Origin of the sequence: Caballeronia sordidicola (assembly GCF_000729995.1) — a bacterium.
Classification (GTDB): domain Bacteria; phylum Pseudomonadota; class Gammaproteobacteria; order Burkholderiales; family Burkholderiaceae; genus Caballeronia; species Caballeronia sordidicola_A.
Map to the genome: position 1 here is coordinate 344,443 of NZ_JNFG01000020.1, position 56,584 is coordinate 401,026.

56 protein-coding genes (1 of these 56 cut by a window edge) are annotated in these 56,584 nt (G+C 59.3%); 30 read left to right on the top strand and 26 right to left on the bottom strand.

Features of this window, described 5'->3' with window-relative positions:
* The first annotated feature begins 342 nt into the window (after positions 1-342).
* A complete protein-coding gene (locus tag FH08_RS0120815) occupies positions 343-1,800 on the top strand; it encodes an NCS1 family nucleobase:cation symporter-1 (protein ID WP_031360202.1) in 1,458 nt (485 codons plus the stop codon).
* A gap of 138 nt (positions 1,801-1,938) precedes the next feature.
* On the opposite strand, the gene FH08_RS0120820 is transcribed toward FH08_RS0120815, so the two are convergent.
* The 3 genes from FH08_RS0120820 to FH08_RS0120835 form a co-directional block, all read right to left on the bottom strand.
* Complete coding sequence (locus FH08_RS0120820) at positions 1,939-2,931, bottom strand: sugar-binding protein (protein WP_031360203.1); 993 nt, start codon at positions 2,929-2,931, stop codon at positions 1,939-1,941.
* Between the two features lie 275 nt (positions 2,932-3,206).
* Positions 3,207-4,232, bottom strand: a complete 1,026-nt coding sequence (locus tag FH08_RS0120830; RefSeq protein WP_235210428.1) for an ABC transporter permease — start codon at positions 4,230-4,232, stop codon at positions 3,207-3,209.
* A 74-nt stretch (positions 4,233-4,306) separates the two neighbouring features.
* Positions 4,307-5,047, bottom strand: coding sequence for an ATP-binding cassette domain-containing protein (locus FH08_RS0120835; protein ID WP_031360206.1), 741 nt, complete (start codon positions 5,045-5,047; stop codon positions 4,307-4,309).
* 361 nt (positions 5,048-5,408) lie between these two features.
* Here FH08_RS0120835 and FH08_RS0120840 point away from each other — a divergent pair, with 361 nt between their 5' ends.
* The 3 genes from FH08_RS0120840 (at position 5,409) to FH08_RS0120850 (ending at position 8,424) form a co-directional block, all read left to right on the top strand.
* Positions 5,409-6,467, top strand: coding sequence for a LacI family DNA-binding transcriptional regulator (locus tag FH08_RS0120840; protein ID WP_031360207.1), 1,059 nt, complete (start codon positions 5,409-5,411; stop codon positions 6,465-6,467).
* 131 nt (positions 6,468-6,598) lie between these two features.
* On the top strand, positions 6,599-7,351 hold the full coding sequence (locus tag FH08_RS0120845; protein ID WP_031360208.1) for an SDR family oxidoreductase: 753 nt from the start codon (positions 6,599-6,601) through the stop codon (positions 7,349-7,351).
* Positions 7,352-7,488: 137 nt separating this feature from the next.
* Positions 7,489-8,424, top strand: coding sequence for an SMP-30/gluconolactonase/LRE family protein (locus FH08_RS0120850; protein WP_031360209.1), 936 nt, complete (start codon positions 7,489-7,491; stop codon positions 8,422-8,424).
* Positions 8,425-8,441: 17 nt separating this feature from the next.
* Here the strand turns inward: FH08_RS0120850 and FH08_RS0120855 are convergent, their stop codons facing one another.
* Genes FH08_RS0120855 through FH08_RS0120870 form a run of 4 tightly spaced genes read right to left on the bottom strand, consistent with a single transcriptional unit; the run spans position 8,442 to position 11,455 of the window.
* Complete coding sequence (locus FH08_RS0120855; protein WP_031360210.1) at positions 8,442-9,170, bottom strand: amino acid ABC transporter ATP-binding protein; 729 nt, start codon at positions 9,168-9,170, stop codon at positions 8,442-8,444.
* A complete protein-coding gene (locus FH08_RS0120860; protein WP_031360211.1) occupies positions 9,145-9,882 on the bottom strand; it encodes an amino acid ABC transporter permease in 738 nt (245 codons plus the stop codon). Before FH08_RS0120860 ends, FH08_RS0120855 begins: the two co-directional genes overlap by 26 nt.
* Before the next feature lie 3 nt (positions 9,883-9,885).
* Entirely contained in the window at positions 9,886-10,584 is a 699-nt protein-coding gene (locus FH08_RS0120865) for an amino acid ABC transporter permease (protein WP_031360212.1), read from the bottom strand.
* 43 nt (positions 10,585-10,627) lie between these two features.
* Positions 10,628-11,455: an ABC transporter substrate-binding protein gene (locus FH08_RS0120870; protein WP_031360213.1), complete on the bottom strand. Its 828-nt coding sequence runs from the start codon at positions 11,453-11,455 to the stop codon at positions 10,628-10,630.
* A 280-nt stretch (positions 11,456-11,735) separates the two neighbouring features.
* Here FH08_RS0120870 and FH08_RS0120875 point away from each other — a divergent pair, with 280 nt between their 5' ends.
* From FH08_RS0120875 to FH08_RS0120885, 3 genes are all read left to right on the top strand, one after another.
* Entirely contained in the window at positions 11,736-13,034 is a 1,299-nt protein-coding gene (locus FH08_RS0120875; RefSeq protein WP_031360214.1) for an aminotransferase class V-fold PLP-dependent enzyme, read from the top strand.
* Positions 13,035-13,151: 117 nt separating this feature from the next.
* Positions 13,152-14,075, top strand: coding sequence for a LysR family transcriptional regulator (locus FH08_RS0120880; protein WP_031360215.1), 924 nt, complete (start codon positions 13,152-13,154; stop codon positions 14,073-14,075).
* A gap of 166 nt (positions 14,076-14,241) precedes the next feature.
* The gene (locus FH08_RS0120885) at positions 14,242-14,718 is read left to right on the top strand and encodes a hypothetical protein (protein WP_031360216.1); all 477 of its coding nucleotides are present in this window, start codon (positions 14,242-14,244) and stop codon (positions 14,716-14,718) included.
* Positions 14,719-14,769: 51 nt separating this feature from the next.
* On the opposite strand, the gene speB is transcribed toward FH08_RS0120885, so the two are convergent.
* The 9 genes from speB to FH08_RS0120930 form a co-directional block, all read right to left on the bottom strand.
* Positions 14,770-15,744 carry an agmatinase gene (gene speB / locus FH08_RS0120890; protein WP_031360217.1) on the bottom strand — a complete coding sequence of 325 codons (975 nt, stop codon included), beginning with the start codon at positions 15,742-15,744 and terminating at the stop codon, positions 14,770-14,772.
* Positions 15,745-15,788: 44 nt separating this feature from the next.
* Positions 15,789-17,381, bottom strand: coding sequence for a gamma-glutamyltransferase family protein (locus FH08_RS0120895; protein ID WP_031360218.1), 1,593 nt, complete (start codon positions 17,379-17,381; stop codon positions 15,789-15,791).
* Between the two features lie 19 nt (positions 17,382-17,400).
* Positions 17,401-18,777, bottom strand: coding sequence for an aspartate aminotransferase family protein (locus FH08_RS0120900; RefSeq protein WP_031360219.1), 1,377 nt, complete (start codon positions 18,775-18,777; stop codon positions 17,401-17,403).
* A 70-nt stretch (positions 18,778-18,847) separates the two neighbouring features.
* Entirely contained in the window at positions 18,848-19,612 is a 765-nt protein-coding gene (locus FH08_RS0120905) for an ABC transporter ATP-binding protein (RefSeq protein ID WP_031360220.1), read from the bottom strand.
* Positions 19,613-19,623: 11 nt separating this feature from the next.
* Complete coding sequence (locus FH08_RS0120910) at positions 19,624-20,349, bottom strand: ABC transporter permease (RefSeq protein WP_031360221.1); 726 nt, start codon at positions 20,347-20,349, stop codon at positions 19,624-19,626.
* On the bottom strand, positions 20,349-21,044 hold the full coding sequence (locus FH08_RS0120915) for an ABC transporter permease (protein WP_031360222.1): 696 nt from the start codon (positions 21,042-21,044) through the stop codon (positions 20,349-20,351). Before FH08_RS0120915 ends, FH08_RS0120910 begins: the two co-directional genes overlap by 1 nt.
* 104 nt (positions 21,045-21,148) lie before the next feature.
* Positions 21,149-21,946 (bottom strand): ABC transporter substrate-binding protein, encoded by a 798-nt coding sequence (locus FH08_RS0120920; protein WP_035566778.1) that lies wholly within the window; start codon positions 21,944-21,946, stop codon positions 21,149-21,151.
* 130 nt (positions 21,947-22,076) lie between these two features.
* Positions 22,077-22,748 (bottom strand): GntR family transcriptional regulator, encoded by a 672-nt coding sequence (locus FH08_RS0120925; protein WP_031360224.1) that lies wholly within the window; start codon positions 22,746-22,748, stop codon positions 22,077-22,079.
* Between the two features lie 222 nt (positions 22,749-22,970).
* A complete protein-coding gene (locus FH08_RS0120930; RefSeq protein WP_051888395.1) occupies positions 22,971-24,218 on the bottom strand; it encodes an ROK family transcriptional regulator in 1,248 nt (415 codons plus the stop codon).
* A gap of 166 nt (positions 24,219-24,384) precedes the next feature.
* Here FH08_RS0120930 and FH08_RS0120935 point away from each other — a divergent pair, with 166 nt between their 5' ends.
* From FH08_RS0120935 to FH08_RS0120965, 6 genes are all read left to right on the top strand, one after another.
* On the top strand, positions 24,385-25,521 hold the full coding sequence (locus FH08_RS0120935; protein ID WP_031360226.1) for a Gfo/Idh/MocA family protein: 1,137 nt from the start codon (positions 24,385-24,387) through the stop codon (positions 25,519-25,521).
* 166 nt (positions 25,522-25,687) lie between these two features.
* Positions 25,688-26,725: a hydroxyacid dehydrogenase gene (locus FH08_RS0120940; RefSeq protein ID WP_031360227.1), complete on the top strand. Its 1,038-nt coding sequence runs from the start codon at positions 25,688-25,690 to the stop codon at positions 26,723-26,725.
* A 328-nt stretch (positions 26,726-27,053) separates the two neighbouring features.
* Positions 27,054-27,245, top strand: coding sequence for a hypothetical protein (locus tag FH08_RS0120945; RefSeq protein ID WP_031360228.1), 192 nt, complete (start codon positions 27,054-27,056; stop codon positions 27,243-27,245).
* Between the two features lie 38 nt (positions 27,246-27,283).
* Positions 27,284-27,952, top strand: coding sequence for an HAD-IA family hydrolase (locus FH08_RS0120950; protein ID WP_035566785.1), 669 nt, complete (start codon positions 27,284-27,286; stop codon positions 27,950-27,952).
* Between the two features lie 742 nt (positions 27,953-28,694).
* The gene (locus tag FH08_RS0120960; RefSeq protein ID WP_235210430.1) at positions 28,695-29,717 is read left to right on the top strand and encodes a BamA/TamA family outer membrane protein; all 1,023 of its coding nucleotides are present in this window, start codon (positions 28,695-28,697) and stop codon (positions 29,715-29,717) included.
* A 45-nt stretch (positions 29,718-29,762) separates the two neighbouring features.
* Entirely contained in the window at positions 29,763-30,584 is an 822-nt protein-coding gene (locus tag FH08_RS0120965) for a MipA/OmpV family protein (protein WP_035566721.1), read from the top strand.
* A 40-nt stretch (positions 30,585-30,624) separates the two neighbouring features.
* Here FH08_RS0120965 and FH08_RS49555 read toward each other — a convergent pair whose 3' ends face one another.
* Together FH08_RS49555 and FH08_RS0120975 are read right to left on the bottom strand one after the other, a co-directional pair.
* The gene (locus tag FH08_RS49555) at positions 30,625-31,209 is read right to left on the bottom strand and encodes a histidine phosphatase family protein (RefSeq protein WP_075583354.1); all 585 of its coding nucleotides are present in this window, start codon (positions 31,207-31,209) and stop codon (positions 30,625-30,627) included.
* Positions 31,210-31,361: 152 nt separating this feature from the next.
* Positions 31,362-32,954: a Na+/H+ antiporter gene (locus FH08_RS0120975; RefSeq protein ID WP_031360233.1), complete on the bottom strand. Its 1,593-nt coding sequence runs from the start codon at positions 32,952-32,954 to the stop codon at positions 31,362-31,364.
* Positions 32,955-33,171: 217 nt separating this feature from the next.
* On the opposite strand from FH08_RS0120975, the gene FH08_RS0120980 reads away from it, so the two are divergent.
* The 3 genes from FH08_RS0120980 (at position 33,172) to FH08_RS0120990 (ending at position 35,248) form a co-directional block, all read left to right on the top strand.
* Positions 33,172-33,978 carry a PhzF family phenazine biosynthesis protein gene (locus FH08_RS0120980; protein WP_031360234.1) on the top strand — a complete coding sequence of 269 codons (807 nt, stop codon included), beginning with the start codon at positions 33,172-33,174 and terminating at the stop codon, positions 33,976-33,978.
* A gap of 107 nt (positions 33,979-34,085) precedes the next feature.
* Complete coding sequence (locus FH08_RS0120985; protein ID WP_031360235.1) at positions 34,086-34,745, top strand: methyltransferase family protein; 660 nt, start codon at positions 34,086-34,088, stop codon at positions 34,743-34,745.
* A gap of 281 nt (positions 34,746-35,026) precedes the next feature.
* On the top strand, positions 35,027-35,248 hold the full coding sequence (locus FH08_RS0120990) for a hypothetical protein (protein ID WP_031360236.1): 222 nt from the start codon (positions 35,027-35,029) through the stop codon (positions 35,246-35,248).
* 7 nt (positions 35,249-35,255) lie between these two features.
* On the opposite strand, the gene FH08_RS0120995 is transcribed toward FH08_RS0120990, so the two are convergent.
* Positions 35,256-35,858, bottom strand: coding sequence for a TetR/AcrR family transcriptional regulator (locus tag FH08_RS0120995; protein ID WP_031360237.1), 603 nt, complete (start codon positions 35,856-35,858; stop codon positions 35,256-35,258).
* A 144-nt stretch (positions 35,859-36,002) separates the two neighbouring features.
* Here FH08_RS0120995 and FH08_RS0121000 point away from each other — a divergent pair, with 144 nt between their 5' ends.
* On the top strand, positions 36,003-36,779 hold the full coding sequence (locus FH08_RS0121000; RefSeq protein WP_031360238.1) for an SDR family NAD(P)-dependent oxidoreductase: 777 nt from the start codon (positions 36,003-36,005) through the stop codon (positions 36,777-36,779).
* A 69-nt stretch (positions 36,780-36,848) separates the two neighbouring features.
* Here FH08_RS0121000 and andR read toward each other — a convergent pair whose 3' ends face one another.
* Complete coding sequence (gene andR, locus FH08_RS0121005) at positions 36,849-37,832, bottom strand: anthranilate 1,2-dioxygenase regulatory protein AndR (RefSeq protein WP_031360239.1); 984 nt, start codon at positions 37,830-37,832, stop codon at positions 36,849-36,851.
* A gap of 296 nt (positions 37,833-38,128) precedes the next feature.
* On the opposite strand from andR, the gene andAc reads away from it, so the two are divergent.
* The 6 genes from andAc (at position 38,129) to FH08_RS0121035 (ending at position 43,580) form a co-directional block, all read left to right on the top strand.
* Positions 38,129-39,370 (top strand): anthranilate 1,2-dioxygenase large subunit AndAc, encoded by a 1,242-nt coding sequence (gene andAc / locus FH08_RS0121010; RefSeq protein ID WP_031360240.1) that lies wholly within the window; start codon positions 38,129-38,131, stop codon positions 39,368-39,370.
* An 18-nt stretch (positions 39,371-39,388) separates the two neighbouring features.
* Positions 39,389-39,862 carry an anthranilate 1,2-dioxygenase small subunit AndAd gene (gene andAd, locus FH08_RS0121015; RefSeq protein ID WP_031360241.1) on the top strand — a complete coding sequence of 158 codons (474 nt, stop codon included), beginning with the start codon at positions 39,389-39,391 and terminating at the stop codon, positions 39,860-39,862.
* Between the two features lie 11 nt (positions 39,863-39,873).
* Entirely contained in the window at positions 39,874-40,197 is a 324-nt protein-coding gene (gene andAb, locus FH08_RS0121020) for an anthranilate 1,2-dioxygenase ferredoxin subunit AndAb (RefSeq protein WP_031360242.1), read from the top strand.
* Positions 40,187-41,407 carry an anthranilate 1,2-dioxygenase system ferredoxin--NAD(+) reductase gene (gene andAa, locus FH08_RS0121025; RefSeq protein WP_031360243.1) on the top strand — a complete coding sequence of 407 codons (1,221 nt, stop codon included), beginning with the start codon at positions 40,187-40,189 and terminating at the stop codon, positions 41,405-41,407. The genes andAb and andAa overlap by 11 nt, the downstream gene beginning before the upstream one ends.
* Positions 41,408-41,586: 179 nt before the next feature.
* Positions 41,587-42,837 (top strand): NAD(P)/FAD-dependent oxidoreductase, encoded by a 1,251-nt coding sequence (locus tag FH08_RS0121030; protein ID WP_031360244.1) that lies wholly within the window; start codon positions 41,587-41,589, stop codon positions 42,835-42,837.
* 164 nt (positions 42,838-43,001) lie between these two features.
* Positions 43,002-43,580: a histidine phosphatase family protein gene (locus tag FH08_RS0121035; RefSeq protein WP_031360245.1), complete on the top strand. Its 579-nt coding sequence runs from the start codon at positions 43,002-43,004 to the stop codon at positions 43,578-43,580.
* 15 nt (positions 43,581-43,595) lie between these two features.
* Here the strand turns inward: FH08_RS0121035 and FH08_RS0121040 are convergent, their stop codons facing one another.
* From FH08_RS0121040 to FH08_RS0121060, 5 genes are all read right to left on the bottom strand, one after another.
* Positions 43,596-44,279 (bottom strand): SDR family NAD(P)-dependent oxidoreductase, encoded by a 684-nt coding sequence (locus FH08_RS0121040; RefSeq protein ID WP_031360246.1) that lies wholly within the window; start codon positions 44,277-44,279, stop codon positions 43,596-43,598.
* Between the two features lie 17 nt (positions 44,280-44,296).
* The gene (locus tag FH08_RS0121045) at positions 44,297-45,637 is read right to left on the bottom strand and encodes an NAD(P)/FAD-dependent oxidoreductase (protein ID WP_031360247.1); all 1,341 of its coding nucleotides are present in this window, start codon (positions 45,635-45,637) and stop codon (positions 44,297-44,299) included.
* A 20-nt stretch (positions 45,638-45,657) separates the two neighbouring features.
* Complete coding sequence (locus FH08_RS0121050; RefSeq protein ID WP_031360248.1) at positions 45,658-46,452, bottom strand: amino acid ABC transporter permease; 795 nt, start codon at positions 46,450-46,452, stop codon at positions 45,658-45,660.
* A gap of 29 nt (positions 46,453-46,481) precedes the next feature.
* Positions 46,482-47,300, bottom strand: coding sequence for a substrate-binding periplasmic protein (locus FH08_RS0121055; protein WP_031360249.1), 819 nt, complete (start codon positions 47,298-47,300; stop codon positions 46,482-46,484).
* 82 nt (positions 47,301-47,382) lie between these two features.
* Complete coding sequence (locus tag FH08_RS0121060; protein WP_031360250.1) at positions 47,383-48,705, bottom strand: NAD(P)/FAD-dependent oxidoreductase; 1,323 nt, start codon at positions 48,703-48,705, stop codon at positions 47,383-47,385.
* 141 nt (positions 48,706-48,846) lie between these two features.
* Between FH08_RS0121060 and FH08_RS0121065 the strand changes: the two genes are divergently transcribed.
* The 7 genes from FH08_RS0121065 (at position 48,847) to FH08_RS0121095 (ending at position 56,477) form a co-directional block, all read left to right on the top strand.
* Positions 48,847-49,779, top strand: coding sequence for a LysR substrate-binding domain-containing protein (locus FH08_RS0121065; RefSeq protein WP_035566726.1), 933 nt, complete (start codon positions 48,847-48,849; stop codon positions 49,777-49,779).
* A 105-nt stretch (positions 49,780-49,884) separates the two neighbouring features.
* Positions 49,885-51,036 carry a CaiB/BaiF CoA transferase family protein gene (locus FH08_RS0121070; protein ID WP_235210431.1) on the top strand — a complete coding sequence of 384 codons (1,152 nt, stop codon included), beginning with the start codon at positions 49,885-49,887 and terminating at the stop codon, positions 51,034-51,036.
* A complete protein-coding gene (locus tag FH08_RS0121075; protein WP_031360253.1) occupies positions 51,036-52,334 on the top strand; it encodes a CitMHS family transporter in 1,299 nt (432 codons plus the stop codon). Before FH08_RS0121070 ends, FH08_RS0121075 begins: the two co-directional genes overlap by 1 nt.
* Before the next feature lie 17 nt (positions 52,335-52,351).
* Positions 52,352-53,518 carry an acyl-CoA dehydrogenase family protein gene (locus tag FH08_RS0121080; RefSeq protein WP_031360254.1) on the top strand — a complete coding sequence of 389 codons (1,167 nt, stop codon included), beginning with the start codon at positions 52,352-52,354 and terminating at the stop codon, positions 53,516-53,518.
* A 53-nt stretch (positions 53,519-53,571) separates the two neighbouring features.
* Positions 53,572-54,309, top strand: coding sequence for an IclR family transcriptional regulator (locus tag FH08_RS0121085; RefSeq protein ID WP_031360255.1), 738 nt, complete (start codon positions 53,572-53,574; stop codon positions 54,307-54,309).
* Between the two features lie 125 nt (positions 54,310-54,434).
* Positions 54,435-55,289: a helix-turn-helix transcriptional regulator gene (locus FH08_RS0121090; RefSeq protein WP_051888398.1), complete on the top strand. Its 855-nt coding sequence runs from the start codon at positions 54,435-54,437 to the stop codon at positions 55,287-55,289.
* A gap of 93 nt (positions 55,290-55,382) precedes the next feature.
* Positions 55,383-56,477, top strand: coding sequence for a threonine aldolase family protein (locus FH08_RS0121095; protein WP_051888399.1), 1,095 nt, complete (start codon positions 55,383-55,385; stop codon positions 56,475-56,477).
* A 48-nt stretch (positions 56,478-56,525) separates the two neighbouring features.
* Here the strand turns inward: FH08_RS0121095 and maiA are convergent, their stop codons facing one another.
* A protein-coding gene (gene maiA, locus FH08_RS0121100) for a maleylacetoacetate isomerase (protein ID WP_031360258.1) crosses the window boundary here: on the bottom strand, positions 56,526-56,584 show its 3' end. It continues 604 nt past the right edge of the window; only the last 59 of its 663 coding nucleotides appear in the window; its start codon lies beyond the right edge, outside the window; it ends in the stop codon at positions 56,526-56,528.

Consider the following 56,584-nt stretch of genomic DNA (forward strand, 5'->3'; position numbering starts at 1 on the left):
ATCCGAACTTTGAATGCCGTTCGCGACGGCACGGTAGAACGCTTTCTTCACCTCGATGCTTCGGCCAGCGTTCCACGTTACGTGCATCATCACGATGCGCGGCGGATATGAAAATGTCGAGATACCCTTGTTCCAGATAGACGCCGCTTTCTCATCAGACGGCGTTGAATCGTGCGTTTGATTTGTGCCCCCGAACTTCGCGATTAGGGTTAACCCATTCGGAACTGTGCGGCAAAGTATCTACAGTTCTTGCATACCACCTTGCTTCAGACGCGGGGGCATTTCTGCCTAGGGGCGTCTGCCGGTCTTTCCGTAGTTCCACGAACTGAAAGGAGATGACAGATGGAAATCCGCGATCCTTCCCCCGGCCTCTACAACGAAGATCTTGCTCCCGCCCGCGAGCGCAACTGGGGTGCCTTCAGCATCTTCAACGTCTGGACCTCGGACGTTCACAGCCTCTGGGGCTACTACCTCGCCGCCAGCCTGTTCCTCCTGTGCGGCAGCTTTATCAACTTCGTGCTCGCGATCGGGATCGGCTCGCTGGTGATCTTTGCGCTGATGAACCTGATCGGCTTCGCTGGCGAAAAAACCGGCGTGCCTTACCCGGTGCTGGCGCGCGCCTCCTTTGGCGTGTGGGGAGCAAACCTGGCGGCGCTGGTGCGAGCTGTTGTGGCCTGCTTCTGGTACGGCGCGCAGACAGCCGCGGCTTCGGGTGCAATGGTCGCGCTGCTGATCCGCAGCGACAGCCTGATGGCGTTCCACAAGGGCACGCAGTTCCTCGGCCACTCAGGCCTGGAGGTGATCTGCTATGTGGTCATCTGGGCGCTGCAGTTGCTCATCATCCAGAAGGGCATGGAGACGGTGCGCAAGTTCCAGGACTGGGCCGGCCCGGCAGTGTGGATCGCCATGCTGCTCCTGGCGATTGGACTGTGCGTCAAGGCCGGCGGTTTCTCTTTCACCAGTAGCATTCCGATGGACGTGATGCTCGAGAAGACCAAGGACGCCGGCATCAGCGGCACGCCCGGCTCGTTCTGGGCGCTGATGGCAGTGGGCGCGACCTGGATCACCTACTTCGCGGCGTTGTACCTCAATTTTTGCGATTTCTCGCGTTACGCGAAGAATCGCGACGCAGTGAAAAAAGGAAATTTGTGGGGCCTGCCGGTCAACCTGATCGCGTTTTCGCTGGTCGCCGGCGTCACCACCCTCGCCGCCTTCAAGGTGTACGGAGAAGTGCTCCTGCACCCCGAGCAGATCTCGGCCAAGTTCGACAGCTGGCTGCTGGCGCTCATCGCGGCGCTCACCTTCGCGGTCGCGACGCTGGGCATTAACGTGGTGGCCAATTTCGTCTCGGCAGCGTTTGACATCTCCAACACGTTTCCCAAGGTGATCAGCTTCAAGAAGGGCGGCTACATTGCCGCAGCCATCGCGCTGGTGCTCTACCCGTTCGCGCCCTGGGAAGGCAACGCCGCGCACTTCGTCAACGCCATAGGCGCCACCATGGGCCCGCTGCTGGGGATCATCCTGGTGGACTACTATCTGGTCGCCAAGGGCAACATCAACGTGGCAGCGCTCTACCAGGAGCACGGCGAGTACCGCTACGAAGGCGGTTGGAACGTCAACGCGGTGGTCTCGGCGGCGGTCGGCAGCGTGTTTTCGACCTTCCTGCCCAACTTCACCAACCTGCTGCCGGTCTGGTGGAATACCTATGGATGGTTCTTCGGCGTGGTGATCGGCGGCGGCATGTACCTGATCATGGCAACGCTGCGGCCGCGTAACGCGATCGCACCGACTCGCGCCTGAATGGTTTGTCGGGGAGGAGGCAGGGGTGGGAAACGACACGCGGACCGCCGGTATCGCGGAAGCGGACACTCAGTCACGAAATCCGCGTGCGGCTCCCAAGCGGCCCGCATCCATCTTTGCAATGTTTCCTGCCCGCCTTCAATGCTTGAGGCAGGTGTCGGCGTTCTTCCAGGTACAGGTGTCGAGGCCGGTGTGGATGACCGGCTCCACCGACTTTCCTTCCGCGAGGTCGCGCATGACCATCGCTGCCCGATAGCCCATTTCCTCCGGCCGCTGTCCGACGAGGACATTGACCTTGTGGTCCTTGAGCGCCTGCAGTTCAGGTCCGAGCGTATCGGCCGAGACGATGACGAACTTGCCGCTCTGGATCTTATCCATGATCGGCGCGACGACCTGCGAATAGGCCTGCGGAGCAAAGAGCGGCCAGCCGCCTTCGAGCACGAAGGCATCGAGGCCCGTGGCGTTGGCGGTCAGCGTGTCCTGCATCATCTGGTTCGCCTTGGCGGCGTCGTCGTTCACGTAGAGCGGGCAGGCGCTGATCTCCTTCCAGCCGTTTTCGCCGGCGAGCTTCTGGATGCCCTTCTTGCCGGAGAGTGCATCGCGCGTACCCTGGGCGCGCTGATTGATGTTCTCTGCGGCGGGATTGCCCATGACGAGGCAGATATTGCCACCCTTCGGCATCAGCAACTTCAACTGCTCGCCGAGTTTGACGCCCAGTTCGTAATTGTCAGTGCCGACGTAGCTCTTGCGGAGCGAGACGTCCTTCGGCAGCAAATCGGCATCCGCAGTGATGACCGGGATCGTCACATTGCGGCGTCGCAACTCTTCGGCAGCGGCGGGGGCGTTCGCGGGCGAGATAGCCATGCCCGCCACGCCCTTGGTCAGCAGGTCGTCGATGATCTGCACTTCGGCGGTCTCGTCGGCGGCCGTTGCGGGGCCGGTGTAGATGCAGGTGTAGCCTTGGCTTTTGAGCTCCTTGTTCGCCCGCTCGCATCCCTGATGCATCAAGTCGAAGTAAGGGTTGTCGAGTCCCTTCACCACCAGCGCCAGGGTCTTATCGGCTGCGAAGGCGGGGGACGCCAGCATGGAAAGTCCTCCGATCGCAGCAAGACACATCAACATTTTCTTCATTGTCGCCTCCGTGTAGACCGGCGTTAGCGCTTACTCCGGTCCCATTGCGCCTATTCCGGTCCCATACAAAGTTATCGGCGCCGGCTTTGCGGTGCCAATGTCTGCTCGCACGATTTTCGTAACGATCGCAAGGAAAGGCCATATGCGAGCTTTAACCTTCCCGCGGAACCTCGCGTTTCTTGTGAACCCCTGCGTCCGGCAGTTCCGCGTCTCGTCCGGTCGCACCTCAGGCACCGGCCGTATCGCATGCTGCGGCCGGTGCATCCGAAGACATTTCAATCTCCCTGCCGCTCGCCGCCGAGCCGGTTGAAGAGCACGGCGATGATGATGAAGGTGCCCACGACCGTACCCTGCCAGAACGAGTCGACGCCGAGCAGGATCAGGCTGTTGCGGATGACTTCGATCAGCGCGGCGCCGACGACGGTCCCAAACGCGCTGCCGATGCCGCCCGTGAGATTCGTGCCGCCGATCACGGTCGCGGCGATCACACGCAATTCGTCGCCGGTGCCAAGGCCCGTTGTCACCGCGCCGAGCCAGCCGACTTCGAGGATCGCTGCGACGCCCGCCATGAGGCCGGCGAGCACATAGACGGAGCAAATGATGCGACGCACCGGAACGCCGGTGAGATTCGCCGCATGGCGATTGCCGCCGACCGCGAAAACGTAGCGGCCCCAGCGAGTGCAGGCAAACGCAAACCAGAAAATCACGGCGAGCACGATCAGGAACCACACCGGATTGGCGATGCCGAAGGTCTTGCCGCCGCCGAGCGCAAGGAGCTTGGCTCCGTCGGGACCGAAATCGAAAATGGTCCGGCTGCCGGAGAACACCAGCGCGAGGCTACGGCCGACGCTCAACATGCCGAGCGTTACGACGAAAGGCTGCATGTCCAGATAGGCGATGAGCAGGCCGTTCACGAGTCCGACGAGCCCCGCGGTCAAAAGTCCCATGCCGATGCCGGCCCAGATCGGATAGCCGGCATTCATGACCACCGAGAGGACGATACCGCTCAAGCCGATAGTCGAGCCGACCGAAATATCAATGCCGCCCGTGACGATCACCGCCATCATGCCGAGCGCGACGATGGCGACGAAGGCGAAGTTGCGCGTGACGTTGAAAAGGTTCTGCTGTGTCGCAAAGGTCGAGGTCACGAACGAGAGCAGGATGCAGGCGACGATAGTGGCAAGCACCACCCAGAAGACCTGACTCGCGAGAAGCCCGGTCCAGCGAGTGTGGGTCCTCGCGGTTTGCGGATCATCAAGCAATATCGGCGTTGGGGTAGGCCTTTCCGGCGCATTGTTCAATTTCGGTCTCCTGTCGGTCGGACCTGGCGCTTGAGCGTTTAGTGCGACCCCATGCATAGCCGTGCGAGGCAGATTCAGGCGGCGGCGATGGCTCCGGTGATGAGGCCGGTTACTTCTTCCGCAGAGGACGCTTCGGTCCTCTTGTCTGCGACCTTGCGCCCTCGCCGCATGACGACCACGCGGTGGGCGACGTCGAAAACGTCAGGCATGCGGTGGCTGACGAGAATGACTGCGATTCCATGTTCGGACAGGCGTCTGATGAGGCTGAGCACCTCCGCCACCTGCCGGACGCTGATCGATGCCGTCGGCTCGTCCATGATGACGAGCCGCGCCTCGGAGAGGCGCGTGCGAGCGATCGCCACAGCCTGTCGCTGACCTCCCGACATCTGTCTGACGAGATCCCGGGGGCGCGTCTCGGATTTCAGTTCCTTGAAGAGCTCGCCGGCGCGCCTATACATGGTCGCGTGATCGAGAATGCGGATGGGCCCGAAGCCGATCCGTGGCTCACGGCCGAGGAAGACATTTGCGGCCGCCGTGAGGTTGTTGCAGAGCGCGAGTTCCTGATAGACGACTTCGATCCCCTGAGCGCGGGCGTCGACTGGCTTGCTGAAATGCACCTGTTTACCGGAGATGAGGATTTCACCCTGCGAGGGGGGAAAGTTACCGGCGATGACCTTCACCAGCGTCGATTTCCCAGCCCCGTTGTCTCCCATGAGCCCGACCACCTGGCCCGGCTCAAGACTGAACGTCACGTCGGTCAGGGCGTGAATGGCGCCGAAGTGTTTGGAAACCCCTCTGAGCTCTAAGAGACTCATGGACTGTCGCGCTCGCTCCAGTGGAGCCACTCATTTATTCGGCCGGGCGACCGATAGACATGGTAGTTAATTTTTTATAGCACAACGGCGCCTTTTAGCAAGGCTCCTCAGGTCAACCATTGCCGTGGCCAGACGCTGCGGCAGGGGGCGGCGACATTGACAAACAGCTTTCCGATACATGCACGATCAGGATAACGCTATGTCCAGACCCCATTGTCGCCCGCACTATCTATAGCGATTGGCTTTCGCGAGCGCGGTCAACATTGCGGTCTCGACATCAGCCATCCAGTATCATTGGCGCACCAGGTTAATGAAGAGCACGATGCCCGACGACAAGCTTTTGACTTCCGCGCCTCCCCGCATGGCCGACGTGGCGCGTATCGCCGGAGTCTCCAAAATGACCGTGTCGCGTGTGCTCGCGGGCAGGCCCGTCAGCGCGGCCACGCGTGAGCGCGTAATGGATGTGGTCAATCAAATTGGCTATGTCGCGGACGCGGCTGCCGGCGCGTTGTCGTCGGGACGTTCCTCGTTCGTCGCGGTGCTCGTGCCATCGCTCTCGAGTTCGAATTTCTCCGATACCGTTCGCGGCATTAACGACGTGATCGAACCCGCCGGCATGCAAATGCTGCTGGCAAACACGGACTACGACCTGCCGCGCGAGGAAGAACTTGTCCGCGCGCTGCTTCGATATCAACCGCGTTGCATCGTATTGACCGGCAGTCACCACACGGCCGAGACCCATTCGTTGCTGGCGCGCGCGCGCATTCCCGTCATCGAGACATGGGATATGCCGGCAAATCCTATCGACCGTGTCGTCGGCTTCTCGAATGCAGAAGCTTCACGTGCCATGGTCCGCCATCTTTATGAGCGCGGTTATGAGCGCATTGCTTTCGTGAGCAGTGCGTCGAAACTCGACCGGCGCGGTATCGACCGCCGGCGCGGGTATCTGAAGGAAGTCCGGGCGGCAGGCTGCGAACCCCGCGACATCACGAAGAGCGCCTGGACGACGACCATGGCGCACGGCGTCGCCATGGCTCATGGGGCAGCCGCGCTGCAGCAGTTGCTCGAGCGCTGGCCCGACACCGACGCCGTGATGTGCGCCAGCGACATCCACGCGTTCGGCGCGGTCATGGCGTGCCATCGGCTCGGCTTGTCGGTGCCGGGCGATATCGCGGTGGCGGGGTTCGGCGACTTCGAAGTGTCCCGGCACTGTTATCCGACGATCACGACCGTTTCCGTCGATGCGTATGGCATTGGACACGCTACCGGCGAATCGCTTCTCGCGGCGCTCCATGAGGCGGAAGGCGAGGGCAAACCGGACAAGACCCGAGGGACGGAAACGGTTGTGGCAGCGAAGCGAAAACCGCTGCAGTCGGTCATCAAGATTCACTACGAAGTGGTGCCGCGCGAGAGCACATAGCGACTCGCGAGGCACCCGCTTACGTCTTACGTCAATGAATGTGGCGTGATTCACCTGCCTTGTACAGGCTATCTCCTCATGCTAGAGTCAGTTGATTCGTTACCGGTAACCCTAAACAAGGAGAGGTGACAATGAAAGGAAAAATTGCCTTGATCACGGGCGCAGGTTCAGGAATCGGGCGTGGCGTCGCACTGGGTTTGCTAAGTGAAGGCTATACCGTCGTGCTGGCGGGACGAAACGAAAGCGCGTTAACTGAAACAGTAAATATGGCCGGCTCGCACGCGGCCGACGCCCATGCAATACGCTGCGATGTTGCCGACCTCGACTCAGTCAATCGGCTGTTCACTCAGATTGAAGAAAAGTTCGGCCGACTGGATCTGTTGTTCAATAACGCCGGCACCTTCACGCCACAAAACTCACTGGAAGACATCAGTTATGAACAGTGGGTTCAGGCCGTCAACGTTAACCTGACGGGTGCCTTCCTATGCACGCAAGGCGCCTTCCGGCTGATGAAAAAACAGCAGCCACGGGGCGGCCGAATCATCAATAACGGCTCAATCTCAGCGCATGCACCGCGCCCGAGAGCTGCCGCCTACACCGCGACGAAACACGCAATAACCGGCTTGACGAAGGCGTCCGCGCTGGACGGCCGGCCTTACAACATTGCCTGTGGCCAGATCGATATCGGCAATGTGGTGACCGACATGAGCGAGTTGATGGCGAAAGGGACGCTCCAGGCCGACGGCTCGATCAAGGTAGAGCCGCGCATGTCGATGGATAACGTGGTCAAGGCAATCCTGTACATGGATAGCTTGTCACTGGACGCAAACGTCCTGTTCATGACGGTCATGGCTAGTCATATGCCTTACGTTGGCCGAGGCTGACGCAAGCAGTTGGTAAGAGCGGAATTTCATATCCGGCCATCCTGCCGCGCGTCTTTGGGCGGCATCTGGGGTGGGTCGCTATTATCGTGATCGTGCCGGCGCTGACAGAAAGACGGAAAACTCGTTAGGAAATCGAAATGAATAATCCTGCTATCGAAATATTTGACGAACGTGCCCGCGATCTCTTGAGCGCAGATGCGACGCTGGAGAAGCTTGCAACCGGATGCATTTGGAGCGAGGGTGCGGTCTGGATGCACGAAGATGGATCCGTGCTATGGAGCGATATTCCGAACAACCGCATGATGCGCTGGCAGCCTGAGGAGGGTGGGAGTGTCTGGCGCGATCAGGTGGAATATACCAATGGCCACACTCGTGAAGCGGACGGTAGCCTGCTGCATTGCTCTCACGGTCAGCGCGCAGTTATTCGTACCCGGTTCGGCCCGAATCTCAGTGAGCCTGTCGATGAAGTCGTCGTCGACAACTACCATGGACGGCGGCTCAATTCACCTAACGATGTGGTCGTCAAGAGCGACGGGACGATCTGGTTCAGCGATCCGCCGTACGGCATTTTGTCCGATCGCGAAGGGCATCAAGCCGCTCAGGAAATGCGCGGTTGCCATGTGTTTCGATTTGACCCGCGAAATAAGACGCTGGATGTGATGACCGACCTTCTTATCTGCCCGAATGGGTTGGCGTTCTCGCCGGACGAGTCACTGCTTTACGTGTCGGATACGTCGAAGGTTCCGTACGGTGACAAGGGTTTTCACAACATCCGCGTATTCGATGTAATAGACGGTCGAACGCTCAGCAACCCCCGGATCTTCGCCACGATTGCTGAAGGCGAGGGACTGTCCGACGGGTTTCGGCTCGACAGCCGAGGCTGGGTCTTCAGTAGCAGCGCGATCGGAATCCAGGTCTTTCATCCCGATGGCACCAGGCTTGCACTCATTCATGTGCCGGAAATTGTGGCGAACCTGACGTTCGGGGGCGAGAACCGCGACCAGATGTTTATCGTCGCTTCCACGTCCCTCTACCGTATCAACGTGAACGCGCAAGGCATACAGCGCCCGTGAGCGTCCAGCAGACAAAACTAATGCGCCCTCAGGTCGGACAAGAAAGCCTTGGATCGTGCATGCTGTGGCGCTGTAAAGAATGCTTCCGGAGCGTTCTCTTCGAGAATAACGCCTCGGTCCATGAACCAGACGCGGTCGCTCACCTCGCGCGCGAATCCCATTTCATGGGTCACGCAAACCATGGTCATGCCGTCCTTGGCAAGCGACTTCATGACGCTTAAGACTTCGCCGACCATCTCAGGATCCAACGCGCTTGTCGGCTCGTCAAACAGCATGACTGGCGGGTTCATGGCGAGCGCTCGCGCAATCGCGACTCGTTGTTGCTGTCCGCCAGACAACTGCTGCGGATACGAGTTTGCCTTGTGGGCGAGCCCGACCCGATCGAGCAAAGCCACGGCCTGCTCTCGGGCTTCACGTTTGCTCCGTCCTGATACGCGGACTGGCGCCAGGCACACGTTCTCGGTCACTGATAAGTGCGGAAAGAGGTTGAACGACTGAAACACAAAGCCGATGCCGCTGCGAAAGTCATTGATTCGCAGACCGGGTGCATGAATATCCTGTCCGTTCACATGGATAGCACCGGACTTGATCTCCTCGAGGCGATTCACGGTCCGAATGAGCGTGGATTTCCCCGACCCGGATGGGCCGCAAATGACGACGACCTCGCCTTTCTTTACTTCGGCCGTGACGTCCGTGAGCGCCTGATACTCCCCGTACCACTTATTGACCATCGAGAACTGAATCATTTGCAATGCTCCTGAGCTGCGTGATCTTGGGGGTTCGCTTGCGCGTGATGGTGCGCTCCAGGTGTTGAGCGCATTGTGTGAGCACGAAGCACACGAGAAAGTAAGTGATGGCCAAAATGAGAAAAACGGGAAATGGACGCGTCAGCAAATTGTTATTCACCTGGTTTGCCGAAAAGGTCAGTTCCTGCACGCTGATAACGTACCCAATGGATGTCTCCTTGATGATTGAGACGAACTGGCTGATGATGCTGGGCACCATGTTGTAGAGCGCTTGCGGCATGATCACCCACAGCATCGTCTTCCAATATCCCATTCCCAGCGCGCGCGAGGCCTCGACCTGTCCCTTCGGAAGCGCCTGGATGCCTGCGCGTACCACCTCAGAGAGATAGGCCGACTCATAGACGATGAGCGTACAGATAAGCGTCGTGAAGGCAGTCACGCTGTGACCGACCAGGACGGGCACAAGGAAGTATCCCCAGAAAACAAACATCACCAGGGGAACGCCGCGCACGATGTAGATCAGTACGGTAGAGCTTGCGTAGAGAAACCTGATGGGCGAGGTCCTGCATAGCGCGATTCCAATGCTGATGGGGAAAGACAGAACCAGACCCATCACGGAAAGGATGAGTGTCAGGGCAAGGCCACCAAGCGGGCCTTTCGGATACTGTCCGACCAGCAGAAGCAACCAGTTGTCTTGAATGATGTCGAGCATGGGTTACCTCGCCTGGTTCTGAATACGCTTTTCAACCAGGGCGCCCAGTCCCATCAGACCCAGGGAAACGGCGAGATAGAACAATGTCGCAACGGCGTAAGCTTCGAACGTCCTGAACGTTTCGTTCTCGATCTCACGAACGACGTACGTCATTTCCGCGGCGCCAATGGTCATCGCCAGGCTCGTGTTCTTGAACAGCAGGACGGTGTGGTTGATAAATGTCGGCAACGCATTTCTAATGGCTTGTGGAAGCGTCACATAACGCATGGTGCCGAAAAAGCTCAGGCCCAGGGATCGTGCCGCTTCCTGTTGACCGTGGTGCACCGACCTTAGCCCGCTGCGCAGGTCTTCAGAGAAGTACGCCGACATGCACAGGCCGACTGCAATCGACGCAAAAATCAACTCTCCATCGTGTGCATTGATCCATGACTGCGCGGCGTCTGGAAGAAGTGTCGGGACCCCAAAATACCAAAGCAGAATCTGCACGAGCATAGGAACGTTCTGGTGGTAAGCAACGAATGCAGCAACGGCTTTAGTTGCTACGGGAATGCCGGATGCGCGCAGCACTGCGAGCACCACGCCGAGTCCTACCGCCAGGGTCCAGCTCGTTGCCGTCAGCTCGAAGGTCTTGATTGCCCCCGACACAAGCAGATGTGCAAAGGGTCCGGCAAAGATCGGGTCGAAATCAAGGCGTCCAGACATGCATCACTCCTTCTGTCAGATCTCGCTGGCTATCCATATTTGATTAGCCGGGAATGGGTGCAGTGGTGAAATCGCGCTTCATCTTGAAGGGCGAACCAGTACCGAGCCACTTGTCGAAAATCTGCTGCGACTCACCGGACGCCTGCATTTTTACCAATGCGCTGTTGACTGCTTCGGCTAGCTTGGGTTCATCCTTCCTCATTCCGAGCCCCCAATATTCGCGGCCGACCGGCGGGTTCAGGATGGTGATCGTGTTGGCGTTAGCGCCGAGCTTGTCGATGAACCGGTGCATGAGGCTCTCCGACAGCACGTATCCATCGACCTTCTTTTGGGCCAGGGCCATGAACGCGGATGGCGCGTCGTCATAGCTGACAATTTGTGCGGTAGGCAATGCGCGTTGGACCATGGGTATGTTGCTCGATCCCTTGATCGTGCTGATACGTTTGCCTGCCAGGTCGTTGAGCGTCTTGTTAGCGCTTCCCGTGGATGCGGCAATCACCTGGTTGCTGACGAAGTAGGTGTCCGAGAAAGTAATCTGTTGCGCACGCTGCGCGTTGTATCCCAGAACAGCGGCGAGAATATCGACGCGTCCTTGCGTCAGTTCGGGAATGCGTGCGTCCAGTGACAGGACCTTCAGTTCGGGCTTAACGCCCAACTCCTTCGCCACGCCCTTGCAGAAGTCGACGTCATAGCCGACTATTTCACGGGTCTCGGGGTCTTGAAATCCAAAGGGTGCGCCGTTGCTGAGAACCCCGCATACAAGCGTGCCATGTGCCTTTACGTCGGCAAGCTGGTCGGCGTTCGCAACCTTCGCGCCGGTCACCAGGGCGACGACCGCGGCTACCGCGATGCATGTTTTGTATCGGTTCACTAGAGTTCTCCAAAAGGACGAGAGTTAAGTCAGCGCATGGCTTCAGGGTTATTGCCTAGTGCCGCGCGACCCTGTTGGAAATCATTCTTCCACGCAGAAAATCCGTTAAAAAGTGATATTTTTAGATAGTGTTGCATCGCTTTTATTCATCAAGTCGCCGGAAATAAAGCGATGGTAAAACATCAAAAAAAATCGCTTTTCGTCTAGTTTTGCCGGACTTATCGTGGACCCGAAATGTCGCGAGAGTGTCTTGCGAATGACGACGATAAAGGGATAGACGATGGAAAGCGCCGACGGGCAACTTTTCAGCGACGCGCTGATGCGCGTTGTCAGGGAGAGGTTTCACTATGTTGATTCGGACTTCACGGGACGCAAACGGCTCTACTTTGACAACGCCGGCGGCTCCTATCGCCTGAAGAGGGCAGTTGAGCGATACGCCGAAGTCGACTTGATTCCGGATAACCCGGAGCGCATCCATGAAGTCGCCCGCGCGTTGCAGGCAATACAAAAGAAGGGGGCCGAAGATGCCCGCCTGATCCTGAACGCGACAGATGGAACCATCTATGCCTCGTTGACCGCCTCGGGTGCCATGTTCCAGATGGTCCAGGCGATTGCGGGAGCCGTTCCGGGGACCAACATGGTGACGACGGTTTTGGAGCATCCGTCCTCGTACGACGCCATGGCGCTGTACGCGCAAGGGCTGGGTAAAGAGTTGCGTGTAGCGAAGAGCAATCGTGTCACAGGCGGAATAGATGTCGAGGAGGTGCTTGGGCTGATCGATTCCGAGACTTGCCTGCTTAGTCTTATTTATGCCTCGAACATCACGGGCGCAAAAATCGACCTCGAGCGGATTGTGCGGGAAGCAAGAGCGATCAAACCGGATTTGTACATTGTGGTTGATGCCGTGCAGCACGCGCCGCACGGTTTGATCGATGTAAAAAAGACACCCGTTGACGGTATCAATTTTGCGCCCTACAAATTTTTTGGATGCAGAGGGTCCGGTATCTCGTGGCTCTCTGCCCGCGCGGCGAGGTTGCCCCATCAGAAGCTTGCCGCAAAACCAGAAGATTACTGGGACCTGGGCAGTTCGGCGCCGGCGCAGTTCGCCGTCATAACCGAGATAGTGGACTATGTATGTTGGCTCGGCGCTCAGTGCGTGGATTCGACTGATCGCAGGACGCAATATGCGGCGGGCATGAAGGCTATCGGATTGCACGAGCGGGCCCTGCTTTCAAGAATGCTCAACGGAAGCAGAGAAGTACGCGGGCTTCGCGGCCTGCCGGGCGTCAAGGTATTACTGGACCACGGTGACCTGACACGCCGCGACCTGATACTCGCTATTGCATTCGAAGACCTTGCCGAGGTCGAGGCGGTCAGGGAATACGAGCACCGCGGAGTCATTGTCTACGAGCGGGTTTCAACCAGCATCTACTCGAAGCGGATGCTCGAATCGTTCGGGTTGACGGGGGCGGTCCGCATCTCACCCCTGCACTGCAATTCACCCGAAGACATAGATACATTTCTCCAGGTGACTGCCGATATCGCTGAGAAGGCGGCCGTCAACCGCGTCAGCGCGTAACTTCGTGGTTGGTTTACAGATCCGTTCCAGCTGGCAAATTACGAAGGGTGAAATGAGTCTGAAAAGAGATGTTATTGTCGCTAATAACATCTCTTGCGCACCTGTACCCGGACCGACATGCTTACTTTCAAACAGATGGAAGCGTTGTACTGGATTGTCCAGTTGGGGTCGTTCGAGGCCGCTGCCGGGAAATTGAACGCGAGCCAGTCGGCGATATCGAAACGGATCCATGAACTGGAGTCGACATTCGACTTCCTTGTATTTGACCGGACGTCGCGCAGCGCCCGGCTTACCGAAAAGGGCAATGAGCTGTTCGAGTATGCGAAGGAGCTGCTGGAACGGCGGGACGAAATTGTTGAGCGGGTAAGCGCCAAAGAGGTGCTCGTTCGGCGGGTCCGAATAGGAGTCACCGAATTGACGGCGCTTACGTGGTTACCGCGCCTGATATCTGTTATTAAAGAAACCTATCCAAAGGTCATTGTTGAAGCTGAGGTCGAGCTGAGCGCCACGCTGAGGGACCGGCTCGCTACCGACACCGTAGATCTGATCATTGTTCCCCAGGCTGCAGCAAGCGAGCGTTTTACCAGCCTCCCGGTTGGCATCGTGGAAAATGCCTGGATGTGTTCTCCCTCGCTTCACTCCGGCAAAGCGACGATACCCATTGCGGACATTGCCCAGCTTCCCTTGCTTCTGCAGGGCAATCTCTCAGGGACCGGGCTGACCTACTCGCAGTTCTTGTCCGAGAACGGGGTGAGCACGGCGAAAATCCTGGTGGCAAACAATCTGGTCGCTCAGATCGGGCTGACAGTCTCAGGAATGGGCGTGAGCTACCTGCCGAAGACCTGTCTTAACTATATGGTCACGGCCGGTATCCTGAAGATTATCAAAACGAAGCCCGCGCTTCCGCCGGTCCATTACGTGGCGCTCCACCGAGCAGAGCACGCTTATTCGCTTAGCAATCAGGTCGCGCAACTGGCGCAGAAGTGCTGCGATTTCAATGCGAATCTGCTGGATCCGCGGGCGTTATCGCCGGAGAAATGAGGCATCGTATGCCACGGTCAAATTTTGATTGTCCAGACGTTTCCGTTTAAGCCCGTTTTAATTTTTGGTTGCCACTATAGCTACGCAAACGAGTGTCTAAGGGTGCTTGTTTCACCGCCCGCATCGATGGCGATACCGGGAGTTACTGAGGGGAGTCGAATCAGACATGCTTAACAAATCGAGAACGCGCAAACATACCCATGCGGCGATGTCGCCGCTGCTGCGAGCATTGACATACAGTCATGCTGCACATGAACCCGTCACCCAGGGCATGCTTCTGCAGTGTTATGTGGGGTTGGATGCGTTTCGACGGGGTCACGGTTCACGCGAACTATTTACGACTCTGGGCCGACAACTGCTTGTTGCTGAGGAGCTGTGCCTCATCGGCTATCAGCCAGACGAAATTTCGGACGTACGAGAAGCCCTCGCGGCGATGGTGCATATCGACGCCACCAGGAGAGAAGAGGGTGTATGGCTCATGGGCGATGTCGAGTACGCATGGTTGTGCGTAGCATTCGAGATCTTCGGCCGCCAGTTGGCAGTTGCATCCCTGGATAGCATCGCCAAGGCCGAAACGCGGATGGTGGAAGGCTTGCTAAGAGTCAAACCAACTCCTGCTATTATTGTTGACGCGTCCGTGTAAGGCGATGTGGAACTCATGCAAGTGATAGCGGAAGGGCAGATGAAAAATCTCCTACCGCAGAGTATTACGTCTAGCGCCATGTCTGAACAGGCAAACGAGATCGCTTGCGATATGGGCGGCGGCTAATGCAGTGATGTCGGCGTGGTCATAGGCGGGAGCGACCTCCACTACATCCGCACCGACCATGTCGACTTCGGTAAGTCCCCGAATCATTGCAAGGGCTTGGGCGGTCGTGAGCCCTCCCGGCACTGGCGTCCCCGTACCGGGCGCATACGCCGGGTCCAGACCATCGACGTCGAACGTCAGATAGGTCGGGCGGTTGCCCACAATGGCCAGGATGCGCTCGACAGTGGCCTTGCTACCGTTCTCGTGAACGAATGGCGCATCAAGGACATTGATGCCCATGAAGTCATCGTTCCAGGTACGAATGCCAATTTGCACCGAATGCGCAGGATCGATCAATCCCTCCTTGACCGCTTTGTAAAACATCGAACCGTGATTCAGGCTATCGGGCTGATCGTCGGGCCAGGTGTCGCAATGCGCATCGAAGTGAATCAACGAAAGTGGTTGTCCGTATTTCTCGGCGTGCGCCACAAGCAGCGGGTAGCTTATATAGTGGTCACCGCCCAGCGTCAGCATGCGCGCGCCTGAATCAAGAATCGCGCGGGCGTGCTCGATGATCGTCTGCTTGATGGTCGACGGATTGTGGACGTCGAGCCAGCAGTCGCCATAGTCGATAACCGCATAGTCGTCGAAGGGATTGAGACCCCAAGGATATGGCAGTAATACGCCGAGTTGACTGCTGGCCGCACGTATGGCGCGCGGGCCGAGGCGCGCTCCCGGCCGGTTCGTCGTAGCGATATCAAGCGGGATGCCCGTGATGGCCAGATCCACGCCGGTCAGGTCCTTGGTGTAAATTCGGCGCATGAACGAAGTCACGCCGGCATAGGTATTTTCTCTTGATGATCCATACAGAGATTCGCGTCGTATGGCTCCGTCGCCGCGAAGCACTTCGGGTTTATTCATGACGTTCGTTACCCCACTGATGATGGACGCGATAGCCAAATCTTCTAGTTGCCCAACGCACATCCGTCTTTCCGATGGTCCGACGCACCGGCCAGCACACCGCGCTCCCAATCGATCGAAATTGATTGGGCACCGCCGATTGCCCAGTTGGGTGGTACCAGACGAAACCCCCGACGTGTCAGTTCAGCGTGGGTCGAAGCCGGGAGGGTGCTCTCTGCTTCGACCACATTGGTTCCGGGACGAGGGAAGATGCGCGGCATGTCGATGGCTGTTTGCATGTCGAGGCCAAAGTGCAGGACCTTCGATAAAAAGTGCGCATGCCCCATCGCTTGATAATGGCCGCCCATGACGCCGAAGGTCAGCTGGACCTTGCAGTTCTTCGTCACCATGCCAGGGATAATGGTGTGCATGGGCCGCGCGCGCGGAGCGACGGCATTGGGGTGCCCGCGTTCCACGGTGAAGCTTTGTCCCCGGTTATGCAACAGAACGCCCGAGTTCGGCGCCATCAAGCCGCTACCGAACGGGTGAAACAGAGAGTTGATGAAGCTTGCGCAGTTACGATCCTTATCGACCACGCAGATGTATACCGTGTCCTTATGGTCGGCCGGCTTGAACGAGGGCAGATCGGCCATCGGTCGCGCAAGGTCAATCCGGGAACGCAGCTCGTCCGCCAATTGATCCGACAAGAACCAGTCGACATCGACCGGACCGTTGCGGGGATCTCCAAGCAACGCGTCGCGGATGGAATAGGCCAGCCGGGTCGCCTCGATTTCCCGATGCAAGCGGTCAGGACCCAGTGGATCGTCGTTTGCGTCGAAGCCTTCAAGTATCTTCAGGATGAGTAGCGCGATCAGACCCTGACCATTAGGCGGACACTCGTGGACTTCGTAGCCGCGGAAACCTGACTTGATGGGTTTGACGTATTCGCCGTGAAATTCCGCGAAATCCTCGATCGTGTGCAGGCCGCCTTTACTTCGCAAATAGCTAACGATATCTTCGGTAATGGCCCCTTCGTAAAAGGCGCGCGAGCCACCTTCAGATATCGTTCGAAGCGTCTTGGCCAACAGCGGCTGACGATGGACGGTGCCGGCTTCCGGTGCCGCGCTATCAACGAGCATGTGAGCTCGGCAATTGATATCCATACCGAGCAGTTCAAGCTGATTCGCCCAATCCGATGCTGCTCGCGGAGCGACGACATAGCCGTTATCCGCGAGCGATATCGCTGGACTGAACAACCTCCCTAGCGGCATTGTCCCGTGGTCACGCGCCAGAGTCGTCCATGCATCAATCGCTCCAGGAACCGTAACGGCATGGGCGGAGTGCCGCTCGATTGCCGAGATTCCCATGGCGTCGAACGCTTCCACAGAAGCCGCTGCGGGCAACCATCCCGAACCATTGAAGGCGACGATGTCGTCAGTTCCCCTGCGTGAGTACAGGGCGAAGCAGTCTCCGCCGACCCCCGTCGAACCCGGCTCGACCACGCATTGGACAGCACATGCCGCAATCGCGGCGTCCATTGCGTTTCCGCCATCATCCAACACGTTGATGGCCGCCAGCGTGGAGGCAGGATGAGAGGTTGCGGCCATCCCATTCCTGGCCATCACAAGGGAGCGCCCGGGCAATTCAAAGTTACGCATGCATGTTCTCCTTTCAGATTCAGGCGCGCTTTGATTTGCGCCATTCCAGCGTGTCGTCAAGCGCTCGCTGCGTGCCATCGAAAAGTTCGTCTATCTCCGCGCGGGTAATGATGAGCGGTGGACAGAAGTTGACGGTGTCGCCCAACGCACGCGTGATTACGCCATGCTTGAGAGCGCAGTTGCCCGCGTAGGAGGCGACGCCTTCGCTCGGCGCGAACGATTCTTTTGTCTCTTTGTTCGCAACGACTTCGAGCGCGGCGATCAATCCCGACCCGCGCGCTTCGCCAACAAGCGGATGCTGACCCAACTCGGCTACGCGCCGCTCGAAGTGCGGAATCACTTCGCGGACGTGGTCGAGAATCCGGTCGTCCTCATAGATTTTTAGCGTCTCCAGCGCCACGGCTGCACACACCGGGTGTCCGCTGTAAGTGAACCCATGTCCAAACGTGCCAATTTTTTCGCTTTCACGGACCATGGCTTCGTATATCTCGTTGCTGACCATCAGCGCGGAGATGGGGAGATAACCTGCCGACAATTGCTTGGCCAGCGTAATCATGTCCGGACGCATGCCGAACGTCTGCGAACCAAACATATTTCCGGTGCGTCCGAATCCGCAGATGACCTCATCGGCGACCAGCAGGATGTCGTGACGTTTGAGAACCGCCTGGATTTTCTCCATATAGGTTGCGGGCGGCACGATGACACCACCCGACGCCATGACGGGCTCCGCGAAGAACGCCGCAATGGTGTCCGCGCCTTCCGCCAGGATGAGTTGCTCCAGCGATTCGGCGCATCTAGTGGCGAACGCCTCTTCCGTCTCGCCGGGCAGACCGAAACGATAAAAATGAGGGCACACCGTGTGCAGGATGCGGTCAATCGGCAGGTCGAAATCACGGTGATTATTCGGTAGCCCGGTCAAGCTGGCCGATGCAATGGTGACGCCGTGGTACGCACGCGTGCGCGATATGATTTTCTTCTTCTGCGGGCGTCCCAGCGCGTTGTTGTAATACCAGATCAGTTTGATCGCGGTGTCATTGGCTTCGGAGCCCGAGTTGGCAAAAAAGACCTTGGACATGGGCACCGGCGCCATGTCGATGAGTTTCTCCGCTAGTCTGATAGACGGTTCGGAGGACTTATGACCAAAGGCGTGATAAAACGGCAGCTTGCGCATTTGTCTGTCGGCGGCGTCGGCCAGGCGTGACTCACTGAACCCGAGCGACGCGCAGAAGAGGCCTCCCAACCCTTCTATATAGCGATTTCCCTCTGTGTCATAAACGTAGACACCTTCGCCCCGGTCTATAACCATGGGCCCTACTTCGCGGTGTGCGCTGAGATTGGTGTACGGGTGAAGATAATGCTTGATATCGCTTTGCTGCAGTGTTTGAGTGTCTTGCATCTGTTGCCTCGTCTCGTTGTTTTTGCGCTTCAGCATGTGCCTTGGCGCTATTGCTTGCGGCACATCGGTCTTACTTCATTGCGCCGCAAAGGAATCGCTGCAAACGCTCGCTTTTGGGCGCTTTGAAAACGTCCTTTGGATGACCTTCCTCCTCCACCACACCTTGATGGAGAAAGACGACGTGATTCGATACTTCGCGTGCGAACCCCATCTCATGAGTCACGACAATCATCGTTCGTCCCTCCTCTGCCAGGTCGCGCATGACCTTGAGAACGTCGCCCACCAGCTCCGGGTCGAGCGCCGAGGTGGGTTCGTCAAAGAGCAGCGCTTCCGGTTCCATCGCAAGCGCGCGGGCGATGGCAACGCGTTGCTGCTGGCCTCCTGATAAATGCGCAGGATAAGCGTTGGCGAATTTGGTCAAGCCAACTTGGTCAAGGTAACGCTCAGCGCGTTCCGTTGCCTCCTGCCTGGACAATTTCAGTACGTGACGGGGCGCTTCGACAATGTTCTCCATGACCGTCATATGCGCCCAGAGGTTGAAGTGCTGAAATACCATTGCCAGCTTTGTCCGCATCTTCTGCAGTTGAGCCTGGTTTGAAACGCGAATCTGTCCGTCGCGGTCGGTGGATGTCTTCACTTCATCGCCGTTCAGGCAGATGCGGCCCGACGATGGCGCCTCGAGAAAGTTGATGCATCGCAATAGCGTGCTCTTCCCGGACCCCGACGACCCGATCATGCTGATGACGTCACCGGGCCTGGCCTTCAACGAGACGCCTTTGAGAACCTGGTTGTTGCCGTACTGCTTGTGGAGATTCTCCACGCTCAATCCATTCATGGTTGTTCTCTTCAGGAAGCTGCCGGGACGGCCACTCGATGCGGACGCAGGTGAGCAAGGTATTTGCGCTCGGTCATTCGAATCAGGAAAGCGAGAATGGTTGTCAGCCCGAAATAGACGGTTCCGGCCGCGATGAACGCTTCGAACGGCGCGTAGTAGTTCGCGTAAAAATCTCGCGCGGCACCGGTCAGGTCGACAATGGTCACGGCACTGACAATCGACGTGCCGTGCAGCATCAGAATGACTTCGTTGCTGTAGGCCGGAATGAATCGTCGCAACGCCGACGGCAACAGGATGCGGCGCCACGCAGTTAGCCGGCTCATGCCATAGGCCTGTGCCGCTTCAATCTCGCCGAACGGTGTGGACCGCAATGCGCCTGCCAGGATTTCGGTTGTATAAGCACAGGTGTTTGCTGTGAGCGCGAAGAGCGCGCAATAGAAAGGGTCGCGAAATAGCAGCAAGACCGGATTTCCTCTCTGCCACGCAGCCTGTAGCCACTCAAACTGACCAAACCCGTAATACACAATCATCAACTGCGCCAGCAGCGGCGTCCCGCGTATGAACCACGTGTAAGCGGCTACCGGCCCGCACACCGCGCGCCTGGGCGAGACACGCAAAATTGCAAGGGGAATGGCAAGGAGCAGGCCAAGCGCCAGCGAGATCAGGGTGAGCTGAATGGTTATCCACAGTCCACTTGCATACGCTGGAAACGCCTGTATGAGTTCCTGATAGCTCATTACTGCAGTCTCCCTTCTCTAACGCCTTTCGAATAGCGAGTTCGGGCGCGAGAGAGGCATGCCGTTGACCCTGTTGTAAGCGCCAGGTACAGCGCACACGCGGCCAGATAGAACGTCATGGGGGCCTGGGTAGTCCGCCCGGCCTGATCGGCGACAAACATCACGTCATGCAGGCCAATGAGCGAGGCAATAGCCGTCGTCTTGAGCAGGACAAGCCAGTTGTTGACGGCCGCTGGCAACGCGAGCCGCATCATTTGAGGGAACAGGATTCGACGAAATGCGAGCCATGGCGAGAAGCCGTACGCTTGCGCCGCTTCCATCTGACCGCGAGGCACCCCCAGCATCGCACCGCGGAACGTCTCGGTGTAATACGCGCCGAAAATGAAACCAATCGTGAGAACGGCAGTGACGAATGCATTCACGTCGGGGGCATGAAAACCGAGGGCCGCCGCGATATGATTGATCAGGATCTGTCCGCCGTAGAAAACGAGCAACATCATCACGAATTCGGGTACGCCGCGTATCAGCGTGGTGTAAGCGGTCGCCGTCGATACCAGCATGCGTGACCCTGACTGCTTGGCGAGCGCGCCGGCCAGTCCAAGGCAAACGGATAAAAGCACCGAGAGCACGGCGAGGAGAAGCGTTACCCGAGCGCCTCGCAGAAGCGCAGGGAAGTATTCATGCAGTTCCGACATCACGCACCTTCAATGAGGTACCCTAAGGCAGACAGAATACGGTCCTGCGACGGCGAGCCGAAGCGCACCGCCGCTTAACCGTGACAGGGGTGGCTTGGCCTCCATCAGTACACGTCGAAGTTGAAATACTTCTTCTCGATCGACTGATAAACGCCGTTGGCACGGATCGCGTCAATAGCCTGGTCGAGCTGCTGCTTCAGGTCGTCGTCCGACTTGCGCACCGGAATGCCGTAGCCCTCGCCGAGAAGCGTCTTCTGCTCTGGCGTTGTGCCGAGGATAGGTTCCCCGATGAATTTGAAATTCCCGCCTTCCGGTTTGTTCAGGAAGCTGGTGAAGGCTTGGGTCGAATCCTGCAGCGCGGCGTCTATTCGTCCCGAGCGCAGATCCAGATAGACCTCGTCCTGCGTGGCATAACGAACGATCTGCACGCCGTCGGGTACCCAATACGCACTCGCATACTTGTCACCCAGCGTTCCGCGTTGAACGCCAACGCGCTTGCCCTTCAATTCAGCCGGAGTGGCATCCTTGATCGGGCTCGACTTCGAAACAACAAGCCGCCTGGGCGAGTTGTAGTATTTGTTCGTGAAAGCGACTTTCTGCTTTCGCTCGGCGGTGATGGCAACAGAGGCCACGATCGCATCAATCTTTTCGGCCTGAAGGGCGGGGATGAGGCCATCCCAACTTACCTGGACAAGCGTGCAGTTCGCATGCATCTGCGTGCACAAGGCGTGGATCATGTCGATGTCGAACCCCACAGGCGTGCCGTCCGGCTGTATAGAGGAAAACGGCGGATAAGCTCCCTCAAAACCAATGCGGATATCCTTCCATTCTTTTGCGTGAGCCATTGTTGCGCCTAGCGAGAGCGCCAGGAGGACGGCAAAACGTCTGATTCGAAGTGTCATAGCGTAGTAGTGGTAAAAGTTGTTGAGAAACTCATTCCAGAAAACACGGCTAGTCAGTCCCATTGACGAATGATGCCTATAGGACAACTTATTGTCTGACTAAAAAATCGTTATCTATGATGGTTTTCTGCTATTTTTCGGCTGTCATCCAGTTGCGTAGCGCTGGCACCGTTGCTTCAATATGTTCGCGAATCGTTGCTTCGAGGTCCGACGCGTTCCCCTGCCTGATGGCAGCGACAATGGTCATGTGGTCGTCACGGGAGGTCATTGGCTTCTCAGCAAGCTCGAGCCACAGCCGCATGTGAGGCTCGACCACGGCATGCAGGGCGGCAATTTGTGCGATGAGTCTCCTTCGGCCGCACAGTTGACAAAGGTATTCATGGAAATTGCGATGCGCCGTGACCCATTCGGGCACGTCGTTTTCGTTACGCTCCATGACATCGACAAGCCGGGTGAGCTCGGCGACATGTGAGGAGCCAATGCGTGGCAGGGCCAAACGCCCGGCTAGTCCTTCGAGGACCGCTCGCATGCTGAAAACTTCCTCCATCTCAACGGCATCGAGGCCGCGCACGATTGCGCCCCGGTTGGGCCGGATAGTCAGCAGTCCTTCACTGGCCAGTCGTCGGAACGCTTCTCGTACGGGCATGCGGCTGGTGTTGATTTCTGCTGCAATGTCTTCAGGAATAAGCCGGTCGCCTGCCTTGTACGCGCCCATGCGGATGCGAAAGAGGATGAATGCGTAGGCTTCTTCCTCCGCCGTAGTAGGCACCGCGGAGTGATAGGGCTGAACGTGAGTTTCCATGTATTCCAAATGGAGCGATGACGAAAAGGGGTGGCGTCAGTCTGCTTGAAAAAGGTAAAGCGTAATATTCGTAAGAGTGGATACACGTATTCGTTGATGCAATATACCGCGCCAAAATAGCTGGCAAATAATTGTTAACCCGGAGAAGGGGCAGGCGTGGTCTAAGAGTGGAGGACGGGAGGGAACATCATCGTCAAGCGAGTAGACGCAACGAGATTGCGACTAAATGGAGCCTGGAACTGAATGCAGGATTGAAGCAATTCCCTTCGATGACAGCGCGCGTTCAATCCCAAGAACTGCCCCTCCGATTGCACCGGCATACTGATTGAGCGCGGTGTTTTCAATGAGCAAGCTTCTGGTCGCAAGCGGCAATGCCCGCCTATAGACAACTGCGCGAACACCCGCAAGCAAGTCGTCGCTGATTCTCGCCATCCGGCCGCCGAGGACAATCGCGGCCGGGTTGTACATGTGGACCTGCATCGCGATGACTTCGCCTATTTCAGCAGCCGCGGCGCGAATGAGCCTGACGGCCTGATGGTCACCCGAGCGAACCAGCCGCACCAGATCATCCACATTTTTGGCTCCCGCCTCGGGCAACGCCTGCAGGTTTGCAAGCACAGCGTTAGTCGAAGCCACCGCTTCAACACAGCCAATATTTCCGCAACGGCAAATGACATCGTCGCGCCCGGGCACCCTGATATGTCCGATGTCGCCCGCCGCGCCGTCGGCGCCTCTGTGCAACATGCCGTCGGACGTGATGATCCCGCAGCCTATCCCGGTCGACACCTTGGCGAACAGCAGGGGCGATTGATGAGCAGGCCGGGTACGGGCCTCGCCCAACGCCATGAGGTTGACATCGTTGTCCACGAGCACAGGGCTCTTGAGGCGAGATTGCAGGTACTCGGACACCTGGAATCCGTCCCATCCCGGCATGATGGGTGGCCTCACGCAAACGCCACGACTGAAGTCCACGGGGCTCGGCAGACCGACTACCACGCTGCGAACTGATTGATCGAGAAGCCGATGCTCCCGCAACAATTGCTGGAACTGGTCGACGATCGAATCGAGGACGATCTCGGGTCCAAGTGCAACATCGATGCTGAAGACTCTCTCCGCCAGCCGCCTTTGAGCCAGGTCAGAGATGACGAGCCGTCCATGCGTCGCTCCCATGTCGGCCACCAGAATCAGCCCGGCGCGGGAATTGAGCACGAGCATCGTACCGGGCCGTCCTCGGGCGGAAGCACTTTGCGTTTGCTCTTTCACGAGGTCGCAATCAATCAACGGCTGGATCAATTGCGACACGGTGGAGCGAGCGAATCCCGTGTTACGTGCCAGGTCGGCGCGGCTGATCCCCTGAGACGAAGCGATCAGCCTTGCGAGCTTGCTCTGAACTTCAAACTCTTCAAGCCGGAAAGCCCGGTCGAAAGTGGCGAGGCGAGAAGGGGTAGGCAGATGGATTGGCGTATTCATGACGAGGCCTGGGTCTTTCGAGCTTACTTAATCCGTCCGCAAGCCACAAGCGTGATTGTAAGGACGATAGGCAAAGTATTTATGTCGGGAATCGAATTAAATAATACAAAATATCGGGCCAAGCCGGGTCTCGGTAATGTCCAGTCAACCAAATGGAGTTTAAAAAATGGCTGAGACACTCGGTGTGGCGATCGTCGGCGCAGGGATGATGGGCGCGGTTCATTCCAGGGCAAGCCGGCTTGCCGGCGCGACGTTGAAGGGCATAGCAGCGTCGAACCCGCAGAGCGCTAAAGCGGCCGCGGCTCGTCTCGCTTACCTAGGCATGGAGCGCGCCTATTCGAACGCCGACGAGGCAATCGCCGACCCCGCCGTCGACGTCATCCATATCTGCACGCCTAATTCCACGCATTACCCGATCGCTCTGGCAGCGCTGGCCGCCGGCAAGCATGTGGTGTGCGAAAAGCCCCTTGCAACTAGTCTGGCCGATGCTAAAGCGCTCGCGTTGGCCGCGCAATCAGCGGGGCGCGTTGCGGCGGTCCCGTTCGTTTACCGCTATCACCCGATGGTGCGGGAGGCGCGTTCGCTCGTGCAGGACGGCACCGTAGGGGCGCTTCAACTGATTCACGGCAGCTATCTGCAGGACTGGCTGCTCGGGCGCGACGACACGAACTGGCGAGTGGACGCCGCACTCGGCGGCCCGTCGCGCGCGTTCGCAGACATCGGATCGCACTGGTGCGACCTGATCGAATGGATCAGCGGAGAGCGATTCGAGGCTGTGGTCGCAACACTCCAGACAACCACGCCCGACCGTCCGACCGGCACGGTCGAGACGTTTTCGACTCCTGCTCCGGGCGCATCTTTGGAAAGGCAGGCGGTGACGACCGAGGACGTTGCCGGCGCATTGTTGCGGACCAGGAACGGCGTGCTGACAACGCTCACCGTGAGCCAGGTCTCGGCCGGCCGCAAGAACCGGTTGTGGTTCGAACTCGATGGCGCCCGCGCGAGCGTTGTGTTCGATCAGGAGGAGCCGGAACGGCTGTGGCTGGGTGAACGGGATTCGACCCGGCTACTGGTGCGCGATCCCTCACGCGGCAGCGCTGAACAACGACGCCTCGCCACGCTGCCGGCCGGCCATGCCCAGGGCTATGCGCAATGCTTCGAAGCATTTGTCGCCGATACCTATGCGGTGATTCGTGGTGAAGCGCGTGAAGGCTTGCCGACGTTCGAAGACGGGTATCGCTCGGCACAGATCATCGACGCGGTGCTTCGTTCATCGAAAGCGCGGGCATGGGAACAGATCTAGTTGCAGTTCACGTTGCTCATTTGTTGGTTATCTATTAAAAAACCCGCCTTAGGCGGAACTACAGGAGACGAAAATGAAGGTTCAAAAGTTGCTCAAGTCGACTACCGGCATCGCGGCACTGGCCTTGACGCTGACGAGCTTCCAATAGTCGTTCCCCGGAGTACCCATGACTCAAGCCGTAGAACAAATCCGTCTGTTCATCGCACCTGCGCCGCGTACTGTTGCTGACATTTTCAGCACGGCCGATCTTGATCGGATCCGGGCGCTTGGGCAAGTGTTCATCCATGAAGACGGTCCCGTAACCGATGAGATATTCGAGCAGTACGCGGCTGATGCTCACATCATGGTGGGTCAGTTCGACATGCCGGCCGAGCGGCTGACGCGTGCAGCCAACCTGCGGGCAATCGTCAATGTAGAAGGGAATTTTCTTCCCAACGTGGACTACGCTCAGTGCTTCAGGCAAGGCATTCGCGTCCTGAACGTGAGCCCGGTCTTTGCTGAACCCGTTGCCGAGGCGGCGCTGGGCATGGCGATCGATCTTGCCCGCGGGATCAGCCAGGCGGACAGGCGGTTTCGGCGCGGCACCGAGCAATATGGGCTCGATGCGAACCGGGACGCGTTCTCGCTGTATGACGCGCCGGTGGGGTTCATCGGCATGGGCGACCTGGGGCGCGCGATTCTGCCGCTCGTAGCGCCGTTTCGCGGCGTGGTGAGGGCGTTCGACCCCTGGTTGCCTCCGGCCTATATCGAATCGCTCGGATGTGAGCCTGCATCGCTCGATACGGTGTTGCGCGAGTCGCAGATCGTATTCGTGGTGGCCGGCGTCACGTCGGAAAATCAGGGTTTCCTCACGCGTGAAGAATTTGCAATCATGCGCAAGGGCGCAGCTTTTATACTCGTGAGCCGTGCCGGTGTCGTGGATTTCGATGCGATGCTCGACGCGGCCGCAGCGGGTCTCATCCGGGTTGCTACGGATGTCTTCCCTGAAGAGCCGCTCGCGCCAGGTCATCGGGCGCGATTAGTCGACAACGTCCTGCTTTCGCCTCACCAGGCCGGCGCGCTTGACACGGTATTGAGGGACATAGGCAGAATTGCTCTGGCCGATATTGAGTTGATTGCGCGCGGTTTGCCGCCAGTGATGTGCAAGATCGCGCAGCCGGAAACGGTCGGCCTGATGCGCAGCAAGCCGGTGGCAAAGAGTTAAACGACGCTGAGTCACATATCGCACTTCGCCGGTATTTCCGACACGCATCGTGCGCTTAAATGGATTGAATATCGCGGGTGGATGACGCTGTCGATGCGTCAAGGCCCCCTTGAACTGACCTTTCGTTCCTGCAATCGGCGGGAGGCTGACGATCATTCGGCATGAGATCGTTGAGCTGGCGTATATCCACGATGCCTGACGGGACGTGTGTCGGACTCGAGCGAATGCGCAATGGCGAACCCTCTGCGGCGAATGGACTTTTCCGACATGAGACGGCGGCAGGACCTGAATAGCGCCCGAATTCGATTTACCGGAAGGCAAGCGTACCTTGCGCAGGCGCTTCCCGGTTACCCCGGACGCGAGGTATGCTCATGGCACGCCGCTTGAAGTGTTCAACGCGCCTGAACTGCCGTACTTCGAGATCGAGTCACATGGGCCTTTGGTCGTTTTGCAGCCCGGCGAATCGATCACGCTTAGTGTGGAAGAGGCCGTGGCCAGCGACGCTGCTCAACTTCCTTGAAATGATTGCCCGATTACTCACACGGTCCGCTGCCGCTCATGCTGCTTACTCAAGTCGAATTTCGCGTATCGTGTCTTCTGTTCGACATGGATGGAACCTTGCTCAATTCACATGCGCCCGTGATCCGCGCGTACACGGACTGGTCGCTTAGGCGAGGGCTTGATCCTGAGATGGTCCTGCGCGAATGTCAGGGCCGTCGCGTGATAGACACCGTTCGCGCGTTGGCTCCGCCCGGAACGGATATTGAAGCCGACGCAGCGGCGTTAAGACAGGTCGAGCTCGATGACGTGGAAGGCATTGTGGAAATCCCCGGCGCTCGAGATCTACTGGCGTCAATCCCCGAAGATCGTTGGGCCGTGGTCACGTCGGCGGAACGCCCTCTTGCACTAAGGCGGCTCAAAGCAGCTGGATTGCCCATACCCAAGGTCTTGTTCACCTCCGATGAAATCGCACGCGGAAAACCTGCGCCCGATGGCTTCATCGTGGCCGCGAAAGCATTAGGCGCTGCTCCCGAGCGCGCTGTCGTATTCGAGGACTCGGCGGCCGGAATTGCAGCGGGACTGGCTGCCGGATCGCTGGTTATCGCCATCACTTCAACTTTACCCGTGGCTCGGATTGATGCCTTGGGTCCACGAGGCTATCTTCACGATCTTCGAGGCGTACACGTCTCGGATGACAACGGGGAGATGCGTCTTCGGGTGGCCTGAGTGGTGCAGCAGGTTGACTGAAGTTATCGACTAGCGCGGGTCTCATGTGCGCAACGGCATGAGCGTTCCGGTCCGTGACACGACCGGCGCTCGCTGGAATATATCCGGTGTGCAATCGAGCACCGCGATCTCAATCACCCTCACTTCATCCGTGATTTGGCAGGAAGCAATTAGTCAAATCAACGCTCGACCGCTCCCGTGTTCGTCTGATTTGTCGCTAACCAGCGTGTTGGTTTGGGGGCGTTAGTCGCGCCTTTGTCGATGATTGCATTCCCTTTACGTTTCTGATATCGGTCGAGCGAATAGGCCGAATAAGCCGAGCTCGGTCGTGAGCGTAGGGATTTGCAAAAAGCGCATCTTCAAAGTTCGCTCTGGCTGGCACACGAAAGAAAACGCCGCACCGTGGAGACACGGTTTTCATTTCAATCGATCCATATTCGAATCGCGGGGCCGGTACGGTTCGATTGACTGAATTATCAGGGAATGCCGACACGCCTTTTCGGTGCTCAAACGCGTAACGAAGCTTTGAAGCTTCAGCGCCTGACCATGTGCCTTCGCTTGTGAGCGATAAATCAAACCTTGCATGACGGGATTAGTATTGATGAAATTATGCAAGCGAGACTTAAGCGCTGTACTTGAATTGCGACGAAGGATAGGGCCGTTACTAGGCTGCGTCGTTCTCACTGTTTCATTCACCGGTGTTGCGTCTGCCGAGGGCAAATTCACAGACACGGAAGACGGCATGTTCGACTTGAGCGATATGTTGCTGTCGCATCGCGGAGTGTTGCCGGTACCTACTATTGTCACGGAACCTGCGGTGGGTTACGGGCTCGGTCTCGGCCTGCTTTACTTCACCATGCCCAAGCATGATGCCGATGCGCCTCAGAGCGAGGTCAAAAGCTCAGCGCCTCCCAACATCACCGGTTTGGGTGGCTTTGCGACAGGTACCCATAGCTGGGGTGTAGGACTGATGCACTTTCACACGTGGGACGACGACCGGATTCGCTATCTTGGCATCGTGGGAAAGATCGACCTGCATTTGAATTACTACGGGGCGGACGGCGGATCGCACGCGTATCAGCTCAGTGGCGTGGCCGTTGTTCAGCAGCTCTTGTTCCGCTTGGGCAATAGTCCATGGTACGTAGGCCCGCGCTACACGTTCCTGGATTCGAACACGCGGTTCGGGCCCATTCTTCCAAACGGACTGCTTGATTTCAAGAATGAACAACGCGTCGCCAAAGGCGGCGTGGTCGTTGACTACGATACCCGCGACAACTTCTTTTTCCCGGGCAAGGGAACCTATGCCGAGTTGGAAGCGGAAATCGCGAGAGGCGGGCTAGGCAGTACTTCAAACTTTCAGATGGAGACGGCAAAGGGTTATCACTGGATCCCGCTCGCTCCATCATGGGTCCTCGGTATGCGCGCCGACACCGGATTTTCTCAAGGCGATATCCCGTTCTTTGCACAGCCTTATGTCTCGTTACGCGGCGTGTCGGACGCGAAGTATCAGGACCGCAATCAACTGACGGGCGAACTCGAGCTCAGGTGGAACGTGGCGCCGCGTTGGTATGTGCTCGGTTTTGGCGGTGCGGGCAAAGCGTACGGCAACCTTCACTCGCTGTCAGATGCACCAACGGCTTATGGATTCGGAACCGGCTTTCGTTATCTGATTGCCCGCAAGCTGGGTCTGACGATGGGTATCGACGTTGCGCGCGGCCCCGGCCAAAACGCATTTTATGTTCAGGTCGGGAGTGCGTGGCGCTAAGACCTGAACCTGAATTCGAGGCGCTCCTATTTCACCGGCCGGCTAATGAAAAACCACTCGATTCAAGCAAGCCTGCGCGTTGTTTTGCTGGCGACATGCTTCCTCATCGCTCAGGGCAGCCGGGCGTCGTCCGTCGATCTCCCCGGCGAGATTCCCAGCATGGTCGGCGCAGGGGTCGGGTCCACAACAGACTACACGGGGGCCAAGGACCGCTTTGTCGGCGTTGCCCCAGGAATACGCTATGTGACCGATGGCGGCCGGTTGTTCGAGCTATATGGGCCCTATGCCCAATTCGATTTTGGCGGCCTGACAGGGCTGCAATATGGTCCATCCGTGGAGCTGCGCCTGGGACGGAGTCATGTTGACGATCCGGTGGTTTCGCAGGTCCATGACGTGCACACGACCGTGGAAGCGGGTGGCTTTATAGGATACGAGTACGATAATCAGGGCGCTTTCCCGTATCGCCTGCGGGGGTCCGTGACGGTCGTGACCAACGCGGGCATTGTGTATCCCGGAGCACGGGTATCGATGAACGGCAGTCTGTGGTTTCCCGTGCGACAACGCATCTTCGTGGGCACCGGAGTCGGCGCGAGCTGGGTGAGCCAGGGATTCAATCAGGTGTACTACGGCGTTACAGAGGAGGACTCGGCGCGCAGCGGCCTGCCTGCCTTCAGTCCTTCCGGCGGACTTGAGCAGATGACCGGGTGGCTTGCCGCGATCTACCGGATCGACAAACACTGGTTCAGCGGAGCAATGATTTACTACCAGCGGCTAACAGGCTCAGCGTCCGACAGTCCGATCGTCACGCAGCGCGGAAACCGGAATCAAGTCACTTACGGCGTTGGGGTCGCCTACGCGTTCAAGTGACTTAGCGGACTGCTCGCATGTCGGCGTGCGGCACCGGAAGCTAAAACCTTCCTTCAATGATTTCGCAATTTGACGGCATGTCCACGCATCGAGCGGCGTCATCCATACTGATTTCGTTCAGGATGACTCGCACCGCCTGAAGGGTCCAGCCGTGTGTGACGACCAGCACGGTCTGGGGGCTGCTCAGCTTCAGGTCAGCGATCAGCGATTGAACGCGCGAGAGCATTCCCGTGAAGGGTTCGCCGTCCGGCGCGGCGGTAGTCGCCGGCGCGTGGGCAATGAATCGCTGAAATTCATCGCCTGACTTTCCTTCAAATTCGGCGCCGACCCGGTTTTCGTTCGCTAGCCGATTAACCACTTGCGGTACCTTCAGTACCTCGTTGGCTAACCACGCGGTCTGGCGCGCACGCAGAAATTCCGAGGTCACGATAAGCTCGATTTTCTCGTCCTTCAGGCGCTCGCCCAAGGCCCTGGCCTGCGCTTCGCCTTTCTCTGTCAGATAAAAGCCGGTACGGGGATTACTGTTGCAAACACCGCGAACGTTGCATGGATATTCGCCGTGTCGCGCGAAGATGATGCGTTTGGATGCGGTGCTGGGCTCGGACAACCAGTGTGTTTCGGACATGTAGTGAAGAGGGGACAAGGAACGTGGGACCGATTGTACCAATCAGAACGTGCCTTAAGCTTGGCCGCCCTGGTGACGCGGGACTGGATAAACGCAGCATCCTTCACGGCGTGCACGTGCTGACAAGCGCCGCGGACTAGCACTGAACACTATCAGCCACGTCCATGCCGCGCAGACACCTCTTGCAAGTCGAGGTCATGCTCGAGAACGTGCAGCATCTCATCGTGAATGGCGCCTGAGCGATGCATACGGAGCAACTCCTTGCGCCCGGCGGCAACGGCCGCCAGGATGACATCGAAATGAGTGGTACGTTCCTCATGCGGGAAGTCTGTCCGGTCACCGTATGCTTTGGTGATTGTTGCCCGGTAGGTGTATTGCTCGAGCAACCGGGGATGAATCACCTTGCCCTCGCTGTCGTGTACAAGCGGCTCGATAGCGGCGAGTTGCGCCGCCTCCAGTCTCGCCCATGCTTGCGGCTCGGTCAGATGTTGAGCGCTGGAATCCGGACTGCGATCAGGGTTGATCCATTGGATGAGAAGGCCAATGGTGGTTCCTTGCAGCAACACGGTCACCAGGATGACGGCAAACGACGCGACAAGGATCAAATCCCTCCCGGGCATGGTCTCTGGAAGCGACAGCGCAACCGCGAGGGTGACCACGCCGCGCATGCCGGCCCAGCTTGTTATGGTTGCCGTTCGCCAATCAAGCGCCACGTTCCCGCGGTCGCGGCCAGTCAAGCGCCGCCATGACGTGTTGAAAAACTCGGTAGCGAAGACCCACACGAAGCGCGACAGGACCACTGCGCCGAGCACGGCGGCAACCGCTGGCGCGAGCGTGAAAAGTGCATCACCGGCGCCGCCGGACCGGGCGATGACACCTCGAAGAGACAGCCCGATCAGAATGAATACGAGCGCTTCGAGAAGGAAGACAACGACCTGCCAGAATGCCATGCCGCGCATGCGAACGGTAGCGCTCAAGACTTCGTGTTGATACCAGCCGAACGTCAGGCCGGCCGTGACTGTCGCGATCACGCCCGAGACACCGAGCATTTCGCCAGCAATGTAGCTTATCCATGCGGTCAATACGCTGGTGGTGATGATGAGATAGTCGTCATCAAGGCAGCGGACGATCTGCACGATCAAATAACCTACAACGCCACCGACCACCACGCCACCCAGGCCGAGGAAGGCGAAGCTCGCCGCAGCATGTCCCATGCTGAACGTCCCGGTCAGCGCCGCTGCAACGGCGAAGCGAACCAGGACGAGGCCGGCGGCGTCGTTGAGCAGGCTCTCTCCCTCGAGGAGAACCATCAGCTTGCGCGGCAACGCGAGGCGTTCGAGCACGGCCTTGGCTGCAACGGCATCGGGCGGCGACACAATGGCGCCGAGCGCGAAGCAGACAGCCCAAGGCAGTCCGGGCACAACCAGATGGGTGACCACCCCGACGGCAAGCGTCGTGAACGCAACGGCGCCAATGGCGAGCAGCAGGATGCCGCCGAGATTGCGCTTGAGTTCTTCCCACACGGAGAAGTAGGCGCCGTCCATGAGGAGTGGAGGCAGGAATACGACAATCACCAGGTCCGGGTCCAGGTGAACCGGCGGCAGGCCTGGCACGAATGCCATGGCAATGCCACCTATCAGCAGCGCGGCGGCGGGGGGCAACTTGAGACGCTTGGCTAGCAACTGCAAGCCGATCATCACGATTAGCGAGAGCAGAACGAGCTTGAATGCGGAGACGGAGGACATGGATTTGCCTTCGGAGCGTCGGTCGGCGAAGCTTACCCGACGGCGGCATTTCGCCGGAATTCAGATGTGCAGCGGATACCACGCGAGGTCTTCGCTTGGGCTAGTGACCCGCAGAAATGGCCTTTCCTTTCGCGATGTCCGCTTGGGACCGTGTTGTGCTTGGCTTTGACCGGACCATGACCGTACTATGACGACAATTGCTAACCCAGGTGATTAAATGAACATCGAACGGTATAGATGCTTTGGAGCAACAGCGCTGAGTGGCAACGATGCGGTGGTCGTCTCCGGTCCCGAACTTTCAGGCTGGTCGCTTGAGGACCGGCAACAATTCACTATCGACGAACATGCTCACGCGTGTGTTTTTGTAGATGCGGATGGTCCGGCAAGCGGCCAACTCACGCTGGATTTTTATTACCCGCATGCACGGAGCCCTTTGTGTCTGCATGCGTCGCTAGCGGCCGCCGACCATATCTGGAAGACAGGGCAGCACGGTGGTGTTTTGCTGCTGAAGTCGAGCATGAAAAAGCAACCGCTGGCGTTCGATCGAGCAGGCGACAATATCTTTGTGTCGGTCGATATACAGCAGGCAGATTTCCCCGATGTTTCCATTTCCGACGTAGCAAAGTTATTTCGCTGTGACCCGGGCGTGCTTGCATCGTCTCCCGATGTAGCCTCCGTAGGCAGTCCCAAGCTTCTCGTGGAAGTAGCTAGCGAAGATGTCCTGTATTCCCTGCGCCCGGATCTGGAGGGCATCACAGAATGGGGGCGAACGAATGGCGTCAATGGTTGCTTCGCCTATACGCGCATGGGCGCAAGTCCGAACCAGTACGCCGGCCGCAACTTCAATCATCTCGATGCGACGCTGGAAGACGCTGCGACCGGTGTCGCCGCTGGGGCACTGAGTGTCAGGTTGAATGCGGATATAACGGTGTATCAAGGGCAGAATCTGGATAACCCGTGCGTGATTCGCGCCTCTCGCACAGAAGGGAAGATAAGGGTGGGTGGCCGCGTAACAACGGCGTGACGCGGCAAGCTTGCGGCAGAGCAGTGTCTGGCCAAAGATATTCAATCCAGTCGGGCCATCGACCGATGTCCTAAACTGAAAAGAGCGCTCAACCAAGCGAGACTGCCATGATGCCTACACCCAAGCTCGCCTTCGCCTCCGTGTCGGGGGTTTTGCTCTATCTCGGACTTGCGGTGCTTGGATGGGGTGGCTTCACTGCGTTCTTCTCGCATCGGGCGCTGAGCGTCGTGGCTATTGTCACGCTGCTGTTGTCGGTCGTGACGATCTTCAGTCGCGTCAACCTGAGTTCGGGTGAGCGTGAGGACCGTGGTAACCGATGGGTTATCGCAGCCTTGATAATACTTGGACTGCTGCAAGCGTATCTGCCGGCTTACACGGACCGCAAGGAATTCTGGACATTCGACGGCGACAGCCTCCGCTGGCTTGGCGTGGTCTTGTTCATCGTCGGCGGCGTGCTGCGGATATGGCCAGTTTTTGTGCTTGGCCATCGGTTCAGCGGGTTGGTTGCCATTCAGCCCGGCCATACACTGGTCACGACCGGCATGTACGGTGTCATCCGGCATCCCAGCTATCTGGGTCTGCTCGTCAATTCACTGGGCTGGGCTTTCGCGTTTCGTTCAGGAGTCGGCGTATTGCTCATGCTGCTGACCATCCCGCCGCTCGTCGCGCGCATCCGTTCTGAAGAAACGCTGCTGCACACGCAGTTCGGGGCCGAATACGATGCCTATCGCGCCCGTACGTCGAGATTGATTCCGGGACTTTACTAAGCCCTGCAGATGAAAGCGACGTTGGCGTAAGCTGCGTCAAGTTATCTGACGGCCGGCATGCGCTTCCTTACCCGCTGAAAGACTTGAGGCCGGTTCGGTTGACCGGGCAATTGCAACAGGAAGTTTCTGCCGGCAGCGGATACGCCCCGTTCGGGCGCTTGCTCATTGCGAGAATGTAACTGTGTAATGCCGTGAAAAATGACTGTAGCGTGAATGTCGACTTGGCTCTCTAGGATGCATGAACGCAAACCGTTGCGATTCATTCATGCAAGGAGATTCCCATGCTCAGCCCTCACGAGTTGTCGACACTGCTGCTGATCCAACACTCGCCGTCGCAAGTGGAACCTCAATGTTCCGACGTGGCGAGTCTCGAGCACGAGCACCTCGTCAGCATTGATGCGAGCACGAATGGTCGGGCTACGCCGCGCCTGACTTCACAAGGCTCCGAATTACTGCAGCAATTGCATCGCTTCTGCACCCGTGAGTTTGCCGAGAACCACTGAATCTGCCTTAACACGCGCCGCCGTTCGCCACAGGTTCATTGCCGTCCTGCGTCATGACGAGTGCATGCGCCGCGGTGAGAATCGACAGCGCCAGTTCGTGATCATCTACCGCACGCGCCAAAGTGATTGCTCCCACGATAGTGGCCGCGACCCCCAGCCCCAGCGTTTCGCCTCCGCTCCCCGCCGCTTGCGTCAACTGATCTGCAAGCCGCCGCAAGTGCGTGGTGTAGAGCGCTTTCACGTCCGCCGTTGCGTGCACCGCATCGCCAGCGAGTGCGCAAAGCGCGCATCCGGTGCCGGGATTATCCGCGTGAGCGGGGTGCAGGTAAGCATCGGCGATTGCTTCGAACGGTGTCTTTGAATGTTCCGCCGCATCGGCCGCGCGCGACATCACGCGTGCCTCGCCCCGCGTCATTGCCTGTTCCAGCGCAGCGACGATCAACGCATCGCGCGATGAAAAATGTCCGTAGAACGCGCCGTGCGTCAGCCCGGCGCTGCGCATGCAGTCGGCCACGCCCAGCGCCTCCAGCCCATGTTCGCGGATCTGCCGCGCGGCCGTATCCAGCACACGCTGCCTGCTTTCCGCCTTCTGCACTTGTGAAAAGCCCATCGCAATCCTCGCTTGACAATCTGCATGACGAGGATAATACTGAATTTGTGGATTATGTTCAACATTCAGATTGATGGCGCATTGTAGTAGCCGATGCAATCTTTCAGCCGCGACCGGGCGGCGACCAGCACAGGAGAAGGACTCATGCGATTCAGTAATAAAACTGCCCTGATTACGGGCGGAAACAGCGGTATCGGTTTTGCGACAGCGAAGTTGTTGATTGCCGAAGGGGCGCGCGTGGCGATCACGGGGCGCGACCGTGCGAAGCTCGACGAGGCGGTCTCCGAGCTGGGCGCAAACGCGCTCGGCATTCAGGCGGATCTGGACGATCCCACAGCAATCGATTCGGTGATCAAGCAAGTCGGCGACGCTTACGGTTCGCTTGATATCGTGTTTGCCAACGCGGGAATTTCAGGGCCAACGCCATTGGGCGGTACTACCGCTGCTGCGTTCGAGGCCATCCTGCGCACCAACGTGACCGCGGTCTTCCTGACGGTTCAGGCAGCGCTGCCGTTGATGTCGGCGGGGGGATCGATCGTGCTGAATGGTTCGGTCATGCGCGAGCTTGGCCGGGCGGGTACGGCGGCGTATTCGGCGTCCAAGGCCGGCATTACCGGCATGGCGAAAGTGTTCGCCGGCGAGCTGGTGCAACGCGGCATTCGCGTGAACACGGTGATCCCCGGCGGCACCCGTACGCCGATCTGGACGCGCGGTGCACGGGCGGGCGCCACGATCGACGGCACGGAAGAAGCGTTGTCGTCGGCTATTCCAATGGGACGCTTCGCGGCCGCCGAAGAAGTCGCGGCGGCGGTTGCGTTCCTTGCGTCGGATGGTGCGTCCGGAATCACGGCGGCCGAGATAGTGGTCGACGGCGGCACGATCGGCGCGCCATGGGGCGCACCAGCGCTTCGCGCAAGTTAAGCTCGCCTCACCCCTGGCGCGACGCGCGCATGGGCGTGGTAGCCCATATGACGAACGCAGCGGGCACGCTTACCGTCCCCGCAGCGTTTCCGATGGCGATTCGCCGAACATCGCCTTGTAGACCATCGCGAAACGCCCGAGATGCGCGAAGCCGCAATCGAGGGCGATCTCAGCGACCCTCACATCCAACGGCGCTGCGCGCAACGCATCGCGTGCGCGTTCCAGCCGCAGTTGCCGCACATATTGCATGGGACTTACGCCACGAAACTGCTGGAAGCCGTCGCGCAACGTGCGAGCCGAGACGCCGACGGCGTTGGCAATATCGAGTAATTCCAGCGGCTCCCGGCAATTAGCTTCGATGAACGCCTCCGCGCGCTTCACGAAGCCGGGCGACACCAGCGAACGCTTCGAAGCGAGGGTCGACGCTATTTCATTGCCCACATGACCCGTGGCAAACAGATCGATCAGCAAACCTTCGAGTTGCGTCGCGACACGCGGGTTACTGCGCGCACTCGCAAGCAATTCGGGCGAACTCGCGACCAGTTGCAATTGCTGCATCCATCCGCGCAAATGCGCGCTGCCCACCGGCACCAGCGCGGCAAAATCCGGCGCGGCAAAATTCGATTTAACCAACCCCGCCTGCGCGTTCAGCGCCATGGGATCGATCCGCAGCACAAACTGCTCGCAGCCAGGCGAGAGCAGCGCGTCGAACGCCTGTCCGGGCGCACATAAAACGCCCTGGTTACGGTTCACCTGCATGGAACGTCCCATCGTGCGGACTTCCGCGTCGCCGGTCACGCAAAACATCAGAAGGTAATAACCGTCCACCGACTTGACGTTCACGCGCATGGCGTCGCCGAAAGCGATCGTGCCGAGACCCAGCCCCCCAAGCTTGACGAAATCCATGTGCGAGCGGCCGCGGCCCGTGCCTGAGGGCACGAGCGCGTGCGGCTGCATCACACGCGAGATCAGCTCGCGGGTTTCATCAAGGTCAGTCGATTCGAATAATCGATAGCCCCGCAACGCGTCAGCGCGAAAGGCGGCTTGAGACATGGACGGTACCGGTCAGTGAAAACAATCACGACGAAAGCTAAGGCAGATAGTAAGTCAGTTCGCAGTTCTGCCCGAGGCCCGTGCCGCCCAACACCCTTCGTCCCGCGAAAACCTGCCGGAAGTGGATAGCGGGGCTTGGCGCGCAGCCGTTATCGGATAGACCCGCTATTTTGGCGCACCAAAAATCGCATCACACCAACCCCACCAAAGGAGAAACAGCCTTGGAAACGAATGCGACATGCGCCCCCGACGCGCCCGATGCACCGGATGCAAGGGCCGAATTCCCGCTTCGCCCGATGAACCCGCTCGACTCCGACGCAGTGACTTTTCCGCGTGATGACGGCTCGCGCGTGCCCTACAAGGTCTTCAGCTCGCAGGCGGTCTACGAGCGCGAGCAGGAGCGGATCTACCGCGGACCGACCTGGAATTTCGTGGCGCTGGAAGCCGAAATCCTGAATCCGGGCGATTTCAAAAGCACCTTCGTCGGCGACACGCCCGTCGTCGTCACACGCAACGACGACGGCTCGCTGGCGGCGTGGGTGAACCGCTGCGCGCATCGCGGGGCGTCTGTCTGCAGGAAGTCCCGCGGCAACGCAAGCTCGCACACGTGCGTGTACCACCAGTGGAGTTTCGACAAGAGTGGCAACTTGCTGGGCGTGCCGTTCCGGCGCGGCCAGAAAGGCATGACCGGCATGCCCGCCGACTTCGATCCGAAGAACCACAGCTTGAGAAAGCTTCGGGTGGAGAGTTATCGCGGACTGGTGTTCGCGAGTTTCAGCGAAACGGTTGGTCCCTTGCCTGAGTATCTCGGCGCGGAAATGCGGCCGTGGATCGATCGGATCTTTCACAAGCCGATTGAATATCTCGGCTGCACGCGGCAATTCTCAAGGTCGAACTGGAAGCTTTATTTCGAGAACGTGAAGGACCCGTATCACGCGAGCATGCTGCACCTGTTCCATACGACGTTCAACATTTTCCGCGTCGGCATGAAGGCGCGTTCCATACCCGATGCAACGCATGGACTGCACAGCATCATTACGGTGACGAAGACCGGCGAGGACACATCGGCCGCGTACAAGCAGCAGAACATTCGCTCCTTCGACGAAGGTTTCACGCTTGAAGATGACTCCATCCTCGGCCTGATCTCCGAATACGAAGAAGACACGACCAATCATATCCAGCCGATCTTCCCGCAACTCGTGATCCAGCAGATTCACAACACGCTGGTTGCACGGCAGTTGCTGCCTAAAGGTCCCAACAGCTTCGAGTTGATTTTCCACTTCTTCGGATATACCGACGACACGCCGGAAATGCGCGAGTTGCGCATCAAGCAGGCGAACCTGGTGGGACCTGCAGGCTATATCTCGATGGAAGACACGGAAGCCACCGAACTGGTTCAGCGCGGCACGATCCGCGACGCCGGCGCAACGTCGGTGATCGAAATGTCGCGCGGCAATCCGGACCAGCAGGACACGGTCATCACCGAAAGCCTGATCCGCAAGTTCTGGGTTGGCTACCAGAAGCTGATGGGTTATTGAACGTCGAGGAAAGAGATCATGGAAGCAATGAAGCTGTGGTTCGAACTGCACATGCTGCAGGACCAGTACATCAACAACCTCGACAACGATCGGCTCGAAGCGTGGCCGACGCTGTTCACCGAGGACTGTCTCTACGAGATCGTGCCGAAAGAAAACGCCGACATGGGCCTCCCGATCGGCATCATCTATTGCACCAACCAGAAGATGCTGCGCGACCGCGTGGTGTCCCTGCGCAATGCCAATATCTTCGAGGAACACAGCTACCGGCACATGACGTCGGGGCTCTGCGTGATGGCCGAGAAGGACGGCGTGATCGAGACGGAAAGCAATTACGTGGTGATCCAGACGCGCACCGATGGTGAATCGAATGTGTATCAGGCGGGCAAGTACTACGACAAGGTCGTGCGTACCGACGCAGGTTTGCGTTACCAGTCCAAGCGGGTGATCTATGACACCTCGCGTGTGCAGACCCTGCTCGCCACACCGATCTGAAGGAGATAAGAATGAACCAGTTGGCTCAAGCCTGGTTTCCAGTCGGCGCACTCGATGACTTCGAAGAAGGTGAACCGGTCGCGGTTGTTGCGGGTAACAAACCCATCGCGGTTTTCCGTTTAGGAGAAGAAATTTTCGCGCTGCACGATCTTTGTACGCATGGCCACGCGCGTCTCTCGGAGGGGTTCGTGGAGAATGGTTGTGTCGAATGTCCGCTGCATCAAGGGCTCGTGGACATTCGTACGGGCGCGCCGCAGTGCGCGCCTATCGTGGAAGCGGTCCGCACGTATCCGGTTCGCATCAACGAGGGCAGCGTCGAGATCCATGTCGAATGAAGCCTATGTAATTGTCGGCGCGGGGCATGCCGCGCGGCGTGCCGCCGAAACGCTTCGGTTGAAGGCGCCGGAGAGCCGCATCCTGATGATCGGCGAGGAAGCGGAACTGCCTTACGACCGGCCGGTGTTATCGAAGGATGCATTGCTTGGAATCGAAGGCGAGCAACGTGCTTTTATCCGCGATGCGCACTGGTACGCGCAGCAGCGTATCGAGATGCGGCTGGGCGTGCGGGTGAGCGCGATCGATCGCGAACAGCGGTGCGTGGTTCTCAGCGATGGCGCGCGGATCGGCTATGAGCGTTTGCTGATCGCGACCGGGTCCCGCGTGCGGCGTTTCAGCGGACCGGTCGAGGAGGGCGTGGCGCTGCATTACGTTCGTACCATCGCCGATGCCCGTGCGCTGCGCGAAGCGCTCGCGCCGGGCGCTCGGGTCGCCGTGCTGGGAGGTGGGTTCATCGGGCTGGAAGTGGCGGCGTCGGCGGTATCGCGTGGCTGCTCGGTGACGGTGATCGAGCCCGCGAGCCGCTTGTTGCAGCGATCGATGCCGGCTGAAGTCGGAGCGTTCATGCTCGGGTTGCATCGGCGTCATGGCGTGGATATGCAGCTCGACACCACGCCGCTTGCCATCGACAAGACGCCCACCGGCTCTCTCGTCAAGACCGATCGCGGCGACGTGCCGGCAGAAGTGGTGGTGATCGGCATAGGCGTCGTGCCTAACGTGGAGCTTGCCGTATCAGCGGGATTGCTCGTCGATAACGGCATTGTGGTGGACCAACACTGTCGAACAGCAGATCCGCTGATCTTCGCGGCAGGCGAAGTGACGAGTCATTTCAACGCGCTGCTGGGACGGCATGTGCGCGTGGAGTCGTGGCAAGTGGCGGAGAACCAGCCTGCCGTGGCAGCCGCGAACATGCTTGGCGGCGAGGAACATTACGCCGAGATGCCGTGGCTTTGGTCTGATCAATATGATTGCAATGTGCAGACGCTGGGCGTTTTTGCGGCGCATCAATCGGTCTTCAGGCGCGACGACTCGAAAGGAGACGCGTTCTGCATGCTGGCGCTTGGCGTGGACGACAGACTCGAGGCTGCGGTGACGGTGAACTGCGGCCGGGAAATGGCGGTGTGCCGACGGTTGATGGCTGCAGGAAAAGTATTGGACCACGCCCGTCTCACCGATCCGGATACGCCGCTTAAAGCCTTGCTCAAATAGAGGTTTGTCTTGACCGGAGGCGGTGCCTAAGTCGAAACGAAAGCTTATTCGGAAAGCTTGAGAAGCGCGCGGGTATGATCTACGTCTGGAAGTTTCTGGGGCGGCGAACAAGCAGTGGCGGATACCCGTCCACCGCTCAACGCCGCGGACAAACTGGACGTAGAGGAGAGATTTAACGCATGAAGTTCGACACAGTCGTGCTGGGCGCGGGCATCGTGGGTGTATCGATCGCCATTCATTTGCAAAAGCGTGGCCGCTCGGTCGCGCTGGTGGACCGAAAGCATCCCGGACTCGAAACCTCGTTCGGTAACGCGGGGCTGTTACAGCGCGAAGGTGTCTATCCCTACGCGCTTCCCCGCGACATCGGCACGCTGATGCATTACGCGCGCAACTCGTCCATCGACGTTCATTACCACCGCGATGCATTGCCCGCGCTCGCGCCCTTCCTCTGGGCATACTGGCGCAATTCCGAACCCGCGCGCCATGCCGCCATCGCGCGCCAGTACGCCACGCTGATCGAACATTGCGTGACCGAGCACGAGATCCTCGCGCAGGCAGCCGGCGTTGAGTCGTTGTTGCGGCCAACGGGTTGGATCAAGGTCTTCCACAGCGCGGCGGCTCAGGATGGCGAGCTGCGCGATGCCGAGCGTTGGCATCGCGAGTTTGGCGTGCACTACAAGCTCCTCGATCCGGCGAAGTTGCAACTTACCGAACCGCATCTCGACCGCTCGCTAGTGGGTGGCTTGCATTACACAGATGCAGTGTCGGTCACCGATCCGGGCGCGTTGGTCGCGGGATATGCGGCGTACTTCGAGCGCTTGGGCGGCCGCTTCCTGACGGGCGATGCGACCTCGCTGGAAGCCGAGGGCGACGGTTGGCGCGTGATGACGCAGGAAGGTTCGGTCAGTGCATCGTCGGCGGTGATTGCGTTGGGGCCTTGGGCGAAAGACGTCACAACGGCACTGGGCTACCGGCTGCCGCTGGCGGTCAAGCGCGGTTACCACATGCACTACGCACCACAACCCGGGACTGTGCTGAATCATCCGGTGCTGGACGTGGATAATGGTTTCCTGCTTGCGCCAATGGCACGCGGCATACGGCTTACAACGGGCGTTGAGCTGGCCGATCGCGATGCGCCGAAGACGCCCGTGCAACTGATGCGCGCTGAGCCCTTGGCACGTACGCTGTTCCCGCTAGGCGAGCGGGTAGACGACGAACCGTGGATGGGCCGGCGTCCGTGTACCCCCGACATGATGCCGATCATTGGCCCCGCCCCGCGTCACAAGACCATGTGGTTCGCGTTCGGACACGCGCATCACGGACTGACACTCGGCGCGGTTACCGGGCGGCTGATCGCGTCCATGATGACGGGGGAGGATCCGTTCGTCGATGTCACGCCGTTCAGGGCCGACCGCTTTGAATCGGTTTGAGGGCGGCAAAGGGGGACGTAAGGCGTGACCTGCTCTGAAAATTTGTCGATAGCCCCGTAGAATTGGCTAGACACCAAGCATGTCCCGCTCGATTCGGCCCTGAACCGAACGCTCAATCCCTCATCCTGCCAACGCCAATGAACGCTACCGCTACCGAAAACCACGTGAATCAACCCGAGATCTGGCTGATCCGTCATGGTGAAACCGAATGGAGTCTTTCCGGCCAGCACACCGGCCGTACTGACATTCCGCTGACCGACCACGGGCGCGAACAGGCGCGTTGGCTGCGGCCGGTGCTTGCGGCGCAGCCCTTCGACCTTGTGCTGTGCAGCCCGATGTCTCGCGCTCGCGATACCTGTGCCGAGGCAGGTCTTGGTGCTCAGGCAGAGGAAGAGCCGCGCCTGAGCGAATGGAACTACGGTATCTATGAAGGCCGTACGACGCACGATATCCGTGCTGAAGATCCTGACTGGGCCGTGTGGACGTCGACTATGACAGACGGCGAAAACGTAGAAGACATCCAGGCGCGGGCAGAGTCCCTGATCGCGCGACTGCTTGCCACGAACGGGCGCATCGCGCTGTTTTCGCACGCGCATTTCCTGCGGGTTCTGGGTGCGTGCTGGATGAACGATTCAGCGGCGCTGGGGGCACATCTGCTGCTCGATACCGCGTCGGTCAGCGTGCTGGGTTTCGATCGCGAAACAAGGGCGCTGAAGCAATGGAACGTGCGTCCGCAATCGTAGGGCCGCACCTGCAGGTCAGAACAAGTCCTCGTGCCGGCAATTCACGAGGATCTCTGCGACGCTTGCCGTATTCGGCATCGCAATGGTGTTCGCGATGAGCAAGGCCAGATCCTCAGGCTGGGTCATCGCCTGAGGTTCCAGATCGGCTATGCCCGCCGCCATGTCGGTATTCACGAAGCCGGGGCAGATCGCTGTCGCGCGAATGCCGTCATCCCAGCCGGCTCGCCGCACGGCATGATTCAACGCGATTACCGCGTGCTTCGACATCTGGTAACCCGCGTTCAGGTTCTTCACGCGCTTGCCGGATAACGACGCAATCTGCACGACGCGCGCATCGCCGGGTTTGCGCAGATGCGGCAACGCGGCCTGGATCAGGCGGAAGGGCGCCTTCACGTTGATATCGAGCGTCTCTTCGAGTTGCTCACTCGTGCCGTCCTCGAGCGTGATGTGCGTGCAGATTCCCGCGTTGCTGATCAGGACATCGATGCGGCCAAAATGCTCGACGGTCGCCTCGACCCAGCGTTGTCCGCTGAGCGGATCGCGTGCTTCATAGGCAAACGTAAATGCATCGAAGGGAAAGTGAGACGACGAAGGGTCGCGCATGCCCAGCGACAGCCGATAACCTCGTCGGTGCAACTCCGTCGCCACCGCCAGGCCGATGCCGCGATTCGCGCCGGAGATCATCGCTACCTTGTCCATTCTCCAGGTCCCTGGTTTTAAAAACCCGCGTCGATAACGATCTTCGTGCCGTCACTGAAACGGCTTAGCCGGAACATGTGTGGATCGACAAGCGGTGTGTCGTTGGTGATCAAATCCGCCATCAACTTTCCTGCAGCTGGACCAATGCCAAAACCATGCCCTGAAAACCCGGTGCTGATGAAAAGCCCCGGCACGCTTTCAACGTCCGATATCACTGGAATGGCATCCGGCGTCACGTCCATCAGACCCGCCCAACGCTGAGCGATGCGCGCACCGCTCATGTGCGGAAAGACCTTCACGAACTCACGCAGGCCGGCATCGGTATAAGCGGAAATAGGCTCGGGGTCGAGCGTGCGAACGTCCTCGAAGGCGGTGCGTTGATCAAGCGCCCAATGACGCGGCCGGCGTAGTTCATCGAAGAAACGCGCGCCCAGGCCAATCCGCAATGCGCCCATCTGACTCTTGAGTGCTGGGATATATTGAGGTAGAAGGCGGAAGCTGTCAGGCGTGATATCCGTGTAGGTACGAAAGCCGAATGCAATCGTATAACCGCCGTCCACGCGCTTGCGGAACGCGAACTCCTTGTTGCTGGCGCTCACCGCAGGACCGCCTTCTATAGGCGATGTCCGCAACACGGAAGCCTTCACCATCAACTGCGGCACGTTGACATCCAGATTCCCGCAGAAGAGCCGTGACCACGCGCCGCCCGCCACCACCACGCTCTTGCAGCGAATTGTTCCCAGTTCCGTCACCACTGCGCTGACGCGTCCAGCGCTTGTTTCCACACCGCGCACCGCGCAAGGCGTGAGGATTTTCACGCCGCGTTTGCGCAGTGCATTGGCTATTGCCGGTGCGGCTTTCTGCGGTTCGGCCCGGCCATCGCCGGGGGTGAACAGGCCGCCCTTGAAAGCCCTTGCCGCACCTGGGAGCAAACCAGCAACGGTCTTGGGGTCGACCTCGCGGGTATCGAATGCATCGTTTCCGGCTAACGCACGCGCTTTCTCAAGCCATACGCGATGCCCTTCCATCTTCGCGTCGTCGTTAGCCATGTACAGGATGCCGCATTGCTTGAAACCGGTGTCGATGCCGAGTGTCTGATCAAGCGTGCGCCACAGTTTCAGGCTTTCGATACTCAGTTCGAACTCGCGCATGTCCCGATGCGTGACACGCACCCAGCCCCAGTTGCGGCTGGATTGTTCGCCCGCTATATAGCCCTTCTCGCACACGGCCACGCGCAGGCCTTTGTCGCTTAGATACAGCGCCGTGCTCACGCCAATAATCCCGCCACCGACCACCACGACATCCACTTCGTCCGGCAAGGTGGTGTCGTCGGTGACGGTTTCGACTGGTGGTCCCATAAGCTTGTTATTCCGTGCCTTTAGTTGTGTTGTTCGGCCATGCCGGCGCGTGCCGCTGCGGCCGCTTGACGCTTGAGTTGCTTGCGCGTGGTTGCCGTGCTTGCGCCGCCGTAACGCGGATTCGAATGGCGGTTGGTCCAGCGGTCGATATGATTGATCGCGTGCGTGAGGGGCACGGTAATCAGCAAGTAGACGAACCCGGCGGCGACCAGCGGAGACAGGTTCGCCGTATTTACCGACGTGTTCTGTCCAATGGTGAACAGGTCCCGTTGCGAAGTCAGCAAGCCGAGAAAATAAACGAGGCTTGAATCCTTCACGATCGAAATGAACTGGTTCGCGAGCGCGGGCAGAATTCGCCGGACGCCTTGCGGCACGATCACATGGCGCATGGCAGTCCAATACGTCATGCCGAGCGCCTGACACGCGGAGAGCTGCCCTTTGCCCACGCTCTGTATGCCCGAACGAAAGATCTCCGCTATATACGCCGATGAAATCAGACCGAGCGCCACGATCGCAAGCGGATACGGATTCGGGCCGAAGACCGCAAGCCCGACCGGCGCGAGTCCTTGCCCCACGAGCAGGATCACGAGCGCCGCCGGCAGACCGCGAAAGACCTCGACGAACACACGCGCCGGCACTTCGAGCCAGCGCATATGCGACACCGCCATCAACGCCAGCACCATGCCCGCGATGATCCCGAGCAAGGTCGAGAACAGCGACAGCACGAGCGTGTTGACGAGCCCGGTTTCGAGCAGCGCAGGAAGCGATCCCGTGAGCAACTGCCAGTCGAGGAAGTTCTGCAGGAATGCGTTCATGGCGCTCTCCGGATCATGTCGGCGAAAATTCAGCTACCGGTTTTCATCTCGTACGGCGGCAGGCTGGCGGGCTTCGGATAACCCGGATGGAACTGCGTATAGAGCTTCATCCAGGTGCCATCGGCAACCAGCTCGTTAAGCGTCTTGTTGACCGCGGCTTCGAGCTTGGCATTGCCCTTGCGCATCGGAAAACCGGCCGGCAGGTTGATCGCGGAAATATCCAGCCGGTCGGCGAGATTCAACTGCGGGTACTTGCTTTGCAGACCGTCGACGAGCGATTTATCGATGAAGAAACCATCAATATATTTCGAGCGCAGGGAGAGAAAGCCCGCGTTCACGTTAGGAAAACGCACGATCTGCGCGCCCGGCAAATAGCTGTCCGAATACGTGTCTTCAATCGTACCTTGCACCACGCCAATGCGCTTGTCCTTGACCGACGCCTTGTCGCTTGTGATCGCGCTATCGGGCAGGGTCGCTACGCTAAGCAGCCCAGTCAGGTAACCCTCGGAGAAATCGACCATCTTCAGCCGGTCCGTGGTGATCGATATCGATCCGGCGGCGAGATCGATCTGCTGGTTCGTCACACTCGGCAGCAAGCCGCTGAAGTCCTGCGCACGAAAGTCGACGCTCAATCCCAGCTTGGCGCCAATCGCGCGCAGCAACTCGACGTCGAAGCCGGTCATCTTGCCGTTATCGATGTAGGAATAAGGCTTGTTGTTGGCGTCCACGCCAGCCATTAGCTTGCCCGGCGCAAGCGTGCCGAGGTCGTCAGCATGGGCGCTGGTCGCGGCTATCAACGAGAAGGAAGCGACGATAGAAATCAGGCTGAGAAAGTGTCGAAACCGCATGATGTTGCTCCATGGAAACCAGCGATGAATTGAAAATACAACGAGTCGATGCAGAGTCACTAACAGGCTTAAAAACCAGGCGTCAGGACAGCGCGCCGCGCACGCGTCCGTTCCAGCAATCGTCGAGCTGATACAGCACGGTGCCCATCGGCACGCTCAAGCTGCGCGCCATGCCGCCCGGACTCAGCGGAAACGGACCTTCGCCGAATGCGCCGGGCGCGGCATCGAGGCTTGATAGTGTTCTTGCAATGCGCTGCCCGAGGTAACTCATCAACGCGACGCCGTTGCCGTTGCAGCCGAGCGCGTAAAAAACGCCGTCGCGCTCGCCAATATGCGCGAGCTTGTCGCCGGTCATCGCGACGTATCCCTTCCATGCATGCGTGATACGCACGTCGCGTAAAGCGGGCCAGAGCTGCACCATCTTCCTGTGCAGGATTCGCGCCGCCTCGCGTTCACCGACTTCGCGAAACGATGGCCGCGAGCCGAACAGCATGCGCGTTCCGTCGGGGGAAGGACGGGTATAAAACAGGTTGCGCTTGGAGTCGCTGATCATGCGGCGGCCCGGATTCAGTACATCCATGAGTCCGGGTGGAAGGGGTTCTGTGGCGATCTGATAACTCGCCACCGGCAGCACGCGACGCGAGAGAAATGGCAGTAAGGGGCCTGTATAACCGTTAGTCGCGACCAGCACTTGCTTTGCATCTATCTTGCCGCGCGCCGTATGGACAGCGAAGCGCGCGCCCGTCCGTTCAATCCGTTCCACCGCCGCGTGCGAATGCAGGCTTGCGCCGCACCGCCGTGCAAGCTCGCGTAGCGCGCGGTGATATTTCGCCGTATGCAGGCCGCCGTATTCATCCACGAGAATGCCGCCGTAGTAATAGTCCGACCCCACCACGGCGCGTTGCTCCGCCCGCGCCACCACATGCACGGTCACGCCGGTTTTCTCGCGCAGCAGCTCGCCTTGCTGGCGCAGCCGCTCGAAATGCCCGGGAGTGAACGCACCAAAAAAGCGGCCGGTTATCTGCAGATCGGCGTCGAGCGATTCACTGGATATCAGGTGCTTGAGATAGTCGAAACTCGCCGTGGATTCCGCCATCAAACGGCCCAGCCGTTCCGCCGATACCCCGCGAATGGCCTCGGTCAGCGCCAGTTTTTGCCCGCTCGACACCATGCCGCCGCTGCGCGTGCTGCCGCCCGCGCCGATCTCGGCGGCATCCAGCACGGCAACCGTTGTACCTTGCCGCGCCGCTTCCGCCGCCGCCGATAACCCGCAATAGCCGCTCCCCACGATCACCAGATCCACGCTCGATGGCAACGCGACGCGCGACGTTTCGGGTGGCGCCGCGTCCCACCAATACGGCGTGATGCGAAAGTCATCGTGGAAAAGGAGTGCGTCTGATCGCATGGTTCGTTGGGGGTGACTAGTTGGGGACCAGTCTAGGAGCGCTTCCGTCATCCGGTCAAATACGGCCAAAAACGTCTGCTATTCAATTTTGATATGACAAGCTTGCGTGCGGGCGGGGCAAATCAAGGGAGAGGGGCACACATGAACCAGAAGCAAATCGAAGCGTTCAGGCTGGTGATCCTGAGGGGATCGATGACGGCCGCGGCCGAAGAACTCGGCACCTCGCAGCCTAGCGTCAGCCGCCTGATTGCAGAGTTGGAGGCGTCGACGGGACTGGCGCTTTTCACGCGCAACGGCGGCCGGATCCAGGCTACCGATGCCGGTACCGCGTTCTATCGCGAGGTCGACCGCAGTTTCGTGGGACTCGAAAAGCTCGGGCATTCAGCGCGGGAGATTCGCCAGTTCGGCAGTGGCCGGCTGCGTCTCGTGGCGCCGCCGGTGTTGGCGTTATCGTTCGTACCCCTTGTGATCGAGCGCTTTCTTGCGGCATATCCGCGTATTGCGATTTCGCTGGAAATGCGCAGTGAAGGCACGATCCAGCGCTGGGCATCGTCGGCCTATTGCGACGTCGGTTTTGCCACCACCACGCCTGACGCGTTCGGCGTGATCAGCGCCGAGTTGTATCGACTGGCCGGGGTCTGCGCGTTGCCCGCCCAACATCCGCTCACCGCGCGCAAGCGCATCCATGCGCGTGACTTGAAGGACCAGAGCCTCATCCTGCCGTCCTACGCCGACGACACCCGCTCGTCACTCGATCGCGCGTTGCGCCAGGCCGGCGTGAACCAGGCGCCGGTGATCGAGACGCCGTACGGCGCCACCATTTGCGCGATGGTCGCGCGTGGCCTGGGTGTGGGCGTGGTGAATCCGCTGGCCACCACCGATACCAATCCGGCCCGCATCGTGTTCAGGCCGTTCTCGCCGGACGTGATGTTTCGCGGCTTCACGGTCTGTCCTCAGTTACAGCATCCGAACCCGCTGGTGACGGCTTTTCTCGATCTCACCAAGGAAACGATGGCGATTGAAGCGGCTCGTTTGCGAGGGTTCGCCGACACGAGTCTGAGCTCTCCGAGCTAGGGGTTTCCCCGATTCGTCTTGACGCATAATATTCACGCATATAAAGTTTTATTCACCGACAGGAATAATGAGATAGAAAAACCGCTTTCGATGGAGACGAAAATTTTGACTCAACCCCCTCTGGGTTCGCTTGACCGCATTCGCGTTGTTGATTTATCGCGTGTGCTGGGTGGTCCTTACTGCACGCAGATACTCGCCGACCACGGCGCCGAAGTGATCAAGATCGAACCGCCGGCGGGCGATGAAACGCGCACCTGGGGCCCGCCGTTCGATGGCGACACCGCCGCCTATTTCCTCGGCGTGAATCGAAACAAGCTGGGCGTGTCTCTGGATTTATCGCAGGAAGCGGGGCGCACGAAGCTGCTGGCGTTGCTCGAAACCGCCGACGTGCTGATCGAAAACTTCAAGCCCGGCACGCTCGAGCGCTGGGGTATCGGCTACGAACAACTGTTGCAGACGCGCTTTCCGAAGCTCGTCCATTGCCGCGTATCCGGCTTCGGCGCGGATGGTCCGCTCGGTGGCCTGCCCGGCTACGACGCAGCGATTCAGGCGATGGCCGGCATCATGAGCGTGAACGGCGCAGCGGACGGCGAAGCGACGCGCGTGGGCATTCCGATTGTGGACATGGTCACCGGCCTGAACGCCGCGCTTGGCATCCTGATGGCGTTGCGCGAACGTGACGGCAGTCAGCTTGGGCAGTTCGTGGAGTCCACGCTGTTCGATTGCGCGCTGTCCATCCTGCATCCGCACACTGCCAACTACTTCTACTCCGGCACGCCGCCGCAGCGCACCGGCAACGCGCATCCGAACATCACGCCGTACGACATGTTCCATACGGGCAGTGTCGATATCTTCCTGGCGGTGGGAAACAACACGCAATTCACAGCGCTGTGCGAAGTGATCTGGGCGCCTCAGCTTGCGGAAGATCCGCGCTTCGAGAGCAACAAGGCGCGCACGGCGAATCGCCGCGAACTGCGTCGCGAACTGGAAAGCGTGTTCGACCGCTGGGACGGTGCGCAACTTGCCGATACGCTCATCCGCCGGGGTGTGCCGTGTGCGCCGGTGCTGTCCATCGATGCCGCGCTCGACTTGCCACATACAGCGCATCGCGAGATGGTGGTGTCGATGGAGGGTTACAAGGGCATCGCCTCCCCGATCAAGCTCAGCCGCACGCCTGCTACCTACCGGACACCGCCGCCCAAGCTCAACGAGCACGAGGCGCAGGTCTTTAATCAAACCCCGAAGGGAGACGCCTGATGCTCGCGCTGACTGGCACTATCGCGATCGTCACGCTGTTTGGCCTGATCATCACCAAGCGGCTTTCGCCGCTGGTGGCGCTGATCGCGGTGCCGACGGTCGCGGCGCTGGCCGCGGGCTTCGGGTTATCGACGGCGAAATTTGTCGTACATGGGGTGCAGGCTATCGGCCCGGTAGCGGGGATGTTTGTATTTGCGATTCTTTTTTTCGGAATACTAACCGATGCGGGCATGCTGGATCCGATCATCAACGGCATCTTGCGGATGGTCGGCGGCAAACCCACGCGAATCGTGATGGGATCGGCGCTGCTCGCGCTGCTGATCCATCTGGACGGCTCGGGCGCGGTCACGTTTTTGGTCACCATCCCCGCCATGCTGCCGCTCTACACACGTCTGGGACTCGACAAACGGATCCTTGCCTGTGTTGCGTCGATGGCGGCCGGTGTGAACTTCCTGCCCTGGGTGGGACCCATGTTGCGGGCGTCCGCCGCGCTGCATATTCCGACCACTGTGATCTTCTATCCGATGATCCCACTGCAAGTCGTCGGCCTCGCGTTCGTATTCGGCTCCGCTTACTGGCTTGGCAAACGCGAAGAGAAGCGCCTGGGCCTCGGCAAGGGTGCGCCGCAAGCTGCGCTGCAACCGCGTGAACTCTCGGTGGAAGAAGCAGCATTGCGACGGCCCGAGCGTTTCTGGATCAACGTGGTGCTGACCGTGGTCGTGCTTGCCACGCTGGTGAGCGGGATCGTGGACCCGGTCGTGATGTTCATGCTGGGCACCGTGGTCGCGCTGATCGTGAACTACCCCGAGGTCAATGCGCAGCGCGCTCGTATTGATGCCCACGCGAAAGCCGCACTGATGATGGCAAGCGTGCTGCTCGCGGCGGGGGCGTTCACCGGCATCATGTCAGGCACCGGCATGCTCTCCGCCATGGCGCAGGTCGTCGTGCAGCACGTCCCCGCCGAACATGCGCGTCACATGCCGTTCGTGCTCGGTTTGCTGTCCATGCCGCTGTCCCTGCTGTTCGATCCCGACTCGTTCTACTTCGGCATTCTTCCCGTCATGGCGGAGAGCGCGAAGCTGCTTGGCGTGCCGCCTATACAGATGGCGCAGGCCGCATTGCTCGGTCAGATGACCACGGGTTTTCCTGTGAGTCCATTGACGCCCGCCACGTTCCTGATCGTCGGTCTGACAGGCGTTGAGCTGGCCGAGCACCAGAAGTTCACGATCCCGTTCCTCTTTGCGGCCACCTTGCTGATGGTTGCGACCGCGGTGGTGATCGGCGTATTTCCGCTTTAGTATCGGGACCTCCACATATGAATTTCGAACTCACTGAAGACCAGCAATCCATCAAGGCTGCGATCGAAAAACTCTGCGAACGCTACGATGACGACTACTGGCTCGAACGCGACCGCGAAGGCGGTTTTCCCCACGACTTTCATCGCACGCTGGCGGACGCGGGCTGGCTTGGCATTGCGATGTCGCAGGACTACGGCGGCTCGGGGCTTGGCATGACCGAGGCGGCGTTGATGATGCAGACCATCAGCGCGTCGGGCGCGGGTTTGTCGGGTGCGTCGGCGGTACATATGAACATCTTCGGGCTGAATCCCGTGCAGGTGTTCGGGAGCGCGGAACAGAAGCGGCGTTTCCTGCCGCCGTTGATAGAAGGATCCGACAAGGCATGTTTCGCTGTCACCGAACCCGATTCGGGGCTCGACACCACGCGGCTTAAAACGCAGGCCGTGCGTGATGGTGACCACTACGTGCTAACGGGCCGCAAGATCTGGATATCGACGGCGCAGGTGGCGAACAAGATGCTGATCATCGCGAGGACCACGCCAATCGATCAGGTCGCTAAACCGACCCAGGGTTTGAGTCTCTTTTATACCGACCTCGATCGTACGAAAGTCGAAGTGCGCGAGATCGAAAAGATGGGCCGCAAGGCGGTGGATTCGAATATGCTTTTCATCGATGGCTTGCGTGTTCCGGCTGATGACCTGATCGGCGAGGAAGGCGAAGGATTCAAATATTTGCTGCATGGTTTGAATCCCGAACGCATCCTGATTGCGGCCGAAGCGATTGGTCTAGGTCAGGCCGCGCTAAGGCGAGCCACGCAATATGCAAAGGAGCGGGTGGTGTTCGGGCGTCCGATTGGACAGAACCAGTCGATCCAGCATCCACTCGCGCAGTCATGGATGCAGCTCGAGGCTGCGAGCCTGATGGTGTTCAAGGCGGCCTCGCTGTATGACGCCGGCCAGGCGTGCGGCGCCGAAGCGAACGCGGCCAAGTATCTTGCAGCGGAAGCGGCGTTCCAGTCATGCCAGACCGCGATGTCGACGCTTGGCGGCATGGGGTACGCAAAGGAGTATCACGTTGAACGTTATTTGCGCGAGTGTATGATTCCGAGGCTCGCACCGGTCAGTCCGCAAATGATCATGTGCTTTATCGCAGAGAAAGTGCTTGGGCTCCCTAAGTCGTATTAGCGTCGGTCGTATTAGTGCTAGCAACCCGCCTGAAACAAGTGGAACGAATTGCCATGGATGTCAAACTCGTTGCACGCACGCTCGACTTGTTCGAGCGTTTCGCCACGGAACAGCGGCCGTTGCCGCTGACCGAACTCGCCCGGCTGATGGACGTGCCGGTATCGAGTTGTCTCGCGCTTGCCCGTACGCTGGTGAGCCGCGGGTATCTCTATGAAGTGAAAAAGCGCGGCGGATACTATCCGACCCGGCGGCTGCTGCAACTCGCGCAAGCGATAGATGCGGTCGATCCCGTGCTGGAGATGCTGCATGCGCGGCTAGTCGCATTACGCGATGTCACTGGCGAGACCATCGTGTTGGGAAAGATTCACGATGCCGCCGTGGTGTATCTCGACGTGGTGGAATCGTTCAAGGCGATTCGCTACATCGTGAAGCCGGGCGAGCTTCGTCCCGTGCATGCTAATTCAATCGGCAAGGCGATCTTTGGCGAGCTCTCGCCGGAGCAGCAACAGGCGCTCGCGGCGAAGCTCGGGTTCGAGCGGATGACCGATCGCACGACGGCTGACGTTGCAGCGCTTGTGACTCAGACGGAGTCTGCCAAGAAACGCGGCTGGCATGTCAATCTCGGGGAGAGCGCGCCGGAGCTTTCAGCGGTCGCGATTGCGGTGTCGGTTGGCGGGGACCTGTATGGCATATCGGTGGTTGGGCCGACCGAGCGTATCGAGAAGCAGGAGGAGGCGCATGGGCTGGAGCTTGTGCGGGTAAAGCAGGAGATCGATGCGCAGGAGAAGTGACGCAAGTATCTGGTGGACACCTGTGACGCTGAATTTTTTCTGCTAGATTGAACACCCTTGCTTAGCGTCGTACGGTCGAGGTTTTAAAGTCCGCACACGCTTCCCGTCTGGCGCTTCAATCGACCATGACTTCGCCTACCGCTTTTCCATCCACGCTCGACACCCGGAGTCCGCCCGCGAACCGGGCGAGGATCTGGCGCGAGCCGGCGCTGGCGAATGCCGAATTGCTCCGGGCGGCTTATCGGACGCATCAATTCCCGCCTCACGCACACGACGAATACGCGATCGGTTTCATCGAACGTGGTGCGCAGGCTTATACGCGCGGCCGCAAGGAGCGGTTGATCATGCCGATGGGAAAGATCTGCGTGATCAATCCCGGGCAACTGCACGAGGGCAGGGGGGCGACCGAGACCGGCTGGGACTATCGGATGATCTACGTTCCGCCTGAGGGCCCGGCGATGGTTCTGGCGGGCTCGGAGCCCACTAGCGGGCGCGACCTGCCATTCTTCGCGGAATCGGTCATAGACGACCCTGACACATTGCACGCACTGTATGCCGCACACGTGTGCTCCGAGTCTTCTGACGCCTCGCAACTCGAAAAGGCATCGCGCCTGATCTACGCGCTGCGCCGGCTCATGACGCGGCATGGCCAAGGCGTGCCGCGTGCTCAACTGCCGCGCGCGGTGCGCCGTGCCAGGGAGTTTATCGATGCAAGCGTGGCGGCGAACCCGTCACTTGACGATATCGCGAGCGCGGCGGGCATGAGTCCCTTTCATTTGTTGCGCGAATTCAAGAAGGCGGTCGGCGTGCCGCCTCATGCGTATCTTGTGCAACGTCGTATGGATGAAGCACGCCGCTTGCTGCTGAAAGGTCATGCGCCGAGGAGGGTCGCCATGGAGGTGGGTTATAGCGATCAGTCGCATTTGAGCCGCGAATTCAGGCGCTTTTACGGCGTCCCGCCCAGCACGGCGATTCGTTAGAAAAGTCGTTAGAAAGAACCGCAATTTTCTTCAAAGCGCTCGCTCGGCTGTCCGTCAGACTTGGCTCCATGGGTTCATTGAATGGAGAAAACCATGATCGACTTGCGCAGCGACACCTGTAGTCAACCCACCGAAGCCATGCGTCACGCAATGGCGACGGCAGCGGTCGGCGATGACGTCTATAGCGACGACCCCACGGTCAAACGGCTCGAACGCGAGGTTGCAGATCTGCTTGGCAAGGAAGACGCAGTTTACATGGTGACCGGCACCATGACGAACCAGGTGGCTATCCGGGCGCACACCGAACCGGGCGATGCAGTACTGTTCGATCAGAACGCCCATGTCTACATACTCGAAGGCGGTGCGCCTGCGGCGTATGCGGGCGTGTTGCCGCGCTTGTTACCCGGCGTGCGTGGCATCTTCAACGCAAGTGATGTGGAAGCGGCCATCGGCGTGCCTCACCGGTTCTTTCCCGCCACCATTCCCGCCCCCGTTCGGCTGCTGTGTCTCGAGAATACTCACAACATTGGCGGCGGCAAAGTGTGGCCGCTGGAGCAACTCAAGGCCGTGTGCGACGCGGGACGCGCGCGCGGCGTGAAGCTGCATCTGGATGGCGCAAGGCTTTGGCATGCCACGGCCGCGACGGGCATTGCGGAAAGTGAATACGCCCGGCATTTCGACACGGTCAGCGTCTGCTTTTCCAAGGGACTGGGCGCGCCTGTCGGATCGGCCCTGGCGGGATCGCGCGAATTCATCGCGCGTGCAAGGCGCTTCAAGCAACAGATTGGCGGTGGGTTCAGACAGGCTGGGATCATCGCCGCCGGTGCGCTCTATGCGCTGCAAAACAACCGGGCGCGACTGATCGAAGATCATGACAACGCCCGTCTGCTGGCGCAAGGAATTGCTTCGCTGCCGGGTATCGAGATCGATGTGAATACGGTCGAGACGAATATTGTCCGGTTTGCGGTGACGTCCCTGCCCGCGGGTGAGTTTGTCGAGCGCCTATACGAGAAGGGCCTGTATGTCCTGCCCTCCGCTACCGACGGCGTGCGCGCGATTCCGTATCTGAACATCACGAAAGCGCAGGTTCAGGAAGCCATCGGCATCATTGCATCAGTGGCCGAAGCGTATGCGGAGAAGGCCGGTGCAATGGCAGGAGAAGCCGCAAGGGGCGGCGCGGGATATTAAAAGCAAAGGCGCGATGATCCTTGGCCATCGCACCCCGCCACTGGCGTCTTACGCCGGCGCCCCGGCTTGACGCTTAGGATCGGCCTTCATGAATGCCGGATGCTGGT

Coding starts and splice junctions, on each gene's coding strand:
- FH08_RS0120885 (WP_031360216.1), top strand. CDS start 14,242: ATGCTTAACAAATCGAGAACGCGCAAACATACCCATGCGGCGATGTCG.
- FH08_RS0121090 (WP_051888398.1), top strand. CDS start 54,435: ATGACTTCGCCTACCGCTTTTCCATCCACGCTCGACACCCGGAGTCCG.
- FH08_RS0120930 (WP_051888395.1), bottom strand. CDS start 24,218: ATGAATACGCCAATCCATCTGCCTACCCCTTCTCGCCTCGCCACTTTC.
- FH08_RS0120985 (WP_031360235.1), top strand. CDS start 34,086: ATGATGCCTACACCCAAGCTCGCCTTCGCCTCCGTGTCGGGGGTTTTG.
- FH08_RS0120910 (WP_031360221.1), bottom strand. CDS start 20,349: ATGAGCTATCAGGAACTCATACAGGCGTTTCCAGCGTATGCAAGTGGA.
- FH08_RS0121085 (WP_031360255.1), top strand. CDS start 53,572: ATGGATGTCAAACTCGTTGCACGCACGCTCGACTTGTTCGAGCGTTTC.
- FH08_RS0121080 (WP_031360254.1), top strand. CDS start 52,352: ATGAATTTCGAACTCACTGAAGACCAGCAATCCATCAAGGCTGCGATC.
- andAa (WP_031360243.1), top strand. CDS start 40,187: ATGTCGAATGAAGCCTATGTAATTGTCGGCGCGGGGCATGCCGCGCGG.
- FH08_RS0120880 (WP_031360215.1), top strand. CDS start 13,152: ATGCTTACTTTCAAACAGATGGAAGCGTTGTACTGGATTGTCCAGTTG.
- speB (WP_031360217.1), bottom strand. CDS start 15,744: ATGAATAAACCCGAAGTGCTTCGCGGCGACGGAGCCATACGACGCGAA.
- FH08_RS0120940 (WP_031360227.1), top strand. CDS start 25,688: ATGACTCAAGCCGTAGAACAAATCCGTCTGTTCATCGCACCTGCGCCG.
- FH08_RS49555 (WP_075583354.1), bottom strand. CDS start 31,209: ATGTCCGAAACACACTGGTTGTCCGAGCCCAGCACCGCATCCAAACGC.
- FH08_RS0121045 (WP_031360247.1), bottom strand. CDS start 45,637: ATGGGACCACCAGTCGAAACCGTCACCGACGACACCACCTTGCCGGAC.
- FH08_RS0121075 (WP_031360253.1), top strand. CDS start 51,036: ATGCTCGCGCTGACTGGCACTATCGCGATCGTCACGCTGTTTGGCCTG.
- FH08_RS0121000 (WP_031360238.1), top strand. CDS start 36,003: ATGCGATTCAGTAATAAAACTGCCCTGATTACGGGCGGAAACAGCGGT.
- andAb (WP_031360242.1), top strand. CDS start 39,874: ATGAACCAGTTGGCTCAAGCCTGGTTTCCAGTCGGCGCACTCGATGAC.
- FH08_RS0120835 (WP_031360206.1), bottom strand. CDS start 5,047: ATGAGTCTCTTAGAGCTCAGAGGGGTTTCCAAACACTTCGGCGCCATT.
- FH08_RS0120980 (WP_031360234.1), top strand. CDS start 33,172: ATGAACATCGAACGGTATAGATGCTTTGGAGCAACAGCGCTGAGTGGC.
- FH08_RS0120840 (WP_031360207.1), top strand. CDS start 5,409: ATGGCCGACGTGGCGCGTATCGCCGGAGTCTCCAAAATGACCGTGTCG.
- FH08_RS0120975 (WP_031360233.1), bottom strand. CDS start 32,954: ATGTCCTCCGTCTCCGCATTCAAGCTCGTTCTGCTCTCGCTAATCGTG.
- FH08_RS0120855 (WP_031360210.1), bottom strand. CDS start 9,170: ATGATTCAGTTCTCGATGGTCAATAAGTGGTACGGGGAGTATCAGGCG.
- FH08_RS0120820 (WP_031360203.1), bottom strand. CDS start 2,931: ATGAAGAAAATGTTGATGTGTCTTGCTGCGATCGGAGGACTTTCCATG.
- FH08_RS0121060 (WP_031360250.1), bottom strand. CDS start 48,705: ATGCGATCAGACGCACTCCTTTTCCACGATGACTTTCGCATCACGCCG.
- FH08_RS0121050 (WP_031360248.1), bottom strand. CDS start 46,452: ATGAACGCATTCCTGCAGAACTTCCTCGACTGGCAGTTGCTCACGGGA.
- FH08_RS0121065 (WP_035566726.1), top strand. CDS start 48,847: ATGAACCAGAAGCAAATCGAAGCGTTCAGGCTGGTGATCCTGAGGGGA.
- FH08_RS0120900 (WP_031360219.1), bottom strand. CDS start 18,777: ATGCAAGACACTCAAACACTGCAGCAAAGCGATATCAAGCATTATCTT.
- FH08_RS0121095 (WP_051888399.1), top strand. CDS start 55,383: ATGATCGACTTGCGCAGCGACACCTGTAGTCAACCCACCGAAGCCATG.
- FH08_RS0120995 (WP_031360237.1), bottom strand. CDS start 35,858: ATGGGCTTTTCACAAGTGCAGAAGGCGGAAAGCAGGCAGCGTGTGCTG.
- FH08_RS0120960 (WP_235210430.1), top strand. CDS start 28,695: ATGTTCGACTTGAGCGATATGTTGCTGTCGCATCGCGGAGTGTTGCCG.
- FH08_RS0120815 (WP_031360202.1), top strand. CDS start 343: ATGGAAATCCGCGATCCTTCCCCCGGCCTCTACAACGAAGATCTTGCT.
- FH08_RS0120935 (WP_031360226.1), top strand. CDS start 24,385: ATGGCTGAGACACTCGGTGTGGCGATCGTCGGCGCAGGGATGATGGGC.
- FH08_RS0121030 (WP_031360244.1), top strand. CDS start 41,587: ATGAAGTTCGACACAGTCGTGCTGGGCGCGGGCATCGTGGGTGTATCG.
- FH08_RS0120860 (WP_031360211.1), bottom strand. CDS start 9,882: ATGCTCGACATCATTCAAGACAACTGGTTGCTTCTGCTGGTCGGACAG.
- andAc (WP_031360240.1), top strand. CDS start 38,129: ATGAACCCGCTCGACTCCGACGCAGTGACTTTTCCGCGTGATGACGGC.
- FH08_RS0121040 (WP_031360246.1), bottom strand. CDS start 44,279: ATGGACAAGGTAGCGATGATCTCCGGCGCGAATCGCGGCATCGGCCTG.
- FH08_RS0120875 (WP_031360214.1), top strand. CDS start 11,736: ATGGAAAGCGCCGACGGGCAACTTTTCAGCGACGCGCTGATGCGCGTT.
- FH08_RS0120965 (WP_035566721.1), top strand. CDS start 29,763: ATGAAAAACCACTCGATTCAAGCAAGCCTGCGCGTTGTTTTGCTGGCG.
- andAd (WP_031360241.1), top strand. CDS start 39,389: ATGGAAGCAATGAAGCTGTGGTTCGAACTGCACATGCTGCAGGACCAG.
- andR (WP_031360239.1), bottom strand. CDS start 37,832: ATGTCTCAAGCCGCCTTTCGCGCTGACGCGTTGCGGGGCTATCGATTA.
- FH08_RS0120990 (WP_031360236.1), top strand. CDS start 35,027: ATGCTCAGCCCTCACGAGTTGTCGACACTGCTGCTGATCCAACACTCG.
- FH08_RS0120915 (WP_031360222.1), bottom strand. CDS start 21,044: ATGTCGGAACTGCATGAATACTTCCCTGCGCTTCTGCGAGGCGCTCGG.
- FH08_RS0120905 (WP_031360220.1), bottom strand. CDS start 19,612: ATGAATGGATTGAGCGTGGAGAATCTCCACAAGCAGTACGGCAACAAC.
- FH08_RS0120865 (WP_031360212.1), bottom strand. CDS start 10,584: ATGTCTGGACGCCTTGATTTCGACCCGATCTTTGCCGGACCCTTTGCA.
- FH08_RS0121055 (WP_031360249.1), bottom strand. CDS start 47,300: ATGCGGTTTCGACACTTTCTCAGCCTGATTTCTATCGTCGCTTCCTTC.
- FH08_RS0120920 (WP_035566778.1), bottom strand. CDS start 21,946: ATGACACTTCGAATCAGACGTTTTGCCGTCCTCCTGGCGCTCTCGCTA.
- FH08_RS0120895 (WP_031360218.1), bottom strand. CDS start 17,381: ATGCGTAACTTTGAATTGCCCGGGCGCTCCCTTGTGATGGCCAGGAAT.
- FH08_RS0120850 (WP_031360209.1), top strand. CDS start 7,489: ATGAATAATCCTGCTATCGAAATATTTGACGAACGTGCCCGCGATCTC.
- FH08_RS0120845 (WP_031360208.1), top strand. CDS start 6,599: ATGAAAGGAAAAATTGCCTTGATCACGGGCGCAGGTTCAGGAATCGGG.
- FH08_RS0120925 (WP_031360224.1), bottom strand. CDS start 22,748: ATGGAAACTCACGTTCAGCCCTATCACTCCGCGGTGCCTACTACGGCG.
- FH08_RS0120950 (WP_035566785.1), top strand. CDS start 27,284: ATGCTGCTTACTCAAGTCGAATTTCGCGTATCGTGTCTTCTGTTCGAC.